This window comes from Micromonospora sp. WMMD1219 (assembly GCF_049315215.1).
Taxonomy (GTDB): domain Bacteria; phylum Actinomycetota; class Actinomycetes; order Mycobacteriales; family Micromonosporaceae; genus Micromonospora; species Micromonospora tulbaghiae.
The window spans coordinates 4782083-4838339 of sequence record NZ_CP186057.1 but is presented as its reverse complement, the minus strand read 5'-3'; the positions used below and the strand labels follow the sequence as shown (position 1 = coordinate 4838339).

Below are 56257 nucleotides of genomic sequence, written 5' to 3'. Positions count from 1 at the left end.
TCGCCACGCCGTCCAGCCGCACGTCGGACTGGCGCAGCCGCAGCGGGGTGCCGAACGCCACGTGCAGCTGTTCCTGCACGAGGTCGATGCCGGTGACCATCTCGGTGACCGGGTGTTCCACCTGGATCCGGCAGTTGATCTCCAGGAAGTGGCAGCGTTCGGCCTCGTCGACCAGGAACTCGACGGTGCCGGCGCCGGTGAAGCCGACCGACAGCGCGCCGCGCAGCGCCACCTCGGCGACCGTGTCCAGGGTGGCCTGCCGCAGCGCGGGCGCGGGCGCCTCCTCGATCAGCTTCTGGTGCCGGCGCTGCACCGAGCAGTCCCGGGTGCCCAGGTGCACGCCGTTGCCGTGGCTGTCGCAGAGCACCTGCACCTCGACGTGGCGGGCGTCGGCGAGGTACCGCTCGACGTACACCCGGTCGTCGCCGAACGCGACCTGGGCGGCGGCGCGGGTGCGGGCGTACGCGCGGGGCAGCTCGGCGGCCGAGCGCACCACTGTCATGCCGCGCCCGCCACCGCCCGCCGCGGCCTTCACGATGACCGGGTAGCCCACCTCGGCGGCCACCTCCTGCGCCTCGCCGACGGTGGGCAGCGTCCGGACGCTGCCCGGCGGCAGCGGCAGCCCGGCCCGGCTCATCAGCGCCCGCGCCGTCGATTTGTCCGCGAGCGCGGCCATCACCTGCGGCGGCGGGCCGACGAAGACCAGCCCGTTCTCGGCGCAGATCTCGGCGAAGTCGGCGTCCTCGGACAGGAAGCCGTAGCCGGGGTGGACCGCCTGCGCACCGGTCTGCCGGGCCGCCTCCACGATCGCCGCCGCGTTGAGGTAGCTGCGGCGGCTGGCCGCCGGGCCGATGCGTACCGCCTCGTCGGCCAGCCGCACCGGCAGCGAGTCGGCGTCGGCGCTGGAGTGCACCACCACCGTGCGCACGCCGAGTTCCCGGCAGGCGCGCAGCACCCGCAGCGCGATCTCGCCCCGGTTGGCGATCAGCACCTTGTCGAACATCAGGAGTCCCGTCCGGTGACCGGCTCCAGGGCGATCAGCGGCTGGTCGTACTCGACGGGCTTGCCGTCGTCGACGAGCACCTCGACCACCCGTCCGGCCTGGCCGGCGGTCACCTCGTTCATCAGCTTCATGGCCTCGACGATGCCGACCACCTGGCCCGGGCGGACCAGGTCGCCGACCGCGACGAACGGCATCGCCCCGGGCTCGGGCGCGCGGTAGAACGTGCCGACCACCGGTGAGCGCACGACGGGCCGGTCGGTCGCGGGCGCGGTACGCGCGGCGGGTTCGGCGGCGCGGGCGGGGAGCGCACCGGCCGGTTCGGCGGCGCGCTGCGCCGGGGGCGCCGGGTCGTGCCACTCGACCTCCAGCACCGACTCGCCGCTGCGCAGCCGCACCCGGCGTACCGGCCCGGCCAGGTCGGCGACGAGCTTGCGGGCCTGCCGGCGCAGCCCGTCGAGCACCTGCTCGGCCTCGGCGTCGGCCATCACGCCACCTCCGCCCGGCCACCCGCGGGCGCGGCCGCGGACGGACCGGCGGCCGCCGAGCGGGCCGCGCCGAAGCGGCGGAACCGCTGCCGCCGGCGGCGGACCAGGGTGGCCGGAGGGACGGTGAGCAGCGGGGCGAGGTTCGCCGCGACCGCCCGGCGCAGCAGCTCGGCCGCGCCGCCCGGGTCGGCGTGCGCGGCCGGGCGCGGCTCCGGCACCAGTTCGTCGACCACGCCGAGGCGGCACAGGTCGGCGCCGGTGAGCCGCAGCGCGCGGGCCGCCTGCGGGGCGGCCGAGCTGTCCGGCCAGAGGATCGCGGCGCAGCCCTCCGGGCTGATCACCGAATAGACGGCGTGTTCCAGCATGAGCACCCGGTCGGCGACCGCGAGCGCGAGCGCGCCGCCGCTGCCGCCCTCCCCGGTGACCACCGCCACCACCGGCGTGGGCAGAACGGTGAGCGCGAGGATGTTCTCCGCGATCGCCGCCGCCTGACCCTGCTGCTCGGCGCTCACCCCCGGGTCCGCGCCCGGCGTGTCCACCAGCGTCACCACCGGCAGCCGCAGCCGCGCCGCGAGACGCATCAACCGCAGCGCCTTGCGGTGCCCGGCCGGGCTGGCCATGCCGAAGTTGCGGGTGACCAGCTCGGCGGTGGTGTGTCCCTTCTGGTGGCCGATCACCATCACCGGCCGGCCGTCCAGGCGGGCGATGCCGCCGACGACCGCCGGGCAGTCCGCGCCGAGCCGGTCGCCGTGCAGCTCCACGAACCCGTCGAACGCGGTTTCCAGGTAGTCCAGTGTGGTCGGCCGGCCGGGGTGCCGCGCCGTGCGTACCGTCTCCCAGGGGTCGCGGTCCGGCCGTGCCGGTGCGGTCGGCGCGGTGGCCGGCGCGCGCGGGGCGGGCGGGGTCTCGGGCGCGCGGCGGCCCGCCTCGGCGGCGGCGAGCAGCGCGGCGAGCCGGCCCCGCAGCGCGTGCCGGGGCACCACCATGTCCACCTGGCCGTGGCGCAGCAGGTACTCCGCGGTCTGGAAGCCCTCCGGCAGCTTCGCGCCGGTGACCTGGCGGATCACCCGGGGCCCGGCGAAACCCAGCCGGGCGCCGCTCTCGGTCAGCACCAGGTCGGTGTTGGTGGCGAAGGAGGCGGCCACGCCGCCGTACGTGGGATCGGTGACCACGCTGACCGTGAGCAGGCCCGCCTCCCGCATCCCGGCGAGGGCCTGGCTGACTGTGGCCATCTGCATCAGCGACAGCGCGCCCTCCTGCATCCGCGCTCCGCCGGACGCGGTCACCAGCACCAGCGGGATGCCGTCGGCCAGCGCCCGCTCGGCGGTCCGGGTGATCAGCTCACCGACCGCGCAGCCGAGGCTGCCGCCGAGGAAGCGGAAGTCCATCACCGCCAGCGCGACCGGGTGCCCGCCCAGCCGGGCGGTGCCGCAGAGCACCGCCTCGTCCAGTCCGGTCGCCGCGCGGGCCGCGCCGAGCCGGTGCGGGTACGGCAGCTCGTCGACGAATTCGATCGGGTCGACGCGTACCGCCCGGTCGGGCAGCGGGACGAACGAGTCCGGGTCGGCCAGCTGCGCCACCCGGTCCGGCGCGTCCAGCCTCGCGTGCGAGCCGCACTCCGGGCAGACGTCCAGGTTGCGGCGCAGCCGTTTGCGGTAGAGCAGCGACGCGCACCCGTCGCACCTCGACCAGAGCTGCTCGTCGCGCGGTGCGGTCGTGGTCACCGTGGCCGCCCGGCGATGTCGTGGGCCGGCGCGTCGTAGCGGTAGAAGCAGTGCGCCATCGCGTCGCGCGGCGATCGCCAGGTCGGCAGGTACGGCGAGATGTACGGCCGCAGCCGCTCGCTGATCCGGACGAACTCCGGATGGCCGCGGTTGTCCTCCACCGCGCCCTGCGCCGGCGTCTCCGTCTCCAGCAGATGGACGTAGAGGTCGTGCAGCCGGTACAGCGAGCGGTGCCGGACCCCGACCAGGCCGGGCAGCTCGGTCGCGTCGGACTCGGCGAAGATCTCGGCCACCCGGTCCTCGGCCGTCGGCACCACCTTGGCGACGATGAGCGAACGGTCCATTCGCGCCTCCTGCACGTCCCGGTGCGCGGCGAACCGGTCGCGCCGCACGGATTGCCACACGGTCGCGCCGGCGGCGTCTACCAGGCGTCAACCGGGCCCCATCGCGGCACAAACATGGTGACGCTGCGTTGACGCAAGCTGTGCGTGAGCTATGCGAAGATCGCCTTCCGGTTTCCGGGTCGGCGACACTTATTCGCAGATCACGGCCGTGTTACGGCTCCGCAGCGGACAGTCAGGTGGCCGACCGACCGTTGACTGAGAGTAACAGGCATTGATATTCTCCGTCTCGGTCAGCCCGGCCACGGCGGAGGTTCCCGACCGTGGCGGAGGCGTTCCGACACCGGCGTCGCGGGCGACGGTCCGGGCAACGCAAACGGTCGGGACGAGGGTTCCGGTGCTGGGGGGTGCGCCGTGGCGGGTGGATCGAGAATGCCGACGGCGGGCGAACCCGCCCCACGGGTGTCACTGCACCTGCTCGGCGGCTTCCAACTGCTGCACGACGACACTCCGGTGGTCGTACCCCGGGGCTTGCAGCGCGTCATCGCGCTGATCGGCCTGCGCCCGGCCGCGACCCGCAGCCACCTCGCCGGGCTGCTGTGGCCGGAGACGCCGGAGGAGCGGGCACTGTCGTCGCTGCGGACCGCGCTGTGGCGGCTGCGGCAGGACCCGTGCTGCCCGCTGCGCACCGACGGCGACACCGTCCGGCTCGGACCCACCGTCCGCCTCGACGTGGACGACCTGGTGGAGACCGCGGCGCTGGTCCGCGAGGGCGCCGTCCCGCGCGGCGCCGCCGGCGCCGGCCGGCACGACCTGCTCCCCGGCTGGTACGACGACTGGGTGCTGCTGGAACGCGAACGGCTGCGCCAGCTACGCCTGCACATGCTCGAGGAGCTCGCCGGCAACCACCTCACCGCCGGGCGGCACGGCGAGGCGCTGGAGGCCGCGCTGGAGGCGATGGCCGCCGAACCGCTGCGGGAGACCCCGCACCGCCTGGTGGTCCGCATCCACCTGGCCGAGGGCAACGCGTTCGAGGCGGTCCACTCCTTCTACGTCTACCGCGATCTGCTCCTGCGCGAGCTGCGCCTGGAACCGTCCCCGGCGATGACCGCGCTGCTCGACGAGACGCTCGCGCCGATCCGCCGGGCCAGCCGCCCGGACCCGCCGCCGCGGCGCCGCACGGACCGGACCGCCAAACCGGCGCCGCGCGCCCCCACCGCACCGCCGCCACCACCATCAATGCCCCGGGGTACGCGGTGACGGCGAGGTGACAGCGCGACCGGCACGGTGAGGCCAGCACCACGGCGGCGAGAGGGGTCACGATGAGTCGACTGTTGGTGGTCAGCCGGATCGTGCCGGGCGCACAGGGACGGGTGGCGCAGATCTTCGCCGAGGCCGACGCCACCGAACTGCCGCACCTCACCGGCGTCCGGCACCGGTCGCTGTACTACCTGCACGACCTGTGCGTCCATCTGATGGAGACCGTCGACGTCGCCCCCGGGCTGACCGCGGAACTGCGCGACAACCCGCTCTACGAGCAGGTGAACAAGCGGCTCTCCGCGCACACCTCCCCGTACCTGCCGACCTGGCACTCCCCCCGCGACGCGGTGGCCGGCTGCTTCTACAGCTGGGACGCCGCCGACGCGCCTGCGCCCGACCGGATCCACTGACCGGCCACGGGCGACGGACGGGACGCCCCGGAACCACGCACGGCACCCAGGTTCCGGGGCGTCTCCCTGCCCCGCGAAGCCGCTCGATCCCGGCTTCCGGCACACGCTCGGTCATCCTCCGGGCACCGGCCGACACCGCCGGTCCCACCGCCGCGGCCCGGCCCCGGGCTGCCTGTCGTGCGCCGCGCGCGTGTGCGAAGCTGCCCCGAGTCTTTCGCCACCGTCGTGCACGTACATAGAAGGAGGTTGGCCATGCCGTCGAGCTTCGGGCAGTGGCTGTTCGTGATACTGGCCCTGCTCATCGGATTCGGCGCCGGCTGGTTCGTCGTCGGCCGCCGCCGGTCCGGCACCCCGGCTACGCCCACGGTGGAGACCACCCCCGCGGTGACCGCCACCGTCGACGAGCCGCGCCCGGTCGCGGTGGTCGACGAGCCCCCGGCGACCGCCACGGTGGCCGAGCAGCCCGCGCCCACCGAGACGGCGACCACCGAGCCGGCCGTCGCCACCGCCGCCCGTGCCGCCGACGAGCCGGAGGCGTCGCCGGTCGTCGCCGAGCCGGTGTCGTCCCCTGCCGTGTCCGAGCCCGCCGCCCCGGCCTCCACCGATGTGGACGAGCCGGCCGCTTCTCCGGCGCTCGTCGTCGAGTCGGAGCCCTTCGCGGCGGAACCGGAGCGCGCCCCCGTCGTCGTTCCGGCGCAGTCGACGCCCACCGACGAGCCGGCGGTGGCGGCGACGCCGTCGCCTGCTGATTCGGCTGCTGCCGAGGCGGCTGCCGCGGAGGCGGCGCCCTCGCCGGTCGAGGCCGCCGAGTCGGTCGAGTCGGTCGAGCCCGCCAAGACGGTCGAGCCGGTCGACGCCGCCGCGACGGTCGAGCCGGTCGGGGCCGCCACGACGCCCGAGCCGGTCGACGCCGCCGCGACGGCCGAGACCGCAGAGACGGTGGAGACCACCGAGCCCGTCGAGCCCGTCGTCGCCGCGCCGGCCGTCGTGCCCGCGCCGCGGGCCTCGGCCGAGAACGACGTGGCTGCGGACGCGGCCGGGGACACCGCGGACGACTTCCGGCGGATCCAGGGCATCGGGCCGAAGCTGGCCGCCGCCCTCCAGGACGCCGGGATCCGCACCTACCGGCAGCTCGCCGAGCTGGACGAGGCCGCGCTGCGGCAGACCGTGAAGGCCGCCGGCCTGCGCTCCGCGCCGGGCCTCGCCACCTGGCCGCAGCAGGCCAAGGTGCTGGCGGGTGCCCCCGCCGACGCCGAGCGGGTGCTCCCGGCCGGCGCCGAGTAGACACTCCTCCACATTCCGGGCCGGTGGTGACGATGGTCGCCACCGGCCCGTTGCCTTTCCCTCATACCGCCACCTCCCCGCTCTCGCGGCCCGCCCCGCCAGTACGCCGAAGTGGTGACATCAGCACCCCGCCGACCCCGCCACAACCCCGAACTGGCGGCCGCTCCCACCACTGCCATCGCCATCCCGGGCCGGTATGTCGGAAAAGTGACCGCGGGCGGGCGGGCATGACTACCGTCGGTGAAGGGCCGGGACGGCCCGCCGCGCGTACCGCCACCCGCAGGAGCGTCTCGTGCCCACCGCAGCGCCGGATCCCGCCGGCCGGCGACCGCCGGTCCGCGATCCGGAGGCGCCGCGCCGGGTGACGCTGCTCGAACTCTTCTTCGACCTGGTGTACGTGGTCGCGCTCGCGTTGATCTCGCGCAACCTGGTCGGGTCGGTGACCTGGGAGCGGGCCGCCGAGTCGCTGATCATGCTGATGGCGATCTGGTGGACCTGGGCGATCACCACGCTGGTCACCGACATCTACGATCCGCAGCGCACCGAGATCAAGCTGCTGATCGTGGCGGTGATGTTCGGCGCGCTGCTGATGACCACCGCCATCCCGGAGGCGTTCGGCGCCCGCGGGCTGGTGTTCGGCGGGACGTACGTGGCGATCCATCTCGGACGCGGGCTGTTCCTCATGCCCGCCGTACGGCGACATCCCGAGAGCAATCGCCGGGCACTGCGTATCTTCAGCTGGTTCGCCGTGTCGGCGGTGCCCTGGTTGGTCGGCGCGCTGGCGGCACACGGCACCGCCCGGCTGTGGTTCTGGGCCGGCGCCCTGGCCATCGACTACCTGGGGTTCCGGCTGGCGTACCCGGTCCCCGGCCTGGGCGCGGTGCCGGAGTCCCAGCGCAACGTGACGGCCGAGCACCTGTCCGAGCGGTACCAGCAGTTCTTCATCATCGCGCTCGGCGACGCCGTGCTGGTCGCCGGCACCGTGTTCAGCCTGCACCACTCCGAGGTGGAGAACCTGGCCGCCTTCGCCACCGCGTTCGCCACCACGCTGCTGCTCTGGCGCGTCTACGTGCACAAGTCCGGTGAGCTGCTGCCGCACGCCATCGCCCGGGCCGCCCAGCCGAGCCGGTTCCTCAACACCGCGCCGTACACCCATCTGCTGATGGTGGCCGGGGTGGTGACCACCGCGGCGGGCTTCGACCTGGTCCTGCTGGAGCCGACCGGCCACACGCCGCCGGCCTGGCTGGCGGTGATCCTCGGCGGGCCGGCGCTGTTCCTGACCGGCCGGGGCGCCTTCGAGTACGAGGTGTTCAGCCGCGTCTCGCGGTCCCGGCCGGGCGGCGTGCTGGCGCTGCTCACGATCGCGCCGGCCGGGTTGTTCCTCCCGACGGTCTACGCCTCGGCCGGGGCGATGCTGGTGCTGGCCGGGGTGGCGTTCGCCGACTACCGCCGCAGCCGTGGCCGCCCGCCCGAGGAGCCGATGCCACCGCACTGACGTAATCGGAATCGGCCGTGCCGGCACCGGTGCGCCGTTTGGCGGATCACCCGCACGGGGTACATGGCCTCCACCTCGAATCCACCACAACCCCAGTGGAGGCAACTGATGCGCGGCACCTCGATAGTCGGCGTCCTGGTCGTCATCTGGCTCATCATCGGCGCCATCGCCGCGGGTCAGCGCGGCTACTACGGCAACGACGAAACCAACTGCGCGGAGGCGGGCACGATCCTGGTCACCATCGTGGCCGGCCCGCTGAACTACATCGGCGCCAACCCGAAGGTGGACTGCAAGCTCCCCGAGCCGTCGAAGTAGGCGTCACCCCCGTACTCCCCTCCCGGCCCGCGCCCGCCTGGCGAGCGCGGGCCGTTCCGTGCCCGGGCGCGGTGCGTCATCACCTCTACGGCGTCCTAGGAGGCTGGGTTTCGGGGGGTTTGCCCGCGGAAACGGTGGGAACGGCAGCGGTTCGCCGACGACGGAACGGAGAACCGGGCATGCGGATCGGCTACAAGCTCGCCTCGGAGGCGTTCGGGCCCCAGGAACTCATCCGGCAGGCGGTACGCGCCGAGGAGGCCGGCTTCGACTTCGTCGAGATGAGCGACCACTACCACCCCTGGCTGGAGGTGCAGGGCCACTCCTGCTTCACCTGGAGCGCGCTCGGCGCGATCGCCGCCCGGACCACCACCCTCGGCCTCGCCACCGGCGTCACCTGCCCGTCGGTCCGCTACCACCCGGCGATCGTCGCCCAGGCCGCCGCCACCATGGCGCTGATCTCCGACGGGCGGTTCACGCTCGGGGTGGGCGCCGGCGAGCGGCTCAACGAACACGTCATCGGGCAGGGGTTCCCCAGTGTCCGAGGGCGGCACGAGCGGCTGCGCGAGGCGTTGGAGATCATCCGGCTGCTCTGGCAGGGCGGCTACCGCTCGTACGACGGCCGGCACCTGAAGCTGGAGGACGCCCGCATCTGGGACCTGCCCGACCAGCCGCCGGTGATCGCCGTGGCCGCCAGTGGCCGGGAGTCGGCCGGTCTGGCGGCCGAGCTGGGCACCGGCCTGTTCGCCACCGAGCCGAAGTCGTCGATCGTCGACCAGTACCGCAACGCCGGCGGCGGGGGTCCGCGCTACGCCGAGGTGCCGATGGCCTGGGCCGCCGACGAGGAGTCGGCGGTACGCGCGGCGAAGGAGACCAGCCGCTGGGCGATCACCGGCTGGAAGGTGATGAGCGAGCTGCCCAACCCGGTGAACTTCGACGCCGCCACCGCCTGGGTCGAGGACCACCACATCCGGCAGCAGTTCTCCGTCGGCCCGGACGCCACGCCGCACGTGGAGAAGGCGCGCACGTACGTCGAGGCCGGCTTCGACCACATCGTGCTGCAGAACGCCGGGCCGGACCCGGACGGGTTCCTGGACTTCTGCGCCCGCGACCTGCTCGCCCGGGTCCGCGCCCTCGGCTAGTCCCCCGTGCCCGGCCGGCCCTCGCGCTCAGCCGGTCCCCGTGCCCGGCCGGCCCTCGGGCCTCAGCCGCCGACGTGGATGCCGGGGCGGCGGGTCGGGTCCGGCTCGGACTTGCGGATGATCTCCCGCACCACGGGCGGGGTGTCGCCCCGGCCGAGGATGAGGTAGCGCAGCAGGTGCGCGATCGGGTTCCCCTCCGACCACTCGAAGTGGCAGTGCGGGCGTACGCCGGTGGCGTCGCGCAGCGCCAGCAGGATCGCGGCTATCGCGTTCGGCGCGGCCGGGCTGCTGGCGCGCAGGATCCGGTATCCGCCGGACTCCACCCCGTGCACCCGCAGCACCTGGCTGAACTGGGACGGGTCGCTCACGTCGATCTCCAGGAACAGCACGTCGGCGGCGCCCGGCACCGGGTTCATCGACCGTTGCGCCCGCTCCTTGACCCGGTACTCCTTGACCGACCCGCGCTGCCGCTTGTTGGCGATCAGGTGCAGCCGCCCGTCCCGGGCGACCGACTCGTCGACGAAGCGGCGGGCCGCCTCGTCGAACTCGATCCGCTCGGCGCGCAGTTCGGTGGTCCGGGTGACCCGGGAGATCAGCGACACCGCGATGATCCCGGCGATGAAGAACCCGGAGATGGTGATGCCGTCGGGCTTCTCCACCACGTTCTCCACCAGCGCGTACAGCAGCACGGCGGTGAGCAGCGCGAAGCCGGCCGCGGCGGCGCGGCTGCGGGCCCGCAGCGCCGCGATGGTCACCGCTATCGCGCCGGAGACCATCATCGCGAGGATGCCGGTGGCGTACGCGCCGGCCTGGGCGTTCACGTCGGCGGAGAAGGCGATCGTGATGGCGATGCTGACCGCGGTGTAGACCAGCACCACCGGGCGCACCGCCCGCCCCCACTCCGGCGCCATGCCGTACGACGGCAGGTAGCGGGGCACGATGTTGATCAGCCCGGCCATCGCCGACGCGCCGGCGAACCAGAGGATGAGCACGCTGCTGATGTCGTAGACGGTGCCGAACGCCTCGCCGAGGTGCTCGTGGGCGAGGAACGCCAGCGCCCGGCCGTTCGCCGGACCGCCCGGGTCGAACGCCTCGGGCGGGATCAGCACTGTGGTCACGAACGTGGTGGCGATCAGGTACACCGACATGATCAGCGCGGCGGCGGTGAGCAGCCGGCGGGTGTTGCGGATCCGGGCGTCGAGCCGCCGCTCCGGGTCGTCGCCCTCGCCCCGCACCAGCGGCATCATGCTCACCCCGGTCTCGAACCCGGACAGGCCGAGCACCAGCAGCGGGAACGCGAGCACGCTCGTGGCCAGGACGTCGCCGGGCCCGCCGGCGTCGGCCAGCCGGCCGGTCCAGTCACCGAGCAGCCCCGGGTCGGCGACGACCTCGGCCACCCCGGCGACCACCACCACCGCGTTCAACGCGAGGAACACCGCCACCAGCGGGATGGCGACCTGCACGGCCTCGCTGAACCCGAGCAGGAACACGCCGCCGAGCACCAGCAGCAGCGCCACGGTGACCAGCACCGCCGCGGTGTCGCCGTGCGGGAACGACGCGGGCAGCACCGGGTTCTCCAGCAGGTGCACGCTGGCGTCGGCGGCGGACAGCGTGATCGTGATGATCCACGAGGTGGCGACGAAGCCGAGCAGCACCAGCACGAAGACCTTGCCGCGCCAGAACGGCAGCAGCCGCTCCAGCATGGCCACCGAGCCCTGCCCGTGCGGGCTCTCGCGGGCCACCCGGCGGTACATCGGCAGCATCCCGAGCAGGGTGAGCGCCACGATCAGCAGCGTGGCCAGCGGGCTGAGCGCGCCGGCCGCCACGGCGGCGATGCCGGGCAGGTAGGACAGCGTGGAGAAGTAGTCGACGCCGGTCAGGCACATCACCTGCCACCACGGGTGGGACCGGGTCTGGTGCTCGCGGACCTCCGGGCCGACCGGCTCGACCCGGTGCGCGAACAACCACCGGTGCAGCCGGCCCGCCGGGCGCGCCGGCCGCGTCGGGGCCGCCACCCGTTCCGGCAGCTCCGGCACGGCGCGGCCGGACCGCTCGGCGTGGTCGCCGTGCCGGCCGGCCCGGGCCGCCGCGGCCGCGTGCGCCTCCCGGCGCCGCTCCCGCGTACGCCTGGGCTGCTCCGCGTCCCCCGCCTGCCCCATCTGCTCCCCTTCGTCCCTATGAAGACGGTAGGGGTTGTCCCGGGCGCGGCCCGGCCGAACCGGTCAAAGATCCGGTCCGCGGGCGAGCGCGTCGCGCACCGCCGCCGGGTCGGCCACTGTCACGGTGACCGCCGGATGCCGCAGCCACGGGCCGGGCACCAGCGCCGGAACCGGTTCGGCGAAGCGCAGGCAGACGCCGCCGGCCACGCTGGCGCCGAAGCTCACCCCGCCGTCGGCCGCCGACAGGTGCGGGCCGATCGCCCGCCACCAGCGGTACGGCCCGCTCAGCTCGGCCCCGGTCACGTTGTCCGGCGTGGTGCGCAGCAGCCACGGACCGAACCGGACGACGAGCGCGTCCGGACCCCAGTCCAGCCAGGCCGTGGCGGGCCGTACGCCGAGCAGCGCCAGCGGCAGCCGGAACGCCGGGTCGAAGCGGAACGGGAAGCGGCGGACCGGGCCCGGCGGGAGCGCCCCGGGGCCGGCCGGTTCGTCTCGCGGCACGGCGACGACGTACCCGGTGCGGCGGGCGCGACACCCGCGGGCGGCGTTCCCGCGTCCCGCGCCCGGAGCGCGGGACGCGGGAACCCCCCGTCCCGGCTACTGCAGGAACGCCCCGAGGGGTGACAGCAGCAGCCGGCCGAGCAGCGCGGCGTTGTCGTCCAGCCGCGTCCGCTCACACTCGCGGGCGTCCGGGTCGTGCCGGCAGCGCCAGATCTTCTGCGCGTTGCGCCAGGCCACGTTCCGGGTGTACTCCACCAGTTCGCCCTGGTACCAGTCGTCGATGTCGCCGTTGACCATGTCGATCATGAGTTGCCAGTTGTCCAGGTAGCCGCGGCGCAGCTCCGGGATCCGCTCGGCGAAGATCTTGTTGATCTCCAGGTAGTCGCGGTGCTGGTCGCTGCCGTCGATCGGCTCGGACTCCAGGCTGTCGAACGTGGTCACCAGCGCGAACGGCAGGTCGTAGTTGATGTGCGCGTTGACGCCCGCGGCGGCCGACGGCAGCGGCCGGGCGTCCGGGCCGCGCATCCGCTTGAACAGGCACGACCACGCCTTCGGGGTGCTCGGGCTGGAGTCGGTCCAGAACCGCAGCGCCTCGAAGTAGCGGGCCGCGAACTCCACGTCCAGCCGGGCCAGGAACGCCGGGTCGCAGAACCGGTCGTCGTACAGGCCGTCGAGCACGGTGCTGGTGATGACCAGGTAGAGCTTGTTGAAGTCGGCGAGCGGGCAGCTCTCCTCCAGCGGCGGCAGCCGGACCAGCAGATCCTGCAGCTTGGTCAGATGGTCCACGACCGCCGGCACGTCGGCGGGGTGGTCGGCCAGCAACCCGACGATGTCCTGGTGCACAGGCCCCCAGACCGGTTCGGTCATCTCTCCTCCACAACGGCCGGCGCCCCCACGACGCCACCACCGGCGTTCCGCGGGACAGCCTGCCAGCCGCCGTCCACACCGCGGATCCGTCGAACGACGTATTGCCGGCGTACGCCTACTCCGCGCCGTTGCGCAGGAAGATGGCGCTGGCCTGCACGCGCGTGCGGACCTGGAGCTTGTCGAAGATGTGCGAGACGTGGACGCCGATGGTCCGCTCGCTGATGAACAGCCGCTGGCCGATCTCCCGGTTGGTCAGGCCCTCCGCGACCGCGGCGAGCACCTCCCGCTCCCGCGCGGTGAGCGTCGCCAGCTCGTCCACCGCCGGCCCGGCGGGCGCCGCCGCCCGCTGCCGGGGCACCGGCGCGGGGTCCGGTGCGGCGTCCAGGGTCACCCGGGCCCGCGAGGCGATGGTACGGATCTCCGCGGTCAGCGGCACCGCGCCGAGCGACTGGGCCATCGCGTACGCCCGGTGCAGCAGCTTGCCCGCGGTGGCCACCCGGCTGCGGCGGGCCAGCAGCGCCTCGGCCTGCCGCAACCGCGAGTACGCGGCCGGGTAGGGGTGGTTACGCCGGTCCCACTCGAGCGCGGAGCGCTCCCACAGCGCCGGGTCGCCCCGTCCGTCGTCGAGCCGGCTCAGCTCGGCGTCGCAGAGCGCGAGGAACCCCTCGGCGACGTACCGCACCGGCGCGCCCGCCTTGGCGCTCTTGCCGGTCACCCGGTCGACCACCTCGCGCAGCCGGCGTACCGCGTTCGGGTCCACCTCGATCGTGCGGCTGGCCGCCGCCTCGGCCTCCGCCCGCAGCCCGTGCCAGGCCAGCGTGGCCAGCACGATCACGTCGTCGGAGCGGCTCTCGGTCAGGCCCCGCTGCACCGCCTGCCGGGCCAGGTCGTGCCGGCCCTGCCACATGGCCAGGCCGGCCCGCAGGATGAGCATCGGCAGCACGTGCCGGGCACCGCCACCGGCCAGCACCGTCGCGACCGCCTCCAGGTCGCGGTCGGACGCCTCGACGTCGCCGTACCCGACGGAGAGCCGGCACCGGGCCAGCAGCAGCTCGACCGCGTCGGCCCCGGAGGGGCGGTGCCGCAGCGCGGCCGCGACGACCTTCTCCGCCTCGGCCCACTGCCCCACCCGGAACAGCCCGTTCGTGGCCACCGCCAGCAGCCGGGTCTCCCAGGTGCGGCCGAGCCCCAGCTCGGCGACCCGGTCGGCGCCTCGGCGGGCCACCACCACACCCTCCTCGAGGATGTTCAGCGGCCCGGTGAGCAGCTCGGCCAGGTGCAGGTACGCGCAGGCCACGTCCTCCGGCCGGCCGGACCGCTCGGCGGTGTCCAGCGCCTGGCGCATCACCGCCAGCCCGGCGGCCGGATCCTCCAGGAACGCCTCGCTGAACCCGAGCGCGGCGCTGGCCATCACCACCTCGGAGGTGGTGCCGGGAACGTCGGCGGCGAGCGCGAGGGCCTCCCGGGCCTGGTCGCCGGCCTCGGCGTAGCGGCCCAGGTGCAGCAGCAGCTCGGCCAGCCGGGCGGCGGCGGTGCACCGCTCCTGTGGCGTGCAGTCGGGCGAGTCCAGCACCCGCCGGTACTCCTGCTCCGCCGGGGCCGACCGGCCGGCCGCGGCCAGGTAGCGGGCCCGGCGGATGCGCAGCGCGCAGACCGGCGGGCCGGACGGGTCGTCGGCCAGCTCCTCCAGCAGCGTGAGGGCGCGGGCGTGCTCACCGCTGTGGTGCGCGGCCTCGGCGGCGTGGCTGAGCAGCTCGGCCCGGTCCACCTCGACCGGCTCGGGCCGCGCCCCGTCGGGCAGGACGGCGGCCGGTTCGGTGGCCAGGGTCAGCGCCGCGGACCAGTGGCGGTGCGCCTCGGCGTACCCGTGCAGCCGTTCCGCCTCGCGGGCGGCGGCCATCGCGGCGGGCAGCGCCCGGGCCGGCTCGCCCGCGTGCCGCCAGTGGTGGGCCAGCCGGGCCTGGTGCAGCTCGGCCGGTACGGCGGTGAGCGCCTCGGCGTAGCGGCGGTGCAGCGCGGCCCGCTCGGCGGGCAGCAGCTCGTGGGCCAGGACCTCGGCGACCAGCCGGTGCCGCAGCCGGTAGCCGTCGTCGGCGCCGACCAGAAGGCGGTGCGCGACCGCCTCGCGGACCGCGTCGAGCAGCTCCTCCTCGGGCAGCCGCACTACCTGGGCCAGCAGCCAGTGCTCGACCGGCTCGACGCCCACCGCCACCGCGTGCACCACGGCGTGCGCCGGCTGGGGCAGCGCGTCGACCCGGTCGAGGAACACCTCGCGCAGCGTGTCGGAGAGACCGTCGCGGCCGTCGCGCCGGTCGCGGGCCAGTTCCTCCACCACGAACGGGTTGCCGCCGCTGCGCTGCCAGAGCTGGTCGGCGGCGTCCGGCGGCAGCGGCGCGCCGACCACGGCCGTGGCCAGTTCGTCGGTGGCGGACCGGTCCAGCGGCATCAGGTCGATCACCCGCACCGAGCGCAGCCGGCGCAGCTCGGTGAGCACCCGGCGCAGCGGGTGCGCGCCGCGCAGCGACTCGGCCCGGATCGCGGCCAGCACGGAGAGCTGGAGGTCGCCGAGGCCGGCCAGCAGGTAGAGCAGGAGCTGCCGGGTGCTGCGGTCGACCCACTGCAGATCGTCGAGGACGAGCACCAGCGGCCGTCCGCCGGCCACCACGTGCAGGCCCTGGGCGACGCGTTCCAGCAGCGCGCCCGCGCCGTCCGGGCCGGGGGTCTCCTCGTCGAAGACCTGCAACACGCCGCGGATCGCCGAGGTGGTGCGCGCCTGCGCCTGCTCGGCGTCGAGCCGGCGCAACGCCTGCCGTACCGGGTGCAGCGGCGAGGCGTCTCCGATGTCGAGGCAGGTGCCGGTGAGCACCAGGGCGCCGGTCTGCCGCAACTGCTCGCCGACCTCGGTCAGCAGGCGGGTCTTGCCCACCCCGCTCTCTCCGGTGAGGAACACCGCGCCGGTCTGCCCGGGCCGCAGGTCGTCGTAGAGCGCCGACCGCAGCGTCGCCATGGTCCCGGTACGGCCGACGAGAGGTGCCGTGTCCACGTCGCTGGCCATGGGACGCAGCCTAGTCACAGGTCCCCGCACCGTTCTACGGCCTCGGGGCCGGACCGGTACCTCTCGCGTCGACTACACGACTAATGGTTGCGGGTGCCCGACATACGTCGTCCTACAGATCCCCCGAGAACCCGGTGGTGAAAGTCTGCTGAGGTCGTCGGGCACCACGATCGGGAAAGGGTGGGTGCGATGTTGATCACCACGCCCGCAGGGAGTCGGAAAGCCGTCATCGCGGCGTGCCGGCCCGTGCCCGAGGAACGACGCACCGTGACCGTCCTCTTCGTCGACATCGTCGGCTCCACCCGGCTGGTCGAGCGGCTCGACCCGGAGGACGTACGCGCGTTGCAGCGCGCCTACTTCGGCACCGTCGCCTCGGTGCTGCGCCGCTGGCGGGGCGTGGTGGAGAAGTACGTCGGCGACGCGGTCATGGCGCTGTTCGGCGCGTCCGGTTCGGACGGCCTCGACGCGTACCGGGCGGTGCGGGCCGGGCTGGAAATCCAGGCCGCGCTGGAGCGGCGGCGGCTGGGCGGCGTCCGGCTGCGCGTGCGGGTCGGCGTGGCGACCGGCGAGGTGCTGCTCGACCTGGCCGGGGTCCGCGACGGCGGCCACGGTGCGGCCAGCGGCGCGGTGATCACCACGGCGGCCCGCCTCCAGGAACACGCGCCGCCGGGCGGGGTCGTGGTCTGCCCGGAAACCCGCAGCGCGGTGGCCGGGCTGGTCGAACAGCGTCCACTCGCCACCCTGACGCTCGCCGGCAAGGCGCTCCCGCTGGACGTGTGGCGGGTGACCGGGGCGGCCGGGAGCAGGCCGGCCCGGCACCGCGTCCCGCTCGTGGGCCGCCGCCGCGAACTGGCCGGCGCGGCCGACGAGGTGACCCGGGCGCTGCGCGAGCGGCGTCCCCGGTGGATCTCACTGGTCGGCCCGCCGGGCAGCGGCCGCAGCCGGCTGCTGCACGAGGTGACCCGGGCCGTGTCGCACGTGGACGGCGTGCCGGTGCGCCGCCGGGTGACGGCCTGCCCGCCGTACCCGTGCGGGGAGCTGGCCCCGCTGGCCGACCTGGTCCGTCCCCGGCCGGACGGGACTGTCGTCGGCGGGCCGGGCGGCGTGCTCGCCGCGTTCCTCGCCGCGCCGGACGACGACACGGTGGCGGCCCGCGCCGTGGTCGCCTGCCGCGAGGTGCTGCTCGGCCTGGCCGCCGACGCGCCGGTGGTGATCGCGGTGGACGACCTGGACCGGGCCGCCCCGGCGCTGCGCCGGTTCCTGCACCAGCTCCACGTGGCGGCGGCCGAGCGGGAACTGCCGCTGGCGGTGGTCACCACGTGCGGCTCCGGCTCGGCCGACCCGTTGCCCGCACCGGCGCGGCGGATCCCGGTGGAGCCGCTGGGCCCGCTGGACACCGGGCGGCTGCTGCGGCACCTGCTCGACCGCGCCGGGCGGCCGGCCGCGCTCGCCGCGCGGCTGCTTCCGCTGGCCGGCGGCAGTCCGGCGGTCGCGACCGCGTACGCGTCGGCGGATCCGGCCGGCGAGCCGGGTGGCGTACCCGCCGTCGCGCGCCGCCTGGTGGACGCCCGGCTGGACCGGCTCGACGGTACGCACCGTGCGGTCCTGCTGGCCGGTGCCGCCCGGGGTGGCCCGGTCGTGGCCGCCGTGGTGGAGGCGATGCTCGGCTGGCCCGCCGGCCGGGCCGAGCCGGTGCTGCGGGCACTGGCCGCGGCGGGGCTGGTACGCCCGGTCACGGCCGGCGGCTGGGCGATCGACGCGCTGGTGGCGCGGGTGGCCGCGCTGCGGCTGTCCCGTGCGGTACGCGCGGACTTCGCCCGCCGCCTGCGCGCCGCGAAGGACACCGCTGCCGGCCGCGTGCCGGGAGCGGGAACCGGCGTCCCGTCCCGGGGCGCCGGCGAGCGGGAGGTCTGCCCGCTCGGGGCGGGACGGTCGCGCCGGTCGGGTGGAGGGGCCCGACCGGCGCCCGTCCCGCCGGACCGGCTCGATCGCTCCGACGCGCTCCACCCGGTGCCCGGGCAGCCGGACCAGGCCGGCGCGCTCCGGGCGGTGCCTGGGCAGCCGGTGCGTGCCGGACCGGCGGCCGCCGGTCCGGCACGGATCATCCCGGGTGTCACGGTGTGGCCCGGGCAGCGGACCGGGCCGTCGTCCACAGTCGCGGCGTGGCCCGGGCAGCGGACCGGGCCGTCACCTGTGGTCACGGCATGGCGGGAACGGCGGACCGGTCCGCCCGGGCGGGTGGGCCGGAACCGGCGAAGAACCGAGCCCGGCGGGCACGCGCTCGGGCTGGCGGCATGACGTCCGGGTCGGAGCGGGCACGGGGCCACTCCGGCCCGGGACGTCATCCGACAGCGCGTGTCGGCGGGCCGGGTCGGCTGGTCGCGCTTGTCGGCGAGCCCGGCTGGCCGGTCGCGCGTCTCAGCGGGCCGGCGCGGCGGCCTGCGGGTCCGTCGGCTGGTCGCGGGCGATGGTGCGGCTGCGGCCGCGGAACTCGGCCACCACCTCGTCGCCCCGCCGCACCGTCACGTCGTAGATGCCGCTGCGGCCGTGCCGGACCCGCTCGGTGGCGTACGCCTCCAGCAGGTCGCCCTCGCGTACCGGGCGCAGGAAGCTGATCTCGCCGCCGGCCGCCACGGTGGCCGGACCGTGGCTGTTGCAGGCCAGCGCGAACGCGGTGTCGGCGAGCAGGAACACGAATCCACCGTGCCCGATCGCGTGCCCGTTGAGCATCGCCGGGGTGACCCGCATCCGGGCCACCGCCGCGCCGTCGCCGGCCGAGACGAGTTCGATGCCGAGCCCCTTGGACGCCACGTCGGCGTCGAACATGTCGTGCGCCGCGGTGCGACCGCCGTCACCGGCCATGTCAGGACTCCCGCCGCTGGTCGACGATGCGGCGCATCTTGCCCATCGAGCGTTCCACCCCGTCCGGCTCGATCACCCGTACCGCCACGGACACCCCGATCGTGTTCTTGACCTGCTCGACCAGCGTCGCGCCGGCCCGCTCGGCCTCGTCCGCGGCGGCGCCCGCGCGCCGCTCCACGTGGACGGTGAGCGTGTCGAGCCGGCCCCGCCGGTCGAGCACGCACTGGAAGTGCGGCGACAGGGCCGGGGTACGCAGGATCAGCTCCTCGATCTGGGTCGGGAAGACGTTCACCCCCCGGACGATCATCATGTCGTCGGTACGCCCGGTGATCTTCTCGATCCGCCGCATCGGGCGGGCGGTGCCGGGCAGCAGCCGGGTCAGGTCGCGGGTGCGGTAGCGGACCACCGGCATGGCCTCCTTGGTCAGCGAGGTCAGCACCAGCTCACCCCGCTCCCCGTCGGGCAGCACCTCCCCGGTGACCGGGTCGATGATCTCCGGATAGAAGTGGTCCTCCCAGAGGTGCAGGCCGTCCTTGGTCTCCACGCACTCGACCGCCACACCCGGCCCCATCACCTCGGACAGGCCGTAGATGTCGAGCGCGTGCATGTCCAGGCGCTGCTCCAGCTCGCGGCGCATGTCCTCGGTCCACGGCTCGGCCCCGAAGATCCCCACCCGCAGCGAGGTGGCGCGCGGGTCGACGCCCTGACGTTCCATCTCGTCGACGATGGCCAGCATGTAGCTCGGCGTCACCATGACGACCTCCGGTTCGAGGTCGCGGATCAGCATCACCTGGCGCTCGGTCATGCCGCCGGAGACCGGGACGACCGTACAGCCCAGCTCCTCGGCGCCGTAGTGGGCGCCGAGGCCGCCGGTGAACAGCCCGTAGCCGTACGCGACGTGCACCCGGTCGCCGCGGCGGCCCCCGGCGGCCCGGATCGAGCGGGCCATCAGCTTCGCCCAGGTGTCCAGGTCGGCGCGGGTGTAGCCGACCACAGTGGGACGGCCGGTGGTGCCGGAGGAGGCGTGCAGCCGGGCGACCCGCTCGCGGGGCACCGCGAACATGCCGAACGGGTAGTTCTCCCGCAGCTCCGCCTTGGTGGTGAACGGGAAGCGGGCCAGGCCGGCCAGTTCACGCAGGTCGGCCGGGTGCGCGCCGGCGTCGTCGAACGCGCGCCGGTAGTGGGGCACGTTGTCGTACGCGTGCCGCAGCGAGTGCCGCAGCCGGTCCAGTTGCAGCGCGCGCAGCTCGTCGACGCCGATCCGCTCGACGGGATCCAGCTCGTCCGGACGGGGCGTGCGCTCCTCCACGGTGACCTCCTGGCACGAGGGGCCCCGGACGCCGCCGCGCCGGGCGCTGCCGCCCACCGTACGCCCGCCCCTCCCTCCTCCCCTCCTCTCCCCTCCTCTCCCCCGCGATCTTGCACTTGCCGCCCCTCGGGTGCCGCGGATGTCCGGTATGCCGGGGCCGAACCTGCAAGATCGACGAGGGCGGGAGCGGGCGGGGCGAGGGCGAGGGCGGGCGGGGCGGGGCGGGGCGGGGTTATGCTCTCGGTGGCGGTGGGGCCCGCCGTTCCGGCGGGTGCCGGGAGAACCGCGACGTCGCCAACGGTCCCTGCCAGTGACGAGTCCTGGTGGGAGGTGCCGTGTCCGATCCCCGCGTCGATCCGGACGTCGACCTGCGCGTACCGGCGGACCGGGCGGAACTGCCCGCGCACCCGGCGGCGGTGCTCGGCGTGATCGCCGCCGGCGGTGTGCTCGGCGCGCTGGCCCGGGCCGGCGCCCAGGCCGCCGTGCCGCACCAGCCCGGCGGCTTCCCCTGGGCCACGTTCGCCGTCAACGTCACCGGCTGCCTGCTCATCGGCGTGCTGATGGCGGTGCTCGCTGCCCGCCGGGCCCACCCGCTGACCCGGCCGTTCCTCGGCGTCGGCGGGCTCGGCGGGTTCACCACGTTCTCCGCGTACGCGGTCGACGCGCAGCGGCTGCTGACCGACGGCGCGGCCGGTACGGCGGGCGCCTACCTGGCCGCGACGGTGCTCGCCGCGCTGGCGGCGGTCGCGGCCGGGGACGCGGTCACCGCCCGGCTGCTGCGCGCCCGGAACGGGAGCCGACGATGACCGTCGCGCTGCTGCGCGCCCGGCACGGGGCGGACCGATGACGGTCCTGCTGATCGCACTCGGCGCCGCGATCGGCGCGCCGCTGCGCTACCTGACCGACCGGGCGGTGCAGGCCCGGCACGGCTCGCCGTTCCCGTGGGGCACGCTCACCGTCAACCTGGCCGGGTCGGTGCTGCTCGGCGGGCTGCTCGCGGCGCCCGTCGGCCCGGCCGTGACCGCGCTGGTCGGCACCGGCTTCTGCGGCGCGCTGACCACCTGGTCCACGCTCAGCTACGAGACGTTTCGCCTGGCCCGCACCGGCGAGCGCCGCCTCGCGTACGCGAATGTGGCGCTCAGTGTGGTCGCGGGGCTCGGTGCGGCGTTCCTGGGCTACGCGGTCGTCACCACGCTGACCGGCTGACCGGCGCCGGTCAGCGGGCCCGGCGCTCCGGGTGGGCCCGGTTCCACGCCCGCATCCGCTCCGGGTAGCCGGTGCGGGCCGCCTCGTACAGCGGCACCGCGTGCTTCTGGGCGATCCTGCCGGCGACCCGGGGCGAGCCGGTACGGCGGCGGATCCACTCGCCGTCGTGCGCGATGGCGACGACTGTGGTGTCGGTGGCGGTGGTCTCCGGTTCCAGGTAGAACTCGACCCCGCTCCGGCTGGTGACGAACGCCTCCAGTTGCGCCAGGTCCTCCTTGGTCGCCTCGCGGTCGAGCTTCGTGGGCGTCGTCGGGTCGGCGGCCCGGCGGCTGAACCAGCCCATGCCCGCCTCCTCTCCTCGCGTTCGCTCCAGTGCAGCACGCCCGTCTGGCAGGCGGCTGGGAGCGCGGTGGGAGTCGGCTGGGCCGGCTCAGCCGACCTTCGCCGCCGGGGCGCCGGCCTGCGCGTCGGGCGCGGCGGCGCGTTCTCGCAGCACCGGCACCAGCGCGAGCGTGGGCAGCAGGAGCAGCGGCACCACGCCGAGCGCGGACAGCACGCCGAAGTGGTCGCCGAGGAAGCCGAGCAGCGGCGGGCCGGCGAGGAAGGCGGTGTAGCCGATCACGGCCACCACGCTCACCCGGGCCGCGGCCCTGTCCTCGTCGTCGGCGGCGGCGCTCATCCCGACCGGGAAGCCGAGCGACGCGCCGATGCCCCACAGCGCCACGCCGGCCACGGCGAGCGGGCCGGACCCGGCCAGCACGGCGAGCGCGGCGCCGGCCGACGCCGTCGCGATGGTCGCGTACAGCACCGGCACCCGCCCCCACCTGTCGATGGCGACGGTGCCGACGGTGCGGCCGAGCGTCATGCCCACCACGAACACGCCGAACACGGCGGCGCCGACGGCCTCGTCGACCCCGTACCCGTCGACGAACGCCACCGCGAGCCAGTCGTTGGCGCTGCCCTCGGTGAACGCCATGACCAGCACGAGCAACCCGATCAGCAGGGTGCGGGGCTCGCGCCAGGCGGCCAGCAGCGCCCGCCGCCGGGCCGCCGGCTCCCCGTCGCCGGCCCCCTCGGCCGGTGCGGCGAGGAACGCCCGGGCGCCGACCAGCGTGCCGGCCAGGACCAGCACGGACAGGACCGGCAGGTGCGCCCCGACGGGTACGTCCAGCCGGGCGGCGCCGGCGCCCAGCCCGGCCCCGGCCACCGAGCCGAGACTCCAGGCGGCGTGGAACCGGGGCAGGATGGTGTAGCCGAGGCGCTTCTCCACCGCGGCACCCTCGACGTTCATCGCCACGTCGCACATGCCGGAGCCGAAGCCGAACGCGGCGAGCCCGAACCCGACGCCGACGACCGATCCGGCCAGGCTGGCGGCGAGACCGGCGCCGGTCAGGCCGAGCGAGACGAGCACCACCGACACGGCCACCGTGCGCGCGGGCCCGAGCCGCTGGGTGACCAGACCGGCGGTCGGCATGGCCAGCAGCGAGCCCGCCGACACGCAGAGCAGCAGCAGCCCGAGCCGGCTCGGGCTGAGGTCGAGCGCCTCGCGGGCCGCCGGGACGCGGGAGAACCAGCTCGCCACCGCGAGCCCGTTGAGGGCGAAGACGACGGCGACGCCGTTGCGGGCGGTCAGCACCGCCCGGGGCGCCGGTGGCCGCTTCCCGGCCGGTGCGTCGATGGTGCTGCTCACGGTGTGGTGATCCCTTCCCCCGTCTGATCCCGACGACAATCGCACACCTGAGAGCGCTTCCACCACAAGCGCCGTTATGGCTTCGCCCATCCGCGCCGGAGCAGGCATGATGCGGGCATGGGTACGCCGACCGCACGTCCCGCCACGCTCGACGACGTGGCCCGCGACGCCGGGGTGTCCCGGGCCACCGCCTCCCGGGTGCTCGGCGGCTACGGGTTCACCTCGGTGGACGCCCGTGCCCGGGTGCGGGCCGCCGCCGAGCGCCTCGACTACGTACCGGACCTCGCGGCCCGGGCGCTGGTGCGCGGGGCCGGGGTACGCCTGGTGGTGGCGGTGGTGGGCCGCGACGACACCGTGCTGGACGACCCGTACGTGCACCGGGTGGTGAGCGCGGCGTCACGGGTGTGCGCGCCGCACGGCGTCGGCGTGGCGCTGGAGTGGCTGCCGCTGGCCGACCCGTCGGGGCTGGCCCGGCTCGGCGCGGACCGGGGCGTGTGCGGGGTCGTCCTGGTCAACACGACCCAGGCGGCGCTGGACGCGGTGCCGCCGAGGCTGCGCGGTCGCGTCGTCTCGATCGGCCAGGGCTCGCCGACGGTGCCGTCGTTCGACGTCGACAACGCCGGTGGCGCGGGCGAGGTGCTGCGTCACCTGTACGCCACCGGCCGGCGCCGCATCGTCATGGTCACCGGTCCGCGCTGGCTGAGCTGCGCCGAGCGGTCGGTCACCACGTACCGGGAGCTGATGCGAGAGTCGGGATCGCCGGAGCGGCTGGTCACCGGCGACTTCACCACGGCACAGGGCGGCCGGGCGGCGCTGGAGGCGCTGCGCCGGTGGCCGGACGCCGACGCCGTCTACGCGGCCAGCGACGCCACCGCCTTCGGCGTGATCGCGGCGTTGCGCGGGCGCGGCGTGCGGGTGCCGCACGACGTGGCGGTGGCCGGGTTCGACGACCTGCCGTACGCGGCGATCAGCAGCCCGCCGCTGACCACCGCGACCCACCCGGTCGACCGGATCGCCGCCGCCGCGGCCACGGCCGTGCTGACGCGCGCGCCGGCCGCCCCGAGCACCGCGTTCCCGTCGACGCTGGTCACCCGGGAGAGCGCCTGACCGGCCACTCGGCCCGGTCCCGTCCGGGCCGGCCGGCCCTGGATGTCTCCCTGGCGCCGTCCGCTAATGGAGGGCGGGGAAGGGAGTTCCGATGCGGCGGTGGCGACCCACCAGATGGATGTACCGGGGCGGCCGGCCGAACCGGCTGGCCCGGATGATGAACGCGCTGTCGGCCTGGCAGTACGGCGCCGGCCTCGCCCCGCGGCACTGGGTGACCATGGAGGTGCCGGGCCGCCGCACCGGCCGGACCGTCTCGGTGCCGATCGTGGTCGCCGACCTCGACGGCGAGCGGTACGTCGTGTCGATGCTGGGCGATCGGGCCAACTGGGTGGCGAACGTGCGCGCCGCGGGCGGGCGGGTCGTGCTGCGCCGTCGCGGCCGCGAGCCGGTCCGGCTGGTCGAGGTGCCGGTGGCGCAGCGGCCACCGGTCCTGCGCCGGCACCTGGCGCTCGCCCCTGGTGCCCGGGCGCACGTGCCGGTGGACCGGCACGCCCCGCTCGCCGACTTCGCCCGGGTCGCCGCCGGTGTTCCGGTGTTCCGGATCGTGCCGGCGGACACCCGGTGAAAAGGCTCGGGCACAAAACTCCAGAATATCGAGCGCGACGGTTTCCGCGGGTCGGCCGAATGGGAGAGACGGCCGGTAAGATCGGCGACACGAAGGCGGCTGATCGCTGACTGTCGCGCCCGGCGCGGGCGCTCACACTTGCCGCATGAATACGAGACTCCGCCGCAGCCGGGCATTCGGCCTCGCGGTGTGTCTCGCCCTCGTGGCGATATTGAGCGGCTGCATGCAGCTCAACCTCGGGCTGACCGTGAACGACGACGACACGGTCTCCGGTCAGCTCCTGCTCACCGCGCCGAAGTCCGTGCTCAAGCAGCGGAACCCGGACCCGGCGGTGGCGTTCGCCGAACTGCGGCCGAACATTCCCTCACTTCCACCCGGGGCGGAGACCCGGTACGAGGACGCCACCTCGTACGGCATTCAGATCACGTACCGGAAAACGCCACTGGCGCAATTCACGAGTGAAAGCGTGAATCTTGTTCGGGACGAAGATCTCTATCGCTTCTCGCTCCCGCTGGACCCGAAGAAATACGGCGGCAAGTTCGGCCAGCAGGATCCGCGCCAGCAGCAGGCGTTCATGACCTTGATGGAGTTCGAGATCTCGGTGACGTTCCCCGGCCGGGTGCTCGACACCAACGGCACGATCACCGGGCGTTCGGTCAGCTGGAAGGTGGTCGCCAACCAGCCGAAGCCGGCCGAGTTGCGTGCCGTCGCCCAGGCGCCCCCGCCGCCCGCCACCAGCCCGGCCGCGGTGGTGACCGGGAACGGTTCCTTCCCCTGGCTGCCGGTCGTCGCCGGCGTGGTCGTCCTGCTGCTGGTCGTCGCCGTCGCGGTGGTGCTGCTGTTGCGGCGGCGTTCCCGCGGAGCCGCTCCACCCGCGGCGACGCCCACCGGTCCGGCCCCGGCCGGCACCGGCGCTCCGCCCGCACCCGGCGCCCCGGCCGCGCCCGCACCGCCCGCCGGTCCGCCGGCCTGAGCCCGGCCGGACCCCTCCGACCACCGACGGCGCCCGCGCCGGCGGCCCACCACACACCGGGCGGACCCCGGGGTACGCCCCGGACGCCGCCGCACCATCCACCCCGACCGCACCACCGCACAGTGGAAAGAGGGGGATCGCCGTGAACGATCTCTTCACCTGGGCCGCCCTGGGCAGCCTCACCGGCGCCAGCGCCGCCACCCTGCTCGCCACCAACGTCATCGGCGGGCTGATCGGTCCGAGCGGCGACAAGGCGCGCAAGTGGATCGCGCTGGGCTTCGCGCTCCTCCTGTCGTACCTGACCGCCGCGTTCGCCACCGACGCCGGCCCGGAGAAGTGGGTCATCGCGTTCTTCAACGGGCTGGTGATCTTCTCCGCCGCGCTCGGCGTCAACCAGCTCCCCCCGGGCAACCGGCAGGCGACGCAGGCGTCGCCGACCCAGCTCGCCCAGGGGCACGAGCCCCGCTTCGTCCGCTCCTGGGTCTGAGAGAGGTGACCCCATGATCTTCGGCATCCTCAGCGCCGCCGTCCAGGTCGTTTTCGGCGCCGTACTCGGGCAACTCGCCGCCGGCACCGTCGGCCTGCTCGTCGGCGCGGTCGTCGGACTGCTCGTCGGCGCGCCGTTCGGCTGGGCGTCCGCCTCGGCCGGCACGTACGGCGCCGACCCGAAGGGGATCTTCCTCTTCGTCGTCGACCACACCTGGAGCCTGCTCAACACGTTCGCCGGGGCGCTGTTCCTGGCGCTGCACCTGGTCTTCGGTCACCAGCTCGACCGGGTCGTCTCGGCCGGTAGCGGCCGCGTCAACGTCGTCGAGGGCGTCTCCCCCCGGTACGCCACCACCATCGGCACCGTCTGCGCCGGGTCCAGCCCGGGCATCCAGCGGCACGAGGACGTGCACGTGTTCCAGGCCCGGCTGCTCGGCCCGTTCTACCTGCCGCTGGTGGCGCTCAACTACGTGCTGTTCACCATCGCGCCGGTGTGGCTGCTCTGGCACGACCACACCAACGCACCGATCAACCGGTTCACCCGCTACTTCGAGATCGGCGTCTACCCGCACGTGTGGAACGAGGCCATCGCGTACCGGATCCAGGGGACGCCACCGCGATGACCGGCGCGATCGAGGCGGCCGTCGCGGACGTCGCGAGCTGGCTGGCCGGGGCCGCGGGTGAACCCGTACCGGTCGGTCCGCCGCGCGACGACCCCGACGGCGGCCTCACGGTCTGGCCGCTGGAGCTGCGACCGGCCCGGCAGACCGCGACCGGCGGCGCGACGCGCGAACCGTACCGGTTCGTGGTCCGCCTGCTGGTCGCCGGCGGCGGGCCGGCGGCGCTGCCCGCGCTGGACCGGGTGCTCGCCGCCGCCACCACGGCGGGCCGGCCGGAGCTGGTGCTGGCCGCCGGCGACCCGGCGCTGTGGCGGGCGCTCGGCGTGGCACCCCGGCCCGCGCTGCTGCTGGACGCGCCGGCCCGGGTGGAACGGCCGGTCCCGGTCGCGCCGCCGGTACGGCAGCCGCTGCGGCTGCGGCAGCTCGGCATGCGCACGCTGCACGGGCGGGTGGTCGGGCCGCAGGACCAGCCGCTCGCCGCCGTCCGGGTGGAGCTGGTGGGTGCCGCCCAGGCCACCGAGACCGACGCCGCCGGCCGGTTCCGGCTGGTCGGCGTTCCGCACGACCCCGACGCGCCGGGCGCCCCGGTGCGGATCCGGCTCACCGGCGCGGGGCGCGTCCACACCGCCGAACTCGACCCGGAAGGCGACGGCCTGATCGTCGTCCGCGCCCCCGACTGACGTCCCGAGGAGGACCGATGCCCACCTACTTCTCCCCCGGCATCTACGTCGAGGAGGTGCCCAGCGGGGCCCGCCCGATCGGGCCGGTCGGCATGAGCACCGCCGCGTTCGTCGGGATCGCGCCCGACCGCGGCGCCCACGTCGGCGAGGCGCTGGCGGTGAACAGCTGGACCGAGTTCCTGCGGCTGTACGCCGACGGCGAGCAGCTGGAGAGCACCCCGCTGGCCCGCGCCGTGTTCGGCTTCCTGGACAACGGCGGCACCCGCTGCTGGGTCGTCAACGTCGGCGAGGGCGGCCAGCTCACCGGCACCGGCGGACGACGCGGCGGCCTGCAACTGCTGGAGGCGATCGACGAGATCTCCATCCTGGCCGCGCCCGGCTACCACGACCCGGTCTCGCACGAGGCCCTGATCAGCATGGCCGAGCGGCTGCGCACCATGGTGGCGATCTGCGACCCGCCGCCGGAGGTCACCGACGTCTCGCGGCTCACCCGCGTCGCCACGCCCGGCAAGCCAGCTAGGTCCGGGTCGGCCGGGTCCGCCGGGTCCGCCGGGTCCGCCGGTTCGGCCGGGTCCGCCGCATCGGCCGGGTCGGCCGCATCGTCCGGGTCGGCCGCATCGTCCGGGTCGGCCGACAAGCCCGCCGAGGGTACGCCGGGCGACGGCGACGGCGAGCCGCCCGGCACCGGCGGCGACCGGCCCCGGCAGTCGGACTACGCCACCTTCTACTTCCCGTGGATCCGGGTCCGCGACCCGCTCAGCGGCGACCTGGTGCTCACTCCGCCGAGCGGGCACGTCGCCGGCATCTGGGCCCGCACCGACGCGCTGCGCGGCGTGCACAAGGCACCGGCCAACGAGCCGGTACGCGGCGCCGTCGACCTCGCGTACCGGGTGACCCGGCCGGAGCACGACGTGCTCAACCCCAAGGGCGTCAACGTGATCCGCTTCTTCGCCGGAGAGGGCATCCGCCTGTGGGGCGCCCGTACGCTCGCCGCCGAGGCAAGCGAGTGGCGCTACCTGAACGTGCGGCGGCTGTCCATCTCCATCGAGCAGGCCATCGCGGGCGGCACCCGCTGGATGGTGTTCGAGCCGAACGACTTCACGCTGTGGCGTTCGATCCGCCGCGACATCGGGGCGTTCCTCACCCGGGTGTGGCGCGACGGCGCGCTGCTCGGCCGTACGCCCGAGGAGGCGTTCTTCGTCAAGTGCGACGAGGAGACCAACCCCGCCGACGTCCGCGACGCCGGGATGGTGGTGGCCCACATCGGCATCGCGGTGGTCAAGCCCGCGGAGTTCGTGGTGTTCAAGCTGAGCCAGTGGGCCGGCGGCACCGAGACCGAGACGATCGGAGGCTGACATGCCCACCACGGCCACCCCGCAGCCCGGAGCACCCGTCGACCCGTACCGGGCGTACCACTTCAAACTGCTGATCAACGGCATCACCAACGGGCACTTCACCGAGGTCAGCGGCTTCGAGGTGGCGATACCGGCGCTGTCGTACCGGGAGGCGGGCAACGAGCGCATCCGGTCCGTGCCCGGCCAGGTCGAGTACGCCCCGGTCACCCTCCACTTCGGCCTGACCAGCTCACGTGAGCTGTGGGACTGGGTGAACGCGGCCGCCAAGGGCACCGTCAACCGGCGCAACGTGTCGGTGGTGCTGCTGGACCCGGCCGGCACCGCCGAGGTGCTGCGCTGGAACATGATCAACGCTTGGCCGACCCGGTGGCGGGGCGCGCACCTGAACACGCTGTCGCAGGAGATCGCCATCGAGGCGCTGACCCTGGCGTACGAGGGCCTGGAGCTGGAGGCCGGCGGTGCCGCCGCCCCCGCGACCGCGTGACCGGCTGGCCCGCGCGTTGCGGGCCACTGCCGATCGGTTGTCCGCACCGGGTTCGCCGGACGCACCGGGCTCACCGGAGGATGTGTCGCGTGCTCCCGGTCAGCCGCCCGAGCACTGGCGGCGCCTGGTGGCGGCGCACGCCCCCGGCCTCCTGCGCGGCCTACCTCCGCCCCCGTCCCCCGTCGAGCCCGGGCTTCTCACCGATCCGTCCGCGAGCGGCAGCCCGGACCAGACGCGGACGCGACGGGACGAGCCGGGCCGACGCGGGATGGGCCGGTTGTGGCGAGGATGGAAGGCGCTGTTGGCCGGCCGCTTCGGCACACCCCGTTCCCGAACGCGCCGTCCCCACGGGGCCGATCCGGGTTCGTCGTCGAGATCTTGGTACGAAACGGCCCCCACAGGGGCCACTTCCTACCAAGATCTTCAGGGCGTCCCGTTCGGCGGGACGGGGGTCCCGGGAGCTGGGAGCCGGGAGCCGGCGGGGGTCGACGGCGGGCCGCCGGGATCGGCCGGGCCAGGCGTAGCAGCGAGCCGCGCTGGCGCAGGACCGACCCGGGCGGCGTCTACATGGAGCGGTCCGGGAAGCGGATCGGCCTGGCCGGGGAGCGGGCCGGCCCGTGCGGGGAGCGAGCCAGTCGGTGCAGGGAGCGGGCCGGCCGGTGCAGGGAACGGGCCGGCCGGAGCAGGGCGCGGAACGGGACGGGCCAGGGCGAGAAGCGGATCGGCCGAAGCCGGATCTTCGGCACCGGCGGCCGGTGCCGCCTTCAGCCGCTATGACGACGCAGGCCCCGACACCGTCGTGGCGTCTGGCCTCCCGCCGGCATCCCGGTACGTGACAGGGCCGGGCCGGCCGACGACGGCAGGCGACGCGGACGTGACCGGATCGGCGGGCACACCGGGAGGGGCACCAACGCCGGGCGCAGCGCGCAGGTCGGACACGGCAGATTCGACCGATGCGGCCGGGTCGGCGCGTACAGCGCGCACCACCGGCGGCACGGAGACGGCCGGATCACGCGCCACGGGCACGGCCGGATCACGCGCCACGGGCACGGCCGGATCATCCGGCACACCGACGTCGGGCGGACCGGACCGGCAGTCACCGGCCACGGAGTGGCCCGGCCTCGGCGCGGATCGGGCGGGCGCCCTCACGCGGCGCGCTCGGGCCGACCGGAGCCGGGAACGGCGCCGGGCCGACGACCCCGGGACGGAACCGTCGCCCGCTCGGGACGACGTACTCCCGCTCCTGTTCGCGGCCGCGTCACCGCACGGATGGCAGGGACGGGCCGGACACGACCCGGGGCGGGCCGCGGACTCGCCGTACCCGAACGGGCGTCACCCGGCCCCCGGCGGCGATTCCCGGGCGCGACCGGGGCAGCGACCCGCGCGGCCCACGCCCGGCAGCCCCTGGCCGGCGCTGCCGGACGACGCCGGCCCGGCCCCGGCGACGAACCCGACCGGCGCGGCCCGGGCGACCGACGGCAGCTCGCACGCGGATCTGTGGCCGGCACTACCGGGCGAACCGGCGTGGTGGACCCCGGCGACGCGGGCCACCCCGTGGAGTGACACGGCCCGGCTGGACCGGGAACAGGCGGGTGACTGATGGAGCGCGTCGCCTTCCTCGTGGACGAGTCCGGCACCCGGTTCGACTGCCTGCTCAACCCGGAGACCGTGCAGGTGACCCGGCTGGCCGGGGTACGCCCGCGCGGCGGACCGGACGGGCCGCTCACCGGCGCCGGGCTGGCCGACGATCCGCTCGTCTTCACCGGCGGCGGGCGTACCGAACTGGTCCTGGATCTGCTGTTCGACGTCGACTTCGTGGAGGCGCCGGCCCGGCCCGAGGACGTCCGCGCGCTGACCCGGCCGCTGTGGATGCTCGCCGAGAACTCGGCGGTCGAGCACGGCTGGCTGCGCCCGCCGCTGGTCCGCCTGGTCTGGGGCAAGACCTGGAACGTCCCCGGCGTGATCACCGCGATCGCGGAACGCTTCGACGCGTTCACCCTCACCGGTACGCCCCGGCGGTCCTGGCTGCGGTTGAAGCTGGTCCGCGTCGCGGAGGGCGCGGAGGCGGCGCGCGCCGGGTTCGAGGAGGAGCTGGCGGCGGCGAGCACACCCGCTGTCGCGCCCGGGTCGGCGGTGGTCGCCGCCGCCGACGGCGCGGCCGAGCCGGGCTGGTCCGGGGTCCGCTTCGACCTGCTCGCCCACGACGCGCTGGGCTCGCCGCTGCGGTGGCGGCTGCTCGCCGAGCACAACCGGATCACCGACCCGTTGACCGTGCCGGCCGGCACCGCGCTCGCCGTCCCGCCGGTCGGCGCCGCCACGTCCCCGCCGGACGCCGTCACCACGGGAGGCACCCCGTGACCGGCCACGCGACCGGCGCCCCGCGCCACCCCGCCCCCGCGAACACGACTCCCCTGAGCGGCGACGCGACAAGAAGCGCCGCGCGGCCGGCGACCGCCGGGTGTGCGCCGTGAGCCGGGCCGCCCTGGTCACGATCGACGGGAGGCCGCTGGCCGACCCGGCCCGGCTGCGTGGCATCCGCGTCGCCGCCCGCCTGGACCGGCCGGCGCAGTGCGAGCTGACGCTCACCGCCGCGCCCGGCGCGGGCCCGCTCGACCCCCCGGTACGCCCCGGCGCCACAGTCGGCGTACGGCTCGACGGGCAGTCGGAGGCGCTGTTCACCGGCGAGGTGACCGCCGTCGAGCGGGAGTACGCCGGTGACGGCGGGGCGCTGGCCCGGATCCGGGCGTACGACCCGCTGCACCGGCTGCGCAAGCGGCAGGAGCTGCGGGTGTTCGAGTCGGTGACGGCCGCCGAGCTGGCCGCCGACCTGTGCGCCGGGCTGGGGTTGAGCGTGGATGCCGAGGACGACGGGCCGCGTCTGGACCGGTTGCTCCAGCACCGGCACACCGACCTGGACCTGCTGTGCGAGGTGGCCGGGCGGGCCGGGCTGCACCTGGGCGTCGACGGTGACCGGTTGCGGCTGTTCACGCTGGACGGGTACGGGGAGCCGTTGCCGTTGACGCTCGGCGAGACGGTGCACGCGTTGCGGGTCACCGAGAACCTGGACCGGGCGGGCGCGGAGTGCGCCGTGCTCGGCTGGCATCCGCAACGCGCGGAGCCGCTGGGCCAGCGGGCGGACGAGGCGCGCAGCGGGCGGCGGATCCCGCTGCGCCCGGACCCGGGCGACGTGGGCGCCGACGGTGTGCGTACCGCTGTGGACCAGCCGGGCCGCAGCGACGACGAGCTGGCCGCGCTGGCCCAGGCCGGGCTGGACGCCCGGGTGGCGGCGCTGGTCACCGCCGAGGGCACCGCGGAGGGCGACCCGGCGCTGCGGCCGGGCCGGCGGATCGCCCTCGCCGGCGTCCCGGAGCCGGTCGCCGGGGTGTACGTGCTCACCGAGGTGGTGCACACGGTGGACGCGGACGGGCACCTGACCCGGTTCTCCACAGCGCCGCCCGGCCCGCCGCCGTCGGCCGCGCCCCCGCCGGCCACTGTCACGCTCGGCACCGTCACCGACATCGACGACCCGGACGGGCTGGGGCGGGCCCGGGTGACGCTCCCGGCGTACGGCGATCTGGACGCCGGCTGGCTCGCGGTGCTCTGCCCGGGCGCGGGCCGGGGCAAGGGGATCGTCGCGTTGCCCGACCCGGACGACACGGTGCTGGTGGCGCTGCCCGGCGGCGAGCCGGCCTCGGGCGTGGTGCTCGGTTCGCTGTTCGGCGCGGTCGAGCCGTACGACGCGGGGATCGTGTCCGGGCGCTCGCGCCGCTGGTCGATGCGGACCGGCACCGGCCAGTCGATCGTGATCGACGACGACGGGCGGACGCTGCGGCTGGCCACCGACGCGGGCAGCTTCGTCGAGCTGCGTCCCGAGCTGACCACCGTGCACGCGGCGGGTGACCTGGTGCTCTCCGCGCCCGGCCGGGCCGTCGTGGTGCGCGGCCGCACAGTCGACTTCCTGCACGCCCCGGCGGCCGAAGACGCCGAGACCGCCGCCGCGCAGGCCCGTACGCTCGCCCGTTCCGCCGGAGGTGGCTGATGCGCTGGATCCACCGCGACTCGCTGATCACCTGCGGACACGACGGGCGGGTGAGCAACCGCCCGTCCCAGGACTGGGTGAGGGTCCAGGCCGTGCCGGTGCTGATCCGCCCCGACCCGGAGGGGCGCGACATCACCGCCTGCCCCAACTACGGCCCGACGATCAAACCCTGCCTGCACACGCTGACCGTGACAGTTGGTTACAGCACGTGGGTGCGGGTGGACCGGCAGCCGGTGGTGCTGTCGCACCTGGACGGCCTCACCGACGGCACCCCGCCGGGCACCGTGCACCACCAGGTCCGCGACGTGCGGCAGGGTTTCCTGGGGGCGGACGCATGAGGGCCTTCCGCTTCGTCGGCGCCGGCTTCGACGCCGGCCGCGCCGGTGGTCTCGCGCTCACCGCCGCCGGCGGGCTCGCCATGACCGACGGCGACGAGACGGTACGCCAGGCGCTGTACCTGCTGCTGTCCACCACGCCCGGGGAGCGGCTGATGCGTCCCGGGTACGGGTCGCGGCTGCACCGGCTGGTCTTCGCGCCCAACGACGCCACCACCGCCGGGCTGGCGATCCACTACGTGCGGCAGGCGATCCGGCGCTGGGAGCCCCGGATCGAGGTGCTGGACGTGGACGCCGGTCCCGACCCGGACGACCCGTGGCGCCTGGTGATCCGGCTGGACTACCGGGTCCGGGCCAGCCTCTCCCCCGGGCACCTGGTGTTCTCGGTCGACCTGCTGCCCGCCGACGAGGAAACCCCCGACGAGGAGGGCACGCCATGACGCTGCCGGTGCCGCACCTGGACGACCGCGCCTTCCTCGACCTGGTCACCGAGGCGCGGGAACGCATCGCCCGGTCCTGCCCGGACTGGACCGACCTGTCCGCGCACGACCCGGGCATGGCCCTGGTGGAGGCGTTCGCCTACCTCACCGAGGTGATGATCTACCGGCTGAACCAGTTGCCGGAGAAGGCGTACGTCGCGTTCCTGAACCTGCTCGGCGTCACCCGGCACCCACCGGCGGCGGCCTGGGCGGACGTGCGCCTGACCCGCACCGGTCCGGACCGCGGCCCGGTGCGGGTGCCGGCCGGCACCCGCGTCGCCGCGGCCCGCGGCGCGGACCCCCGGCCGGTCGTCTTCATGACCACCGAACCGGCGGTGCTGCCCGCCGGCGAGACCACTGCGACGGTACGCGTGCACCACTGCGAACCGGTCGAGGCTGAGCTGCTGGGCACCGGCACCGGGCAGCCCGGTCAGGTGTTCCGGGCCGCCCGCGCGCCGCTGACGCGTACCACCGAGGCGCTGGACCTGCTGCTCGGCGTGGAGGTGCCGGCCGGCTCGGTGGAGCTGGGTGCCGCGGCCCGGGAGCACGAGGGGCGCACGTACGAGATCTGGCGGCCGGTGGACAGCTTCGCCGGTGTCGGGCCGCAGGCGAAGGTCTACCTGGTGGACCGGGCCTCCGGGGTGGTCACGTTCGCCCCGGCGCTGGACCTGCGTCCGGACGGGGGCGCACCGGCCGTCGAGGAGGCGGCCGGGGCGACCACGGTGGCGGCGGTGCCGGCGGCCGGGCGGCAGGTGCGGCTCTGGTACCGCTGCGGCGGCGGCCCGGCCGGCAACGTCGCGGCGGGTGTGCTGACCAGCCTGCGCGACCCGCTGCCGGGGGTGAAGGTGGACAACCCGGAGCCGGCCACCGGCGGCCGGGACCTGGAGTCGCTGGAGTCGGTGCTGGCGCGCGGGCCGTACGAGTTCTTCGCCCAGCAGCGCGCGGTGACCGCCCGGGACTTCGAGATCCTGGCCACCGGCTCCGGTGCGGTGGCGCGGGCGCGGGCGTTCACCCGGGCCGCCGTCTACAGCTTCGCCCGGCCCGGCGAGGTCGAGGTGGTGCTGGTGCCGTACGTGCCGGAGGCGGCCCGTCCCGGCGGGCGGCTGCCGGTGGCGGTGCTGCGCGAGCACGAGGTGGAGGAGGCCCGCCGCCGGGTCGAGGCCGACCTGGAGCGGCGCCGCGCCCTGGGTACGGCGGTGCGCGCGGGCTGGGCGCGCTACAAGGCGGTGTCCATCCAGGCGCGGGTGGTGGTACGCCGCGAGGAGGACGTGGACGCGGTGCGCCGCCGCATCCACGACCGGCTGCACCAGACGCTCAGCCCGCTGCCCACGCCGCTGAACCCGGCCGGCTGGGCGTTCGGCGAGCCGCTGCGCGCCTCCAACGTGTACCGGATGCTCGAACACGCCGAGCCGGGCGTGCGCTACGTCGAGTCGGTGCGGTTCGTGGTCGACGAGGCGCCGGACGCGCAGGTGCGCACGGTGGCGGTGGACCAGTACCAGGCCGACACCTGGTACGCCGGCGGCGGCCCGGTGCTGTTCCGCTCCACCAACGCCGGCGCGGGCTGGGAACCGGCCGGCCGGTTCGACGACGAGACCGTGGTGCGGGTGGTGCCCGCGCCCGCCCCGGTACGCCCCGGCGTCGTGCCCCGGGCCGGTTCGGTGGCGGTGGTGACCACCCGAGACGCCGGCGGTTCCCGGGTCCGGCTGAGCACCGACCTGGGTGAGACGTGGACGCTGCTGACCGACCTCGACTCCGGCGTACGCGACCTGGCCTGGATCGACCGGGACGGCACCGGCGCGTTGCTGCTGGCCACCGACACCGGCCTGTACGAGGTGCCACTGCTGCCCGGCGCGGTGCCGTTGCAGATCCTGGTCGACCCGGCCGACGCCGACCGGGGCTTCTACGCGGTGCGCGCGTTCGTCTCCGAGCGCGGCGCGCCCGGCGTGGCGGTGGCCGCGCAGGCCGGATTCGGGGTCTACCTGTCCACCGCTGCGGGACGGCCCGGCACGTTCGCCCACGTCGGCCTCGCCAACGTGGACAACCGGGTGCTCGCCGTCCAGTACGACGGTCCGGCCACGCTGCTGTGGTGCGGCGCGGGCGAACCGGACCCGAAGAAGCCCGGTCAGGGCTGCCACCGCACCCGGCTGTTCGAGTCGGACGTGAAGTGGCAGTCGATGGCGTCCGGCTGGATCGGCGGCACCTGCCGGGATCTCGCGTTCAGCGGCCCGCTGGCGCTGGCCGCGACGCAGAGCGGCGGCGTGGTCCGCCTGGACACGCTGGCCGGGCAGCCGCAGTGGTCGCCGGTGATGGTGAACTGCGGCCTGCCGCTGCGGGACCGGACCCGGTTCGTACCGGTCGACGCCATCGCCGCCACCGCGCCCACCGGCACGTCCGGGGCCGGGCGGCTGGTGCTGGCCGGCGGCGAGCGCGGCGTGTTCCGCAGCGGCGACGGCGAGGACTGGACGGCGAGCGCCAACCAGGCCACCGCCGACGTGGTCACCGTCCCCGGCACCTGGCTGCTCTGCTCCGGCGAGCACGACATCGAGGTGGTGCGGCAGGATGCGCCGAGCGGCGATTGAGCGGCTGCTGCCGGCCGCGTACCAGCGGGCCGCCGGCCCGGGCAGCGTGCTGGGCGCGCTGCTGGACGTGATGGAGGCGCTGCACGCCCCGGACGAGGCGGTGCTCGCCGACGTCGACGCGTTGTTCGGGCCGTACCGGACGCCGGACGGGTTCGTGGCCTACCTGACGCGCTGGGTGGCGATGGACCACGTGGTCGCCGCGCCCCGCGCCGACGCGCCGCTGCCGTTGCCGGCAGGCCGGCTGCGGAACCTGGTCGCGCACGGCGCGCTGCTGGCCCGGTGGCGCGGCACCCCGTACGGGATGCGGACCGCGCTGGAGCTGGCCACCGGCGTGACCGGGTTCGTGCTGGACGAACCGCCCGAGCGGCCGTTCCACCTGGTGGTGCGGGTGCCACCGGCCGCCGCCGACCGGCTCGCGCTGGTCACCCGCATCGTCGAGGCGGAGAAACCGGCCGCGGTCACCGTCGAGGTCGTCGCCGCCCCGGCCGACCCGCCCTCCCACCCGACGCCGACCGAGCCGGACGTCGCCGAGCCCGCCGCCGGGGTGGCTGCGGTGCGCGCGGTCGGCCGGGCGCACGTCCCCGCACCCCTGCCCCACGATCCGCCCGAGGAGCCGTCATGACCACCGAATGGACAGTCGTCGCCGCCGCCGAACAGTTCACACTGGACGCCCGCAACGCCGGTGAGCTGACGTTCACCGTGTCGAACCCGGGCACCGCGCCGGACACCGTCGTGTTCGACGTGGCGCCCGGCGAGGGCAGCCAGCGGGCCTGGTTCACGGTGGCCGAACCGCAGCGGGTGGTGCCCGGGCAGGGGTCGGTGTCGTTCCTGGTCCGGCTCGCCGTACCGCCCGGCACGCCGCCCCGGCGCTACGACATGACCGGGTTCGCGTACTCGGCGAACACGGCACCGGAGGAGAGTTCCCGCTCCAGCGGCCGGGTCACGTACGACGTGCGGGCCGTCGTACCCCCGAAGCGCGCGCCGTGGCCGTGGATCGCCGCCGCCGCGGCGCTGGTGCTGGTCGTGGCCGGGGTGGTGGCCTGGCTGGTGACCCGCGGCCCGGACACCCCGGCTCCCCCGCAGGCCGGGGCGGTGGTGGTGGAGGCGGAGACACTCGTCTCCGGCGCCGCGGTGCAGTCCACCACCGGCGCGAAGGCGGAGGTGGTGGCGCAGGAGAACTGCTGCGACGTGGTGTGGTCCGGCGACGCGCAGCTGTTCTTCCTGGGCCGGGGCGTGGGCGACCGGGTGACCGTGCAGGTGGACGTGCCGTCCGACGGCACCTGGCGGCTCTCCACCGTGCGCACCACGTCGTTCGACTACGCGAACACGATCTGGCTGGTCGACGGCCGGCAGGTCGGCGACACGTTCTTCGGGTTCAGCCCGACGGTGGTCCGCACCGACGAGGTGGACGTGGGCACCGTGGAGCTGACCCGCGGGCCGCACAAGCTGACGCTCGTGGCGGTGAGCAAGACCCAGGGCACCGACAGGTACTTCGCCGGGGTGGACGAGATCCGCTTCACGCCCGTCGTCCGGCCGTGAGCGCCAGACAGAAGGTGCTGCTGGTGGCGGTGGCCGTGCTGCTGGTGGCGCTGTACGTGGTGGCGGTGGCCGGGCGCCGCGACGACCCGGGCGACCCGGCGGCCGGGCCGGGGGCGCTGGCCCGGCTGGGGCGCGGGACCGGAACTGTGGACCCGGCGACGGTGGCGGTGACGTGCCTGCCGCCGGCCGCCGATCCCGCCACCACCGCCGACGGAGTGACGCTCGCGTTCGGCACCGCGTGCCGGCTACGGGTGGCCGACCCGGGCGCGCTGCGCACGCTGGTGCTGCGCGGTACGACGCCGTTCGAGGTGACCGCCCGGGCACCCGGCGGCGCGGACGTCACAGTCAGCGACGAGGTCGCGCCCGACCCGGACGGCCCGGCCGTGGCAAAGGTGGCTGTGGACCGGGAGACCGATGTGCTCCTGCGCTGTCCGGGAGGTGGCGGATGTTCGGTCACGCTGGCCCGGTCCTGACCGGGACGGAGACGCGGCATGGGTGAGTTGCGCAAGCCGTTCCTGCTGCTGGCGCTGCTCGCGGTGGCGCTCGTGGTCGGCGTGGAGCTGGGCGCGGCGGCGCTGACCGGCGGTGGCGACGCGAGCGGCGCGCTGCGGGACAGCGCCGGCCGGCTCGGCGTCGAGCTGGGCGACGTCGGCGCGGTGTCCGAACCGTCCGGTCGGGGCGTCGGCTACCTGGCGCTGATCGACGTGGTGGCGCTCTGGACCACCGGTCTGTTCTGCCTGAGCCTGGTGCTGCCGGACCGGATGCAGGGCCGGGTGCAGGGCGTGGCGACGCTCGTCTTCTCGATCGTGCTGCTGCTGGTGTCGCTGGTCCTGCTGATCGTCGCGTTCGTCGAGCTGACGGTGATGGTGTCGCTGTTCCTGGCCCCGCCGTTCGGCACGCTGGCGTACCTCGCGGTGTGGGGGTTCTTCCCGGTCGACGACGCGGCGGTGCTGCTCGGGCTGGCGCTGCTGCTCAAACTGGTCTGGGCCGGGCTGCTGCTCGCCGCCCAGCCCCGGTTCCTGCGCAACAAGGGCCTCGTCGCGCTGGCACTGACCACGCTGCTGTGCACGGTGGTGCTGCAGTTCCTGCACGGCCTGGTGCCGGTGATCCTGGTCAGCATCCTCGACGACCTGGGCGCCGTGGTGTTCGCCGTGGTGGCGCTGATCTGGGCGCTGGTGCTGCTGATCGGGTCGATCCCGGCGATCGTCAAGGCGATCCGGACCACCGCCACCACGTCCGGCCGTACGGTCAGGTGACCGGCCCGCCGGCCGCGAGCGTGGCCAGGCGCGGCAGCTGCTCCGGGTCGGTGAGCGCCGACCCGACCGCCACCACGCGCGCCCCGGCGGCGAGGAAGTCGCCCGCGTTGCCGGCGTCGACACCGCCGGTGGCCACGAACCGGGCCTCCGGCAGCGGCCCGGCCACCGCCCGGAACCAGGCCGGGCCGAGGCTGACCGCCGGGAACGCCTTGAGCCACACCAGGCCGTGGTCGAGCGCCCGCTGCGCCTCGGTCGGCGTGGCCACGCCGGGCAGGTGCGGCACGCCGAGACCGGCCGCCGCGTCGGCGACAGCCAGGTCCAGGCCGGGCGCCACGGTGAACGCCGCCCCGGCGGCCACCGCCTGCCGGACCTGCTCCGGGGTACGCACCGTGCCCGCGCCCACGATCCGGTCCCGCCGCCGTCCGGCCGTCACGGCGGCGCGCAGCGCCGGCACCGCCTCCGGGGTACGGATGGGCACCTCCACCACGGCAATGCCGAGATCCCAGGCCAGCTCCGCCAGCCGGACCGTCTCACCGGGCGGCAGGTCACGCAGGATCACCATCACCCGCGCGTCGCCGAACAGTGCCTCGAAGTCGTGCCCGCTCATCTCCCGTTCCCTCCCGTGGCTTGCGCCTGCTCGGTCCACGCCTCGTCCGGCAACGCCAGCGCCCGCGCGGTCGTCTCCGGGTCGGGTGGCGGCGCGGTGTCGCCCGGCACGGTCAGCACCGGCGCGGCGGTGAGGTGACCCAGCCGCAGGCAGGCTCGCAGGTCGAGATCGCGCAGCAGCCCGGAGAGGAACCCGGCGGCGAACGCGTCCCCGGCGCCGACCGGCTCCACCACGCGCACCGGCAACGCCGGCACGAACACCGCCGGCCCGGTACGCGGCAGCGCCGTCGCGCCGACCGGCCCGTCCTTGACCACCACCAGCTCCGGGCCGGGCAGCAGCGCACGGACGGCCGCCGGATCGTCCGCCGACCAGAGCACGGCCGCCTCGTCCAACCCGACCAGCACCACGTCGGCGCGGTCGGCCAGGTCACGCAGGACCGGTGCGGCCCGCTCGGCGGCCCAGAGCGCCGGACGGTGGTTCACGTCGAAGCTCACCCGCGCGCCGGGCAGCGCCCGCCCGGTCAGCGCGTGCTCCAGCAGGTCACGACAGGTGCCGGAGAGCGCGGCCGTGATCCCGGACAGGTGCAGCAGGCGTGCCCCGGCCAGCCCCGGACGCGCGAGGTCCGGCACGCCGAGGCGGCTCGCGGCCGACCCCGCACGGTGGTAGTGCACGCGGGTGCAGTCCGGCCCCGGATCCTTCAGGTAGAGGCCGGTCGGCGCGTCCGGATCCACGGTGACCAGGCTGACGTCCACGCCCGCGGCGGCGACCTCGGCCACCACCCGCCGCCCGAACGGGTCGTCGCCGACGCGGCTGACCCACGCCGCGCGGTGCCCGAGCCGGGCCAGCCCGCCCGCCACGTTGGACTCCGCGCCGCCGACACCGACAGTCAGCCGCGCGGAGTGCTCCAGCGGGCCGCCGCCGGCCGGGGCGAGCACCACCATCGTCTCGCCCACGCAGACCACGTCCGGCCTCACGGCATCACCCTCGTCCGCGACCGCGGGGCTCGCAAGACCGGCTCACTCCTCGCGCTCACGGAACGACCGCCGCGTCCAGCCGGGCCGCGATGCCGGCCGGGTCGAGGTGGCCGTCGGCGACCAGCACCCGGTGCCGGTTGTGCCGGGGCCGCCCGGCCGCGACCACCGCCGGGCTGTCGAACGCGTACGCGACGCAGACGCCCGGGTACATCGCGGTGCGCACGAACCACCTGTCGCCCGGCCCCAGGCCGGTGAACACCAGCGTGTACGCGCCGCCGCCCGGCGCGGTGGCGGACAGCGCCAGCCAGGGCGCGGCCGACCCGTTCACCGCCTCCTCGCCTTCCGCCTCGGCGGTGCGCACCAGCGGTTCCCCGTCGGCCACCGCCCGCCAGAAGAAGCCGCCGTACCCGGCGCCGCCCGGGCGGCCGTTCGTGGCCGGGCTGCCCAGGTGCACGTCCGTACCGGTGGCGGCGGTGAGCGTGGCGGACAGGTCCAGCCACCAGGCGTCCTCACCGGCCGGGGTGGCGGTGATCCGCCGGTGCTCGCGCAGCAGCACCCGGCCGTGCCGGTCCCGCCACTCCAGGTCGTGGTCGAGCCGGTCGGCGGCCCGGTCCCGCCAGCCGGTGTGCGCGATGACGCCGTGGTCGTCGCGCCAGGTGTAGCCGGTGCCGCGCACGTACGTCCGGCCGCCCCACAGGTTGGCGCCGTCCACGTCCTGCACGGCCAGTGACGCGCCGAGGTGCCAGACGTGGTCGGCCGGGAGCGCGTCGGTGACCGGCGTGCCGGCCCGGGTCCGCACCGGATGCAGGTACGGCCGAGGGCCGTGGCGCGGGTCGAGGTCGGGCCGGACTAGGTACCGGGCCACCTCCGCACCGTCCACGACCAGCCGGGGTTCGGCGTCGGTCCCGGCGGGGCTCGACTCGGCGGCGGCGGAACGCGGTTCGGCGGTCACGACGGGTCCGGGGCGGGGACCGGACGGCGGGCATCGAGCGCGTGCAGCGCCGCGAGCGCGTACCCGCCGAGGATCGGCACCGCGACCGGCGTGACCAGCACGCCCAGCAGCACTGCCAGCGCGCAGATGCCGGAGGCGGCGGCCCAGGTGCCGGGCCGCTGCGGGCAGGTGCGCGCCACCTCACGCGCGGCCGCCCGCCACCCCCGGCCGCCGGTGCTCCCGATGGCGACGGCGACCAGGCCCGCGTACCCGAGCAGGAGCGCCACCACGACGGCGGTGAGCGCGAGCGCGGGCCCGCCGCCGGGCACCCGGCCGGTGGCGAGCGCGAGCAGGTCGGCGGCGAGCAGCGCGGCGGCGGCCAGTGCGACGGCGCTGACCGCCGACCCGGCGGGCAGCGCCCGGCCGAACCGGGTCAGGTTGGTCCGCGCGCCGGGCCAGGAACCGCTGGTCGACCGGTCGTGCAGTGCGGCACTGGCGGTGGCGAGCGCCGGGGCGAGCGTGAGCACCGGCAGCGCGGCGAGGGCCACGGCGAAGCCGAGCAGCGCCAGGTCGGTCGCCTCGCGCAGCGTGTCCCGCCAGTCGGCACGGGCCGGCACGGGGTGGTCGGGTACGGCGTCGGTGGGGGCAGGCACGGCGGTCATCCCTTCAGCCCGCTGGTGTTGATGCCCTCGACGAGCATCCGCTGGAAGGCCAGGAAGAACAGGAACACCGGCAGCAGGGACAGCACCGACATGGCGAACATCGGGCCGACGGCGCTCTGGCTGGTCGAGTCGATGAACAGGGTCAGCGCCACCGGGACGGTGTAGTCCTCCAGGCTGGACAGGAACACCAGCTGCCGGAAGAAGTCGTTCCAGGTCCAGATGAACGAGAAGATCGCCGTGGTGACCAGCGCCGGCCGGCTCAGCGGCAGGATGACGTGCCGGAACACGCCGTACGGGGACGCGCCGTCGATGGTGGCCGCCTCGTCCAGCTCGCGCGGGATGCCGCGCATGAACTGCACCATGAGGAAGACGAAGAACGCCTCGGTGGCCAGGAACTGCGGCACCAGCAGCGGCAGGTACGGCCAGTCGCCGCCGACCAGGCCGAGGCTGCGGAACAGGATGTACTGCGGCACGATCAGCACGTGCCCGGGTAGCAGCAGCGTGCCGATCATGACGGTGAACCAGAGCTTGCGCAGCCGGAACCGCAGCCGGCCCAGGGCGTACGCGGCGAGCAGGCAGGACAGCGCGTTGCCGACGACTGTGAGCCCGCTGACCAGCGCGCTGTTGAGGAAGAACCGGCCGAAGCTGATGTCGAAGTTGGTCCAGCCGTCGAGGTAGTTGCCGGGGGTGAACCGTTCCGGCAGCAGGCCGACGTTGTTGGCGATCTCGGCCTGCGACTTGACCGAGGTGCCGAGCATCCAGAACAGCGGGTAGAGCACCACCGCGACGATCGCCACGAGCACGACGAGCCGCAGGACGTTCCGGCCGCTGCCCGGCCGGCGGCGCGCGACAGTGAGCGCGGTCATGAGTCGTCTCCGTCCGAGTAGTGCACCCAGAACCGGCCGGTGCTGAAGAAGACGGCGGTGACCACGCCGATCGCCACCAGGAACACCCACGCCATCGCCGACGCGTAGCCCATCTCCAGGTCGGTGAAGCCGGAGATGTAGAGCTTCAGCGTGTACATGAGGGTGGAGTCGACCGGGCCGCCGGTGCCGTTGCTGAGCACGAACGCGGCGGTGAAGCCCTGGAAGCCGTTGATGGTCTCCAGCACCAGGTTGAAGAAGATCACCGGGGAGAGCATGGGCAGGGTGACCGCGCGGAAGCGCCGCCACGCCCCGGCGCCGTCCACCGCCGCCGCCTCGTACAGCTCGGTGGGCACCTGCTTGAGCCCGGCCAGGAAGATCACCATGGGCGCGCCGAACTGCCAGATCGCCAGCACCATCAGCGTCTCCAGCGCCCAGTCCGGGTCGCTGACCCAGGGCAGCCCCTCGACGCCGAACAGGGCGAGGAACGAGTTGAACGCGCCGTCCCGGTTGAACATGTTGACCCAGACGATGGCCAGCGCGACGCTGCCGCCGAGCAGCGACGGCAGGTAGAACAGGCTGCGGAACAGCCCGACACCGCGCCAGGCCCGGTTGAGCAGCAGCGCCACGCCGAGCGCGGCGGCCAGCTTCAGCGGCACCGCGATCAGCGCGAACGTCAGCGTGACCCGCACCGCGTGCCAGTACGACGGGTCGGCGGTGAACATCCGCTCGTAGTTGTCCAGCCCCACCCACCGCACCTCGGACAGCGGCGTGAGGATGTCGTAGTCGGTGAAGCTCAGCCAGAGCGAGAGCAGCATGGGGATCGCCGTGACGCCCATCAGTCCGATGAGCCAGGGCGAGAGGAAGACGTACCCTGCCAGGCCCTCGCCGAGCCGGGCCCGGCCGGCCCGACGCCGCGTGGGGCGAGGGCCGGCCGGTCCGGTGCGCGGGGTCCGGCCGGGCGCCGTGGTGAGAGCCACGGGACCGGTCCTTTCGTGGGGTCAGGCGATCGCGGACTTGCAGGCGGTGACGAACTGCTCCGCCGCCTGGGCCGGGGTGGCGCGGCCGTACTGGGCGTTCTCGGCGGCCTTGACCAGCTCGGACTTGACCTTGCTGTGCCCCTTGATCGGCACCTGGGGCGAGGCGCCGAACTTCTGCGCCAGGTCGGACTCGACCTGGATGGACTGCTTCATGGCCGGGTCGGTGGCGGTCTCGCTGACCTTGGCGCGCAGGTCCATGTTGGACGGCAGACCGCGGTCGGTGCCGAGCAGCGCCACCGCCTCCGGGTCGTTGTTCAGGAAGTTGATCACATCGACGGCGACGTCCTTGTGCTTGCTGCCCTTGAACACCGACCAGTACATCGAGGCCCGCGCCCACTGCGCGCTCGGGTCACCCGGGTACGCGACCACGCCCAGTTCGTCCTTGGTGTTCTTCTTCAGGTCCGGCATCTGGTTGACCCAGACCCAGGAGGTGGCGGACTTGCCGGTGACCACCAGTTGCTTGGTGATGTCGCTGGAGTTGCCCTCGTGGATGACGTCGGGCGTCGGGGTGGCGCCCCGGTCCCGCGCGCCCTTCCACAGCTCGAACCACTTCGTCACGTCCTCGGCGGTGAAGCCGAGTTCCTTGCCGTTGTACAGGTCCTTGCCCTGCTGGCGCAGCCACACCCAGAACGCCTTGTAGTCGGCGCTCGGGTCCTGGGTGCCGGGCACCTTCGTCTTCTTCGCCACCTGCTCGGCCCAGGCGATGTGCTCCTCCCAGGTCATCCCGGTGGTCGGCTCGGGCAGCCCGTTCTTCGTCAGCAGCGTCTTGTTGTAGACCAGGCCCTGGGTGTTCTCCCCGGCGGCGACCCCGGCGAGCTTGCCGTCGACCACGCCGTACTCCAGCAGGCTCTTGGGGAACTTCGACACGTCGAGCTTGCCGGAGTCGCGGTAGCTGCCCAGGTCGAGCGTGGTGCTGCGGCCGGCGTACTCGGCCAGGTAGTTGTCGTCGATCTGGAACAGGTCGGGCGGGTTGCCGCCGGCGGTCAGCGTGGCGAGCTTGTCGAAGTAGCCCTGGTTGGCCTGCCAGGTCTTCTCGAACGTCACGTCGGGGTGCTTCTTGGTGTAGAGGGCCAGTGCGTCCTCGGTGAGCTTGGCCCGGGCCTCGCCGCCCCACCAGAAGACGGAGAGTTTGACCGGGCCGCCGTCGCCGCCGGCGGAGTCGTCGCCACAGCCCGCCGCGCCCAGGGCGAGCGGCACGGCGAGCGCGACGGCGGCCAGGCCGCGGACGAGTCGGCGTCGGGTCAGGGGGGTACGGTGATGCCGCCCGGCGGGTACGCCGGCGGTGGGGGACGTTGCGGGGTGCATCTGCGCTCACTCCTCGGCTGTGGGAGGCGACGACGTCACCGGCGGCCGTCCACGGGCCGCCCGGGTCCGCAGTGCTGTGCGGGCCCGGGCCACCTGCTCAGGCCCCGGTGCCGTCCCGGCCGGGCGCGGGGACGGGCCCGGTCGAGTCGCGGACGACCAGTTCGGTCTGGAGCATTACCTGTGCGGTGGTGCGACGGTCGCCGGCCGCCGCGCCCCGGCCCCGGGCGCCGCGTGACGCGTCGGAGTCGAGTTGCAGCAGCATGTCGACGGCCGTCCGGCCGGCGGCCGCGGTCGGCGTGGCCACCGTCGTCAACTTGGGGCGGGTGAGCCGGCTCAGCGCGATGTCGTCGACGCCGACGACGCTGACGTCGTGCGGCACCCGCGCCCCGAGCGCGTCCAGCCCTTCGATCAGGCCGATCGCCATCAGGTCGTTGTAGGCGAGCACGGCGGTGACGCCGCTGCGGCGTACCTGCTCGGCCAGGGCGCCGCCGCCGGTCTCGGTGGGCTGGTTGGGTCCGAGGACGGTGAGGTCCGCTCCCCCGCCCCGGGCGGCGGCGGTCGCGGCGCGGCGCATCTCCCGGGCGGTCCAGGAGCCGCGCGGGCCGCCGAGCAGCGCGATCCGGCGGTGGCCGAGCCCGAGCAGGTGCTCGATCGCGGCCCGGGCGCCCTGCCCGACGTCCATCATCACGCAGGGCAGGCCGGCGACCTGGCGGTTTATCACCACCACCGGGACCTCGCGGCTGACCTGCTCGATCAGGCTGTTGCTCATCCGGGGGCTGCACAGCAGCACGCCGTCGACCTGCTTGGCCAGGGCGTGGACCAGGTCCTCCTCGGCGACCGGGTCCTCGTTGGTGTCGGCCACGAACACGTGGTAGTCGCGGTGCCGGGCCTGCCCCTCCGCCGCCTTGATCAGTGGCGGGAAGAACGGGTTGGCGATGTCGGCCACGATCAGGCCGATGTTGTGCGTACGGCCGGTGATGAGGGCCCGGGCGGCCCGGTTGGGCCGGTAGCCGAGGTCCTCCGCGCAGGCCAGCACCCGGACCCGGGTCTCCGGGTTGACCAGGTGCGGGGCCGAGAACGTCCGGGACACGGTGGAGATGTGCACACCGGAGGCGCGGGCGACGTCCCGGATGGTGGCTGGCACGGCGGGCTCCCTCGTCCGATGTGGTGGGGGTCACGGGTGCCGCCCATTAATGCAAACGGTTGCGCCCGTGTCAACGGTCCATTGTTGCGGCTCGATTGCGGCGACGGTCCCGGTGGGCGCGCGAAACCTCATCAATGCGGATGGATAGGGCGGCTTGGCCGCCATCCGTTGACGACGCATCCACCGTCATGGTTTCTTCGGCTGCAAACCTTTGCAGCCGACTGCCGGGGAGGCCGACGTCATGTCACCACCGGCCCGGGAACGGGTCCGCCACGCCCTGGTGGGTGCCGGGGCGCGCGCCGAGATGTTCGTCCGCGCGCTCGCGCTCGACCACGCCGACACCGCCGAGCTGGTCGCGTTCGCCGACGTCAACCAGCGGAGAATGGACGCGCACAACCGCTGGCTGGCCGAGCTGGGCCACCGGCCGGTGCCCACGTACGCCGCCGGTGACTTCGCGGCCCTGCTCGCCAAGGAGCGGGTCGACGTGGCGCTGGTGACAAGCGTGGACGCCGCCCACGACGAGTACGTGACGGCGGCGCTGCGCGCCGGCTGCGACGTGGTCGTGGAGAAGCCGATGACCGTGGACGCGCAGCGGTGCCGCCGCATCCTGGACGCGGTCGCCGAGACCGGCCGGCGCGTGACTGTCGCGTTCAACTACCGCTACAACCCGCTGCACGAGCAGGTCCGGCGGCTGCTGGCCGACGGCGCGGTGGGAGAGATCGGGTCGGTGCACTTCGAGTGGCTGCTCGACGTGCGCCACGGCGCCGACTACTTCCGCCGCTGGCACCGCGACAAGTCCGTCTCCGGCGGGCTACTCGTGCACAAGTCCGGCCATCACTTCGACCTGGTCAACTGGTGGCTGGACGCCCGCCCGGTCGACGTGCACGCGTACGGCCGGTTGTTCTTCTACGGCGCGGACGGCCGCCGGCACGGCTACGCCCGCGACTACGACCGGGCGCACGGCTCCCCCGCCGCCGACGGCGACCCGTTCGCGCTGCGCCTGGCCGACCACCCGAGGCTGCGCGAGCTGTACCTCGACGCCGAGGCCGAGGACGGCTACCACCGCGACCGCAACGTCTTCGCCCCCGGCGTGACCATCGAGGACGACCTCGCGGTGCTCGCCCGCTACGACACCGGCGCCACGATGACCTACCACCTCACCGCGTACGCCCCTTGGGAGGGCTACCGGGTCATGGTCAACGGCAGCCGGGGCCGCCTCGAACTGGAGGTGACCGAGAGCGACCACGTCAGCCCGTCCGTCGCCGGTGCACTCAAGGGCGCGGCGCTGCACGGCGACGAGGCCGCCGTCGAGCGGGGCGCGGCCCGGCTCACGCTGCGCCCGTTCTGGGCGCCGCCCCAGGAGATCCCGGTCGAGGGCTGGACCCGGCGCGGGCACGGCGGCGCGGACGCCCGGATGACCCGGGTGCTGCTCGGCGGCGAACCCGACCCGCTCGGCCGGGCCGCCACCGCCCGCGACGGCGCGCTGGCGCTGCTCACCGGCCTGGCCGCCAACCGCTCGCTGGAGACCGGCGCGCCCGTCCGGGTCGCCGACCTGCTCACCCTGCCCTGACCGAGGAGCCCTCGCTGTGCCGATCATCCCCCGCGGCGACCTGTTGCTGCCCGCCGAGCCCGGGCTGCGCGCCCTGGCCCGCGAGCTGTACGCGCTCGCCGCCGAGCAGCCGATCATCTCGCCGCACGGGCACGTCGACCCCGGGCTGCTGGCCGAGGACGAGCCGTTCCCCGACCCGGCCCGGCTGCTCATCGTGCCCGACCACTACCTGACCCGGATGTTGCTCAGCCAGGGCGTACCCCCGGCCGACCTGGGCGTGCCCAGCGTCGACGGCAGCCCGGTGGAGACCGACGGGCGGACCATCTGGCGGCGCTTCGCCGCGCACTGGCACCTGTTCCGCGGCACCCCGTCGCGACTGTGGCTGGAGCAGACGTTCCGGCACGTGTTCGGCGTCGACACGCCGCTGAGCCCGGCCACCGCCGACGCCGTCTACGACGCGCTCGCCGCGCGCCTGGCCGAACCGGAGTTCCGGCCCCGGGCGCTGTTCGAACGCTTCGGCATCGAGGTGCTCGCCACCACCGAGTCCCCGCTGGACGACCTGGGCCGGCACGCCAAGCTCGCCGCCGACGGCTGGGGCGGGCCCGGCGGCCGGGTGGTCACCACGTTCCGCCCCGACGACGTGGTGGACATGGAGTTCGGCAACTGGTCGGCCAACGTGGACCGGCTCGCCGAGGTCTCCGGCGAGGACACCGGCACGTACGCCGGATACCTGGCCGCGCTGCGGGCACGGCGGGAGGCGTTCGCCGCCGCCGGGGCCACCTCCACCGACCACGGGCACCCCACCGCCCGTACCCTCGATCTCGGCCCGGCGCAGGCCGCGGCCCTGTTCGACAGGGGCCGGCGCGGCCTGGCCGACACGGGCGACGCGGAGGCGTTCCGGGCGCACATGCTGCTGGAGTTCGCCCGGATGTCGCTCGACGACGGCCTGGTCATGCAGCTGCACCCCGGCGCGGTCCGCAACCACAACCGCTGGCTGCACGCCCGGCACGGCCGCGACGTGGGCGGCGACGTGCCGCAGGCCACCGAGTACGTGCACGGCCTCGCCCCGCTGCTCGACGCGCACGGCAACGACCCCCGCCTCACTGTGGTGCTCTACACGCTCGACGAGGACACGTTCACCCGGGAACTCGCCCCGCTCGCCGGCGGGTACGCGGCGCTGCGCCTCGGCGCGCCCTGGTGGTTCCTGGACTCCCCCGAGGTGCTGCGCCGGTTCCGGGAGGCGGTCACCGAGACGGCCGGCTTCTACAACACCGCCGGGTTCGTCGACGACACCCGCGCGTTCTGTTCCATCCCGGTACGCCACGACGTGGCCCGCCGGGTCGACGCCGGCTTCCTGGCCCGCCTCGTCGCCGAGCACCGCCTCGGCGAGGACGAGGCCGCCGAGACGATCGTCGACCTGGCGTACCGGCTGCCGAAGCAGGTCTTCAAGTTCGGAGGCGGACCCGCATGACCACAATCGTCGACGTCGAGGTGCACGACGTGCGCTTCCCCACCGCCGCCAGCGGCGACGGCTCGGACGCCATCAACAGGGGCGACTACTCGGCCACGTACGTGGAGCTGACCACCGACGGCGGGCCCACCGGCACCGGGTTCACGTTCACCAACGGCCGGGGCAACGAGATCACCTGCGCGGCGGTACGCGCGCTCGCCCACCACGTCCGGGGGCGCACGATCGCCGAGATCGCCGCCGAACCCGTGGCGTTCTGGCGCTCGCTCACCGCCGACGTGCAGCTGCGCTGGCTCGGCCCGGAGAAGGGCGTGATCCACATGGCCACCGGCGCGCTCGTCAACGCCGTGTGGGACCTGCGCGCCAAGCTCGCCGGCAAGCCGATGTGGCGGTTCCTCGCCGAGGCGCCCACCGACGAACTGGTCGCGACGATCGACTTCCACCACATCACCGACGCGCTCACCCCCGACGAGGCGGCGGCCATCCTGGACAAGGGACGCGACGGGCTCACCGACCGGCTGGCCGCGCTGGAACGCGACGGGTTCCCCTCGTACACCACGTCGGTCGGCTGGCTCGGCTACCCGGACGAGCAGGTGCGCGCGCTGACCCGCGACGCGTACGCGCAGGGGTGGCGCGCGATGAAGATGAAGGTCGGCGGGCGGATCGAGGACGACCTGCGGCGGGCCCGGATCATCCGGGCCGAGATCGGGCCGGACGCGCTGCTGATGATGGACGCCAACCAGGTGTGGGACGTGGACGAGGCGATCGCCGCGATGGGCGTGCTCGCCGAGGTCGACCCGTACTGGATCGAGGAGCCCACGCACGCCGACGACGTGCTCGGGCACGCCCGGATCGCCCGTGCGGTGGACGAGCTGACCGGCGGACGCTGCCGGGTCGCCACCGGCGAGGTCGCCGCCAACAAGGTCATCTTCAAGCAGCTGCTCCAGGCCGAGGCGATCGGCGTGATGCAGGTCGACGCCTGCCGCGTCGGCGGCGTGGACGAGGTGCTCGCCGAACTGCTGCTGGCGGCCAAGTTCGGCGTGCCGGTGTGCCCGCACGCCGGCGGCGTGGGCCTGTGCGAGTACGTGCAGCACCTCGCGATCTTCGACCACCTGCGCGTCGGCACCAGCCTGGACGGCCGGATGGTCGAGTACGTCGACCACCTGCACGAGCACTTCACCGACCCGGTCCGCACCCGGGGCGGACGCTACCTGTTGCCCACCGCGCCCGGCTACAGCGCCACCATGCGCCCGGAGTCGATCGCGCAGTTCCGCTTCCCGGACGGTCCGGCATGGCGCTGACCACCGACCGGCTCGGCCTGGCCACGCTGCGCCGCCTGCCGCAGGAGTCCCGGCCACTGCTGCGCCCCGGCACCGTACCGGCCGGCATCGTCCACCTCGGCCTCGGCGCGTTCCACCGCGCCCACCAGGCCGTGCACACCGAGGCGGCGGTCGGCGCGGCCGGCGGCGACTGGGGCATCATCGGCGTCGCGCCGCGCAGCACCGGCGTGGTCGACGCCCTCGCCGCGCAGGACTGCCTGTTCAGCGTCACCACGCTCGCCGCCGAGGGCGCGTCCACCCGGGCGATCGGCGCGCTGACCGGGGTACGGCATGCCGCGAGCGACCCGGACGCGGTGGTCGGCCTGCTCGCCGACCCGGCGATCCGGGTGGTCACGCTGACGGTGACCGAGAAGGCGTACCGGCTGGACCCGGTGACCGCCGCGCTCACAGTGGACGCGGACCTGACCGCCGACCTGACCACCGGCCGTCCCCCGCGCACCGTGCCGGGCCTGCTGGTGCGCGGGCTGCTCGCCCGCGCCGCCGCCGACGCCGGGCCGCTGGCGCTGGTGAGCTGCGACAACCTGCCCGCCAACGGGCGGCGACTGCGCGGGCTGGTGGAGCAGTGCCTCGCGCTGGCCCGGGTGCCGGACGCCACAGCCGAGCGGGTGCTCACGGCCGTCACCTGCCCTGGCACCATGGTGGACCGGATCGTGCCGGCCAGCACCGACGAGACCCGGGACGCCGCCCGGCGGGCGCTGGGCGTGACCGACCTGGCGGCGGTCGCCGCCGAACCGTGGTCGCAGTGGGTGATCGAGGACGACTTCCCCGGCGGGCGACCGGCCTGGGAACGATCCGGCGCGGTACTCACCGACGACGCCGGCCCGTGGGAGCGGCTGAAACTGCGGGCCCTCAACGGCGTGCACTCCGCCACCGCGTACCTGGGGGCGCTGGCCGGCGCGGAGACGGTGGCCGAGGCGCTGACGCTGCCGCACCTGGATGCGGTGCTGCGGCGGCTGGTCACCGAGGAGATCGCGCCCAGCTTCACCCCGCCACCCGGCGTGGACGTGACCGACTACGGCGAGCAGGTGCTCGCCCGTTTCGCCAACCCGGCGATCCGGTACCGGACGACGCAGGTCGCGATGGACGGCTCGCAGAAGCTGCCGCAACGGGTGCTGCACACCGTCGCCGACCTGCGGGCGGCCGGCCGGTCGGCGCGGTGGAGCGCGCTCGTGGTGGCCGCGTGGCTGCGGTTCCTGCTCGGGTACGCCGACGACGGCCGGCCGCTGCCGCTGGACGACCCGCTCGCCGACCGGCTGCGCGCCGCGCTCGCCGCCGGAGCGCACACCCCGGCCGGGGTGGTCGACGCGGTCTTCGCGCTGCGCGAGGTGTTCCCGGCCGACCTGGCCGCCGACGACGAGGTCCGCGCCGACGTGACCGGCTGGCTCACCGCGCTGGAACGGCACGGCGTCCGGGCGACCCTGGCGGACGCCCGGTGACCAGCGGGTGGGCAGCGACCCGCCGCGGGTCGCCGGTGCGCGGCAACGACCCGCCGCGGGCGGCGCTGATCGGGGCGAACGGGCACGGCCGCTGGCACCGCCGGGCTATCGCGGAACTGCACGCCGCCGGGCGTGCGCGCCTGGTCGCCCTGGTCGACGTACGCCCGCTGGAGGCCGAGCCGGACGCGCCCGTCCCGCCGGAGACCGGCGTCTTCACCGACCACCGGACCATGCTCGCCGCCGCCCGCCCCGACGTGGTGGTGGTCTGCACGCCGCCGCACACCCACCTGCCGATCGCGCTCGACGTACTCGCCGCCGGGGCGGACCTGCTGCTGGAGAAGCCGCCGGTGCTCGACCTCGCCGAGCACCTGACGCTCGCCGCCGCCGCGGACGTCGCCGGCCGCGCCGTGCAGGTCAACTTCCAGGCGCTCGGCTCAGCCGCGCTGACCGAACTGACCGGCGCGCTCGGGCGGCTCGCCCCGGTCACCGGCATCGCCACACTCGCCGCCTGGCAACGCCCGGACGCCTACTACGCCCGCTCCCCCTGGGCCGGGCGGCGGTCGGTCGACGGCCGCCCGGCGCTGGACGGCGCGCTGGCGAACCCGCTCGCGCACGCGCTGATGCAGTGCCTCGCCGTCGCCGAATCCGTCACCGGCGCGCCGGTACGCCCGGCCCGGATCGAGGTCGAGCGCTACCGGGTCCGCCCGATCGAGGTGGACGACACCGCCATGCTGCGGCTGACCCCGCACGCGGGGCCGCCGGTGCTGGCCGCGCTCACCCTCGCCGCCGAGGAACACGTCCCCGGGGAGGTGCTGGTCACCGGCGAGCGAGGGCGGGCGGTGCTGGAGTACCCCACCGACCGGCTACGCCTACCCGGCGACGACGCGCTCCGCCCGGTGCCCGGCCGCCGCGGGCTGCTGGCGAACCTGCTCGACCACCGCGCGGACGGCACGCCGCTGATCGCACCGCTGGCGCGTACCGAGCCGTTCACCGCGGTGCTGGACGCGCTGCGGGACGCACCCGTCCCGGCGCTGCTCGACGGGGACCTGGTGCGCGAGGCGGGCGACGGCCCGCAGCGGGTGCGGATGGTGCGGGGCGTCGGCGCGGTGCTGCGGGCCGCCGCGGAGACCGGCGCGCTGCCGTCCGAGGCGGGCGTGCCGTGGGCGCTCCCGCCGTACGTGGTGGACCTGCCCGCGCAGTGAATGTCCCCGAGAGAACGGAACGAGTCATGCGTACCCGAACCGCAGTCGTCGCGGCGCTGACCGCCGCGCTCGTCCTCACCACCGCCGCGCCCGCGCCGGCCGCACCCGGCGGGCCGTCCCGGGCCGCCGAACTGCTCGGCCGCCAGACCCTCCCGGCGAACGACGGCTGGGCCGCCGCGGGCACCGGCACCACCGGCGGGTCGGCCGCCGCGCCGGACCGGGTACGCGTCGTGCGTACCCGGGCCGAGCTGGTCGCCGCGCTCGGCGGCGACAACGCCACGAACGCCGCCGACGCCAGCCCCAAGATCGTGTACGTGGCCGGAACCGTCGACGGTTTCGAGGGCCCGGACGGCACCCCGCTGGACTGCGCGGACCTGGCCGACCCGGAGTACTCGCTGCCCGCCTACCTGGCCGCGTACGACCCGGCGACCTGGGGCCGGACGAACCCGAGCGGGCCGCTGGAGGCCGCCCGGGTGCGGTCGGTGGCCGCCCAGACCCGGCAGACCCAGATCAACGTCGGCTCCAACACCACGATCATCGGCCTGCGCGGCGCCCGGCTCACCGGCCTGACGCTGATGATCGACCGGGTGGACAACGTGATCGTCCGCAACATCGAGTTCGCCGACGCCCGGGACTGCTTCCCCGCCTGGTCGCCGACCGACGGCGACACCGGAAACTGGAACTCCCAGTACGACCAGATCTCGGTCCGGCGCAGCGAGCACGTCTGGATCGACCACAACACGTTCACCGACGGCGACAACCCGGACAGCGCGCAGCCCGTCTACTTCGGCCGGCCCTGGCAGGTGCACGACGGCTCGCTGGACGTCACGCACACCGCCAGCCTGGTCACCGCCTCCTGGAACCGGTTCACCGGCCGGGACAAGGTGATGCTCATCGGCTCGTCGAACACGGTCGGCCCGGACGTGGGCCGGCTCAACGTCACGGTGCGGCACAACCTGTTCGACGGCACGCTGCAACGGCTGCCCCGGGTGCGGTTCGGCCAGGTCGACGTGCACGAGAACCACTACCGGCTCGGCGGGCCCGGCTTCGCGTACGCCCTCGGCGTCGGCGTGCAGTCCGCCCTGTACGCGGAGAACAACTTCTTCACGCTCACCGGCGACACCGCCCCGGCCGACCTGCTCTACGACTGGGGCGGCACCGCGCTCACCGAGCGGGGCACCTGGGTCCGGCAGGGTGACCGCCTGCCCCGGCCGGTGGACCTGCGCGCCGCGTACAACGCCGCCCACGACCCCGACCTCGGCGGCGACGCCGGGTGGACGCCCACGCTCCGCGCCGCCCGGCCGCTGCCGGCCCCGCTGGTCCCGTTCGTCGTGGACACCTGGGCCGGCGCCGGCCGGCTGCCGCTCTGACCTCCGCCGGAGCCCACCCGGCGACCGGGCCGGCGTCCCCCCGGGGACGCCGGCCCGGCGTCGTCACCGGCCCGCCGGCTGACACGCCGCCCCCGATGCGCAATGATCACGTTTGACGGACATTGCCGCCGGGGGAATGAACCGGCGGCCACCGGGGACAACAGGGTGAGAATCAGGCGGTGACAGCGCGAGTGGGCGCCCAGGTCCGGGGACGGGCACGGGACGGAGGGCCGGACGTGACGGGTGGGACATCCGGCGACGTCGGCCCGGTCCTCACCATCGACCTGCCGGCCGACCCGGCCCAGCTCGCCGCCACCCGGGAACGGCTGCGCGGCTGGCTGCACGCCCACGGCGTGAGCGAGTGGGACGTCGACACCGTCCTCATCGCCACCGGCGAGGCGTGCGCCAACGCCATCGAGCACGGCTACCGCTTCGCCCGGGAGGGCATCACCACATTGCGGGCCGAGCTGCGCGGCGACCGGCTGGAGATCGAGGTACGCGACCGGGGCGGCTGGCGCGCGGCTGACGGCGACGACACCGGCGACCGCGGCCGGGGACGGCTGATCATGGCGCGGGTGATGGACGAGGCCACCATCGTCGGCACGCCGGAGGGCACCTGCGTACGCCTGGTCAAGCGCCTCACCGGCGACGCGAGCGGCCCGGCGGGCGCCGGATCTAGCGAAGATCAGCTATAAGAGACGCATGGAGTTCCCCGCCTACCTCGCCACCATGCCGATGCACGCGATCACCGAGATCCACGGTGA

At 75.0% G+C, this 56257-nt stretch carries 54 protein-coding genes (2 of these 54 cut by a window edge); 34 read left to right on the top strand and 20 right to left on the bottom strand.

Annotated elements, in window-relative coordinates:
• The 4 genes in view from ACN27C_RS22530 to ACN27C_RS22515 are tightly spaced (each overlapping or abutting the next) and all read right to left on the bottom strand, a layout consistent with a single transcriptional unit that may run on beyond the window.
• Positions 1–1003: the 5' portion of an acetyl-CoA carboxylase biotin carboxylase subunit gene (locus ACN27C_RS22530; protein WP_422747952.1), read on the bottom strand. 455 nt of this gene lie to the left of the window's left edge; 1003 of the gene's 1458 nt are visible here — the first part of the coding sequence; it begins with the start codon at positions 1001–1003; the stop codon falls past the left edge of the window.
• Entirely contained in the window at positions 1003–1488 is a 486-nt protein-coding gene (gene accB / locus ACN27C_RS22525) for an acetyl-CoA carboxylase biotin carboxyl carrier protein (RefSeq protein WP_377628534.1), read from the bottom strand. The genes ACN27C_RS22530 and accB overlap by 1 nt, the downstream gene beginning before the upstream one ends.
• On the bottom strand, positions 1488–3212 hold the full coding sequence (locus tag ACN27C_RS22520; protein ID WP_422747949.1) for an acetyl-CoA carboxylase carboxyltransferase subunit alpha: 1725 nt from the start codon (positions 3210–3212) through the stop codon (positions 1488–1490). The genes accB and ACN27C_RS22520 overlap by 1 nt, the downstream gene beginning before the upstream one ends.
• Complete coding sequence (locus tag ACN27C_RS22515) at positions 3209–3556, bottom strand: TcmI family type II polyketide cyclase (protein WP_091418459.1); 348 nt, start codon at positions 3554–3556, stop codon at positions 3209–3211. Before ACN27C_RS22515 ends, ACN27C_RS22520 begins: the two co-directional genes overlap by 4 nt.
• A 411-nt stretch (positions 3557–3967) precedes the next feature.
• Between ACN27C_RS22515 and ACN27C_RS22510 the strand changes: the two genes are divergently transcribed.
• The 6 genes from ACN27C_RS22510 to ACN27C_RS22485 all read left to right on the top strand — a co-directional run bounded on the left by ACN27C_RS22510 (position 3968) and on the right by ACN27C_RS22485 (position 9456).
• Positions 3968–4813 (top strand): AfsR/SARP family transcriptional regulator, encoded by an 846-nt coding sequence (locus tag ACN27C_RS22510; RefSeq protein WP_244933330.1) that lies wholly within the window; start codon positions 3968–3970, stop codon positions 4811–4813.
• A 62-nt stretch (positions 4814–4875) separates the two neighbouring features.
• Positions 4876–5223 (top strand): TcmI family type II polyketide cyclase, encoded by a 348-nt coding sequence (locus tag ACN27C_RS22505; protein WP_091417709.1) that lies wholly within the window; start codon positions 4876–4878, stop codon positions 5221–5223.
• 252 nt (positions 5224–5475) lie between these two features.
• Positions 5476–6507, top strand: coding sequence for a helix-hairpin-helix domain-containing protein (locus ACN27C_RS22500; RefSeq protein ID WP_422747946.1), 1032 nt, complete (start codon positions 5476–5478; stop codon positions 6505–6507).
• 292 nt (positions 6508–6799) lie between these two features.
• Positions 6800–8002, top strand: coding sequence for a low temperature requirement protein A (locus ACN27C_RS22495; protein ID WP_422747944.1), 1203 nt, complete (start codon positions 6800–6802; stop codon positions 8000–8002).
• Positions 8003–8110: 108 nt separating this feature from the next.
• Positions 8111–8317, top strand: a complete 207-nt coding sequence (locus ACN27C_RS22490) for a hypothetical protein (RefSeq protein WP_013286658.1) — start codon at positions 8111–8113, stop codon at positions 8315–8317.
• A gap of 179 nt (positions 8318–8496) precedes the next feature.
• Entirely contained in the window at positions 8497–9456 is a 960-nt protein-coding gene (locus ACN27C_RS22485) for a TIGR03557 family F420-dependent LLM class oxidoreductase (protein ID WP_350815845.1), read from the top strand.
• Between the two features lie 62 nt (positions 9457–9518).
• Here the strand turns inward: ACN27C_RS22485 and ACN27C_RS22480 are convergent, their stop codons facing one another.
• From ACN27C_RS22480 to ACN27C_RS22465, 4 genes are all read right to left on the bottom strand, one after another.
• Positions 9519–11615 (bottom strand): amino acid transporter, encoded by a 2097-nt coding sequence (locus ACN27C_RS22480; protein ID WP_357089356.1) that lies wholly within the window; start codon positions 11613–11615, stop codon positions 9519–9521.
• Positions 11616–11678: 63 nt separating this feature from the next.
• On the bottom strand, positions 11679–12116 hold the full coding sequence (locus ACN27C_RS22475; RefSeq protein WP_252449196.1) for a hypothetical protein: 438 nt from the start codon (positions 12114–12116) through the stop codon (positions 11679–11681).
• Between the two features lie 96 nt (positions 12117–12212).
• Positions 12213–12983, bottom strand: a complete 771-nt coding sequence (locus ACN27C_RS22470) for a DUF5995 family protein (RefSeq protein ID WP_013286663.1) — start codon at positions 12981–12983, stop codon at positions 12213–12215.
• Between the two features lie 115 nt (positions 12984–13098).
• Positions 13099–16038 (bottom strand): helix-turn-helix transcriptional regulator, encoded by a 2940-nt coding sequence (locus ACN27C_RS22465; RefSeq protein ID WP_422747940.1) that lies wholly within the window; start codon positions 16036–16038, stop codon positions 13099–13101.
• Between the two features lie 189 nt (positions 16039–16227).
• Between ACN27C_RS22465 and ACN27C_RS22460 the strand changes: the two genes are divergently transcribed.
• On the top strand, positions 16228–18336 hold the full coding sequence (locus ACN27C_RS22460; RefSeq protein ID WP_422747938.1) for an adenylate/guanylate cyclase domain-containing protein: 2109 nt from the start codon (positions 16228–16230) through the stop codon (positions 18334–18336).
• Between the two features lie 120 nt (positions 18337–18456).
• On the opposite strand, the gene paaI is transcribed toward ACN27C_RS22460, so the two are convergent.
• Positions 18457–18900: a hydroxyphenylacetyl-CoA thioesterase PaaI gene (gene paaI, locus ACN27C_RS22455; protein ID WP_421500945.1), complete on the bottom strand. Its 444-nt coding sequence runs from the start codon at positions 18898–18900 to the stop codon at positions 18457–18459.
• A gap of 1 nt (position 18901) precedes the next feature.
• Positions 18902–20209 carry a phenylacetate--CoA ligase PaaK gene (gene paaK / locus ACN27C_RS22450; protein ID WP_422747935.1) on the bottom strand — a complete coding sequence of 436 codons (1308 nt, stop codon included), beginning with the start codon at positions 20207–20209 and terminating at the stop codon, positions 18902–18904.
• Positions 20210–20532: 323 nt separating this feature from the next.
• On the opposite strand from paaK, the gene ACN27C_RS22445 reads away from it, so the two are divergent.
• Positions 20533–21015, top strand: a complete 483-nt coding sequence (locus ACN27C_RS22445) for a FluC/FEX family fluoride channel (RefSeq protein ID WP_252449201.1) — start codon at positions 20533–20535, stop codon at positions 21013–21015.
• Between the two features lie 37 nt (positions 21016–21052).
• A complete protein-coding gene (locus ACN27C_RS22440) occupies positions 21053–21415 on the top strand; it encodes a fluoride efflux transporter FluC (RefSeq protein WP_252449202.1) in 363 nt (120 codons plus the stop codon).
• A 10-nt stretch (positions 21416–21425) separates the two neighbouring features.
• Here the strand turns inward: ACN27C_RS22440 and ACN27C_RS22435 are convergent, their stop codons facing one another.
• Together ACN27C_RS22435 and ACN27C_RS22430 are read right to left on the bottom strand one after the other, a co-directional pair.
• A complete protein-coding gene (locus ACN27C_RS22435; RefSeq protein WP_210895159.1) occupies positions 21426–21758 on the bottom strand; it encodes a hypothetical protein in 333 nt (110 codons plus the stop codon).
• A gap of 87 nt (positions 21759–21845) precedes the next feature.
• On the bottom strand, positions 21846–23105 hold the full coding sequence (locus ACN27C_RS22430) for an MFS transporter (RefSeq protein ID WP_422747932.1): 1260 nt from the start codon (positions 23103–23105) through the stop codon (positions 21846–21848).
• Between the two features lie 117 nt (positions 23106–23222).
• Here ACN27C_RS22430 and ACN27C_RS22425 point away from each other — a divergent pair, with 117 nt between their 5' ends.
• The 17 genes from ACN27C_RS22425 (at position 23223) to ACN27C_RS22345 (ending at position 39602) form a co-directional block, all read left to right on the top strand.
• Positions 23223–24212 (top strand): LacI family DNA-binding transcriptional regulator, encoded by a 990-nt coding sequence (locus ACN27C_RS22425; protein ID WP_120569609.1) that lies wholly within the window; start codon positions 23223–23225, stop codon positions 24210–24212.
• Between the two features lie 91 nt (positions 24213–24303).
• Positions 24304–24777: a nitroreductase family deazaflavin-dependent oxidoreductase gene (locus tag ACN27C_RS22420; RefSeq protein WP_358171806.1), complete on the top strand. Its 474-nt coding sequence runs from the start codon at positions 24304–24306 to the stop codon at positions 24775–24777.
• Positions 24778–24922: 145 nt separating this feature from the next.
• Positions 24923–25750, top strand: coding sequence for an LppM family (lipo)protein (locus tag ACN27C_RS22415; RefSeq protein WP_422747930.1), 828 nt, complete (start codon positions 24923–24925; stop codon positions 25748–25750).
• 142 nt (positions 25751–25892) lie between these two features.
• Positions 25893–26237 (top strand): hypothetical protein, encoded by a 345-nt coding sequence (locus tag ACN27C_RS22410; protein WP_091417656.1) that lies wholly within the window; start codon positions 25893–25895, stop codon positions 26235–26237.
• Positions 26238–26250: 13 nt separating this feature from the next.
• Positions 26251–26859: a glycine zipper family protein gene (locus ACN27C_RS22405; protein WP_349876758.1), complete on the top strand. Its 609-nt coding sequence runs from the start codon at positions 26251–26253 to the stop codon at positions 26857–26859.
• Positions 26856–27536: a carboxypeptidase-like regulatory domain-containing protein gene (locus ACN27C_RS22400; protein ID WP_422747927.1), complete on the top strand. Its 681-nt coding sequence runs from the start codon at positions 26856–26858 to the stop codon at positions 27534–27536. Before ACN27C_RS22405 ends, ACN27C_RS22400 begins: the two co-directional genes overlap by 4 nt.
• Before the next feature lie 17 nt (positions 27537–27553).
• Positions 27554–28891, top strand: coding sequence for a phage tail sheath family protein (locus tag ACN27C_RS22395; protein ID WP_422747925.1), 1338 nt, complete (start codon positions 27554–27556; stop codon positions 28889–28891).
• A gap of 1 nt (position 28892) precedes the next feature.
• A complete protein-coding gene (locus ACN27C_RS22390; protein ID WP_422747923.1) occupies positions 28893–29375 on the top strand; it encodes a phage tail protein in 483 nt (160 codons plus the stop codon).
• 1599 nt (positions 29376–30974) lie between these two features.
• A complete protein-coding gene (locus ACN27C_RS22385; protein ID WP_422747921.1) occupies positions 30975–31733 on the top strand; it encodes a hypothetical protein in 759 nt (252 codons plus the stop codon).
• Between the two features lie 109 nt (positions 31734–31842).
• On the top strand, positions 31843–33414 hold the full coding sequence (locus ACN27C_RS22380) for a phage baseplate assembly protein V (protein ID WP_422747919.1): 1572 nt from the start codon (positions 31843–31845) through the stop codon (positions 33412–33414).
• Entirely contained in the window at positions 33414–33752 is a 339-nt protein-coding gene (locus ACN27C_RS22375; RefSeq protein WP_358171790.1) for a hypothetical protein, read from the top strand. Before ACN27C_RS22380 ends, ACN27C_RS22375 begins: the two co-directional genes overlap by 1 nt.
• Positions 33749–34189: a GPW/gp25 family protein gene (locus ACN27C_RS22370; protein WP_422747916.1), complete on the top strand. Its 441-nt coding sequence runs from the start codon at positions 33749–33751 to the stop codon at positions 34187–34189. Before ACN27C_RS22375 ends, ACN27C_RS22370 begins: the two co-directional genes overlap by 4 nt.
• Positions 34186–36807, top strand: coding sequence for a putative baseplate assembly protein (locus tag ACN27C_RS22365; protein ID WP_422747914.1), 2622 nt, complete (start codon positions 34186–34188; stop codon positions 36805–36807). The genes ACN27C_RS22370 and ACN27C_RS22365 overlap by 4 nt, the downstream gene beginning before the upstream one ends.
• Positions 36788–37429: a phage tail protein gene (locus ACN27C_RS22360; protein WP_422747911.1), complete on the top strand. Its 642-nt coding sequence runs from the start codon at positions 36788–36790 to the stop codon at positions 37427–37429. The genes ACN27C_RS22365 and ACN27C_RS22360 overlap by 20 nt, the downstream gene beginning before the upstream one ends.
• Entirely contained in the window at positions 37426–38346 is a 921-nt protein-coding gene (locus ACN27C_RS22355) for a hypothetical protein (RefSeq protein ID WP_120569598.1), read from the top strand. Before ACN27C_RS22360 ends, ACN27C_RS22355 begins: the two co-directional genes overlap by 4 nt.
• Entirely contained in the window at positions 38343–38819 is a 477-nt protein-coding gene (locus ACN27C_RS22350; RefSeq protein WP_422747909.1) for a hypothetical protein, read from the top strand. The genes ACN27C_RS22355 and ACN27C_RS22350 overlap by 4 nt, the downstream gene beginning before the upstream one ends.
• Positions 38820–38837: 18 nt before the next feature.
• Complete coding sequence (locus ACN27C_RS22345; RefSeq protein ID WP_121683608.1) at positions 38838–39602, top strand: hypothetical protein; 765 nt, start codon at positions 38838–38840, stop codon at positions 39600–39602.
• Here the strand turns inward: ACN27C_RS22345 and ACN27C_RS22340 are convergent.
• The 8 genes from ACN27C_RS22340 to ACN27C_RS22305 all read right to left on the bottom strand — a co-directional run bounded on the left by ACN27C_RS22340 (position 39595) and on the right by ACN27C_RS22305 (position 47128).
• The gene (locus tag ACN27C_RS22340) at positions 39595–40209 is read right to left on the bottom strand and encodes a bifunctional 4-hydroxy-2-oxoglutarate aldolase/2-dehydro-3-deoxy-phosphogluconate aldolase (RefSeq protein WP_422747907.1); all 615 of its coding nucleotides are present in this window, start codon (positions 40207–40209) and stop codon (positions 39595–39597) included. The two genes, ACN27C_RS22345 and ACN27C_RS22340, sit on opposite strands and share 8 nt — an antisense overlap.
• The gene (locus ACN27C_RS22335; RefSeq protein ID WP_422747905.1) at positions 40206–41183 is read right to left on the bottom strand and encodes a sugar kinase; all 978 of its coding nucleotides are present in this window, start codon (positions 41181–41183) and stop codon (positions 40206–40208) included. Before ACN27C_RS22335 ends, ACN27C_RS22340 begins: the two co-directional genes overlap by 4 nt.
• Positions 41184–41238: 55 nt before the next feature.
• Entirely contained in the window at positions 41239–42135 is an 897-nt protein-coding gene (locus ACN27C_RS22330; protein ID WP_422747903.1) for a PmoA family protein, read from the bottom strand.
• Positions 42132–42776 carry a hypothetical protein gene (locus tag ACN27C_RS22325; RefSeq protein ID WP_120569592.1) on the bottom strand — a complete coding sequence of 215 codons (645 nt, stop codon included), beginning with the start codon at positions 42774–42776 and terminating at the stop codon, positions 42132–42134. Before ACN27C_RS22325 ends, ACN27C_RS22330 begins: the two co-directional genes overlap by 4 nt.
• Positions 42773–43642 (bottom strand): carbohydrate ABC transporter permease, encoded by an 870-nt coding sequence (locus tag ACN27C_RS22320; RefSeq protein ID WP_120569591.1) that lies wholly within the window; start codon positions 43640–43642, stop codon positions 42773–42775. Before ACN27C_RS22320 ends, ACN27C_RS22325 begins: the two co-directional genes overlap by 4 nt.
• Positions 43639–44619, bottom strand: coding sequence for a carbohydrate ABC transporter permease (locus ACN27C_RS22315; RefSeq protein ID WP_120569590.1), 981 nt, complete (start codon positions 44617–44619; stop codon positions 43639–43641). The genes ACN27C_RS22320 and ACN27C_RS22315 overlap by 4 nt, the downstream gene beginning before the upstream one ends.
• A 21-nt stretch (positions 44620–44640) precedes the next feature.
• On the bottom strand, positions 44641–45984 hold the full coding sequence (locus ACN27C_RS22310) for an ABC transporter substrate-binding protein (protein WP_393380127.1): 1344 nt from the start codon (positions 45982–45984) through the stop codon (positions 44641–44643).
• Positions 45985–46081: 97 nt separating this feature from the next.
• Positions 46082–47128 carry a LacI family DNA-binding transcriptional regulator gene (locus ACN27C_RS22305; RefSeq protein ID WP_422747899.1) on the bottom strand — a complete coding sequence of 349 codons (1047 nt, stop codon included), beginning with the start codon at positions 47126–47128 and terminating at the stop codon, positions 46082–46084.
• A 241-nt stretch (positions 47129–47369) separates the two neighbouring features.
• Here ACN27C_RS22305 and ACN27C_RS22300 point away from each other — a divergent pair, with 241 nt between their 5' ends.
• The 8 genes from ACN27C_RS22300 to ACN27C_RS22265 all read left to right on the top strand — a co-directional run.
• Entirely contained in the window at positions 47370–48698 is a 1329-nt protein-coding gene (locus tag ACN27C_RS22300; protein ID WP_422747897.1) for a Gfo/Idh/MocA family protein, read from the top strand.
• A 16-nt stretch (positions 48699–48714) separates the two neighbouring features.
• Positions 48715–50148, top strand: coding sequence for a glucuronate isomerase (gene uxaC, locus ACN27C_RS22295; protein WP_422747895.1), 1434 nt, complete (start codon positions 48715–48717; stop codon positions 50146–50148).
• A complete protein-coding gene (locus tag ACN27C_RS22290) occupies positions 50145–51446 on the top strand; it encodes an enolase C-terminal domain-like protein (RefSeq protein ID WP_422747893.1) in 1302 nt (433 codons plus the stop codon). Before uxaC ends, ACN27C_RS22290 begins: the two co-directional genes overlap by 4 nt.
• Positions 51437–52921: a mannitol dehydrogenase family protein gene (locus tag ACN27C_RS22285; RefSeq protein ID WP_422747891.1), complete on the top strand. Its 1485-nt coding sequence runs from the start codon at positions 51437–51439 to the stop codon at positions 52919–52921. The genes ACN27C_RS22290 and ACN27C_RS22285 overlap by 10 nt, the downstream gene beginning before the upstream one ends.
• The gene (locus ACN27C_RS22280; protein ID WP_422747889.1) at positions 52918–54123 is read left to right on the top strand and encodes a Gfo/Idh/MocA family protein; all 1206 of its coding nucleotides are present in this window, start codon (positions 52918–52920) and stop codon (positions 54121–54123) included. The genes ACN27C_RS22285 and ACN27C_RS22280 overlap by 4 nt, the downstream gene beginning before the upstream one ends.
• 26 nt (positions 54124–54149) lie before the next feature.
• Positions 54150–55493, top strand: coding sequence for a pectate lyase family protein (locus ACN27C_RS22275; RefSeq protein ID WP_422747887.1), 1344 nt, complete (start codon positions 54150–54152; stop codon positions 55491–55493).
• Positions 55494–55729: 236 nt separating this feature from the next.
• Positions 55730–56188 (top strand): ATP-binding protein, encoded by a 459-nt coding sequence (locus ACN27C_RS22270; protein WP_120569581.1) that lies wholly within the window; start codon positions 55730–55732, stop codon positions 56186–56188.
• 7 nt (positions 56189–56195) lie between these two features.
• Positions 56196–56257 carry the start of an HD domain-containing protein gene (locus ACN27C_RS22265; protein WP_422747885.1) on the top strand. It continues 664 nt past the right edge of the window, so only the first 62 of its 726 coding nucleotides appear in the window; the start codon lies at positions 56196–56198; its stop codon lies beyond the right edge, outside the window.

Excerpts from the sequence above, each read along its gene's own strand:
- accB (WP_377628534.1), bottom strand. The coding sequence starts at position 1,488 with ATGGCCGACGCCGAGGCCGAGCAGGTGCTCGACGGGCTGCGCCGGCAG.
- ACN27C_RS22515 (WP_091418459.1), bottom strand. The coding sequence starts at position 3,556 with ATGGACCGTTCGCTCATCGTCGCCAAGGTGGTGCCGACGGCCGAGGAC.
- ACN27C_RS22505 (WP_091417709.1), top strand. The coding sequence starts at position 4,876 with ATGAGTCGACTGTTGGTGGTCAGCCGGATCGTGCCGGGCGCACAGGGA.
- ACN27C_RS22500 (WP_422747946.1), top strand. The coding sequence starts at position 5,476 with ATGCCGTCGAGCTTCGGGCAGTGGCTGTTCGTGATACTGGCCCTGCTC.
- ACN27C_RS22490 (WP_013286658.1), top strand. The coding sequence starts at position 8,111 with ATGCGCGGCACCTCGATAGTCGGCGTCCTGGTCGTCATCTGGCTCATC.
- ACN27C_RS22485 (WP_350815845.1), top strand. The coding sequence starts at position 8,497 with ATGCGGATCGGCTACAAGCTCGCCTCGGAGGCGTTCGGGCCCCAGGAA.
- ACN27C_RS22480 (WP_357089356.1), bottom strand. The coding sequence starts at position 11,615 with ATGGGGCAGGCGGGGGACGCGGAGCAGCCCAGGCGTACGCGGGAGCGG.
- ACN27C_RS22470 (WP_013286663.1), bottom strand. The coding sequence starts at position 12,983 with ATGACCGAACCGGTCTGGGGGCCTGTGCACCAGGACATCGTCGGGTTG.
- ACN27C_RS22465 (WP_422747940.1), bottom strand. The coding sequence starts at position 16,038 with ATGGCCAGCGACGTGGACACGGCACCTCTCGTCGGCCGTACCGGGACC.
- ACN27C_RS22460 (WP_422747938.1), top strand. The coding sequence starts at position 16,228 with ATGTTGATCACCACGCCCGCAGGGAGTCGGAAAGCCGTCATCGCGGCG.
- paaI (WP_421500945.1), bottom strand. The coding sequence starts at position 18,900 with ATGGCCGGTGACGGCGGTCGCACCGCGGCGCACGACATGTTCGACGCC.
- ACN27C_RS22440 (WP_252449202.1), top strand. The coding sequence starts at position 21,053 with ATGACGGTCCTGCTGATCGCACTCGGCGCCGCGATCGGCGCGCCGCTG.
- ACN27C_RS22435 (WP_210895159.1), bottom strand. The coding sequence starts at position 21,758 with ATGGGCTGGTTCAGCCGCCGGGCCGCCGACCCGACGACGCCCACGAAG.
- ACN27C_RS22425 (WP_120569609.1), top strand. The coding sequence starts at position 23,223 with ATGGGTACGCCGACCGCACGTCCCGCCACGCTCGACGACGTGGCCCGC.
- ACN27C_RS22420 (WP_358171806.1), top strand. The coding sequence starts at position 24,304 with ATGCGGCGGTGGCGACCCACCAGATGGATGTACCGGGGCGGCCGGCCG.
- ACN27C_RS22415 (WP_422747930.1), top strand. The coding sequence starts at position 24,923 with ATGAATACGAGACTCCGCCGCAGCCGGGCATTCGGCCTCGCGGTGTGT.
- ACN27C_RS22405 (WP_349876758.1), top strand. The coding sequence starts at position 26,251 with ATGATCTTCGGCATCCTCAGCGCCGCCGTCCAGGTCGTTTTCGGCGCC.
- ACN27C_RS22400 (WP_422747927.1), top strand. The coding sequence starts at position 26,856 with ATGACCGGCGCGATCGAGGCGGCCGTCGCGGACGTCGCGAGCTGGCTG.
- ACN27C_RS22395 (WP_422747925.1), top strand. The coding sequence starts at position 27,554 with ATGCCCACCTACTTCTCCCCCGGCATCTACGTCGAGGAGGTGCCCAGC.
- ACN27C_RS22390 (WP_422747923.1), top strand. The coding sequence starts at position 28,893 with ATGCCCACCACGGCCACCCCGCAGCCCGGAGCACCCGTCGACCCGTAC.
- ACN27C_RS22385 (WP_422747921.1), top strand. The coding sequence starts at position 30,975 with ATGGAGCGCGTCGCCTTCCTCGTGGACGAGTCCGGCACCCGGTTCGAC.
- ACN27C_RS22375 (WP_358171790.1), top strand. The coding sequence starts at position 33,414 with ATGCGCTGGATCCACCGCGACTCGCTGATCACCTGCGGACACGACGGG.
- ACN27C_RS22370 (WP_422747916.1), top strand. The coding sequence starts at position 33,749 with ATGAGGGCCTTCCGCTTCGTCGGCGCCGGCTTCGACGCCGGCCGCGCC.
- ACN27C_RS22365 (WP_422747914.1), top strand. The coding sequence starts at position 34,186 with ATGACGCTGCCGGTGCCGCACCTGGACGACCGCGCCTTCCTCGACCTG.
- ACN27C_RS22360 (WP_422747911.1), top strand. The coding sequence starts at position 36,788 with ATGCGCCGAGCGGCGATTGAGCGGCTGCTGCCGGCCGCGTACCAGCGG.
- ACN27C_RS22355 (WP_120569598.1), top strand. The coding sequence starts at position 37,426 with ATGACCACCGAATGGACAGTCGTCGCCGCCGCCGAACAGTTCACACTG.
- ACN27C_RS22345 (WP_121683608.1), top strand. The coding sequence starts at position 38,838 with ATGGGTGAGTTGCGCAAGCCGTTCCTGCTGCTGGCGCTGCTCGCGGTG.
- ACN27C_RS22340 (WP_422747907.1), bottom strand. The coding sequence starts at position 40,209 with ATGAGCGGGCACGACTTCGAGGCACTGTTCGGCGACGCGCGGGTGATG.
- ACN27C_RS22325 (WP_120569592.1), bottom strand. The coding sequence starts at position 42,776 with ATGACCGCCGTGCCTGCCCCCACCGACGCCGTACCCGACCACCCCGTG.
- ACN27C_RS22320 (WP_120569591.1), bottom strand. The coding sequence starts at position 43,642 with ATGACCGCGCTCACTGTCGCGCGCCGCCGGCCGGGCAGCGGCCGGAAC.
- ACN27C_RS22310 (WP_393380127.1), bottom strand. The coding sequence starts at position 45,984 with ATGCACCCCGCAACGTCCCCCACCGCCGGCGTACCCGCCGGGCGGCAT.
- ACN27C_RS22300 (WP_422747897.1), top strand. The coding sequence starts at position 47,370 with ATGTCACCACCGGCCCGGGAACGGGTCCGCCACGCCCTGGTGGGTGCC.
- ACN27C_RS22290 (WP_422747893.1), top strand. The coding sequence starts at position 50,145 with ATGACCACAATCGTCGACGTCGAGGTGCACGACGTGCGCTTCCCCACC.
- ACN27C_RS22285 (WP_422747891.1), top strand. The coding sequence starts at position 51,437 with ATGGCGCTGACCACCGACCGGCTCGGCCTGGCCACGCTGCGCCGCCTG.
- ACN27C_RS22275 (WP_422747887.1), top strand. The coding sequence starts at position 54,150 with ATGCGTACCCGAACCGCAGTCGTCGCGGCGCTGACCGCCGCGCTCGTC.